The 54204-nt window shown below is 65.4% G+C and carries 60 protein-coding genes, 1 tRNA gene and 1 pseudogene (2 of these 62 cut by a window edge); 36 read left to right on the top strand and 26 right to left on the bottom strand.

All coding sequences use genetic code 11. The annotated features are described in order from the left end of the window. From SB816_RS21000 to SB816_RS20955, 10 genes are all read right to left on the bottom strand, one after another. Positions 1-466, bottom strand: the 5' end (the start) of a protein-coding gene (locus SB816_RS21000) for a histone deacetylase family protein (RefSeq protein ID WP_410547474.1). The gene continues 593 nt to the left of window position 1, outside the view; the window shows 466 of its 1059 coding nt (coding positions 1-466); its start codon is at positions 464-466; its stop codon lies beyond the left edge, outside the window. A 16-nt stretch (positions 467-482) separates the two neighbouring features. After that, entirely contained in the window at positions 483-803 is a 321-nt protein-coding gene (locus SB816_RS20995; protein ID WP_269873626.1) for a cupin domain-containing protein, read from the bottom strand. 51 nt (positions 804-854) lie between these two features. Continuing rightward, a complete protein-coding gene (locus SB816_RS20990) occupies positions 855-2489 on the bottom strand; it encodes an ABC transporter ATP-binding protein (RefSeq protein WP_410547473.1) in 1635 nt (544 codons plus the stop codon). Between the two features lie 9 nt (positions 2490-2498). Continuing rightward, positions 2499-3338 carry an ABC transporter permease gene (locus tag SB816_RS20985; RefSeq protein ID WP_006387977.1) on the bottom strand — a complete coding sequence of 280 codons (840 nt, stop codon included), beginning with the start codon at positions 3336-3338 and terminating at the stop codon, positions 2499-2501. After that, positions 3335-4342 carry an ABC transporter permease gene (locus SB816_RS20980; RefSeq protein WP_006387978.1) on the bottom strand — a complete coding sequence of 336 codons (1008 nt, stop codon included), beginning with the start codon at positions 4340-4342 and terminating at the stop codon, positions 3335-3337. The genes SB816_RS20985 and SB816_RS20980 overlap by 4 nt, the downstream gene beginning before the upstream one ends. A 93-nt stretch (positions 4343-4435) precedes the next feature. Next, positions 4436-6010, bottom strand: coding sequence for an ABC transporter substrate-binding protein (locus SB816_RS20975; RefSeq protein ID WP_054503869.1), 1575 nt, complete (start codon positions 6008-6010; stop codon positions 4436-4438). Positions 6011-6205: 195 nt separating this feature from the next. Next, positions 6206-7705, bottom strand: coding sequence for an aldehyde dehydrogenase (locus SB816_RS20970; RefSeq protein WP_064523307.1), 1500 nt, complete (start codon positions 7703-7705; stop codon positions 6206-6208). 15 nt (positions 7706-7720) lie between these two features. Beyond that, positions 7721-8962, bottom strand: coding sequence for a Zn-dependent hydrolase (locus SB816_RS20965; RefSeq protein ID WP_064523310.1), 1242 nt, complete (start codon positions 8960-8962; stop codon positions 7721-7723). Between the two features lie 17 nt (positions 8963-8979). Further along, on the bottom strand, positions 8980-10695 hold the full coding sequence (locus SB816_RS20960; protein WP_410547472.1) for a thiamine pyrophosphate-binding protein: 1716 nt from the start codon (positions 10693-10695) through the stop codon (positions 8980-8982). Between the two features lie 95 nt (positions 10696-10790). Beyond that, positions 10791-11528 (bottom strand): FadR/GntR family transcriptional regulator, encoded by a 738-nt coding sequence (locus SB816_RS20955; RefSeq protein WP_175167670.1) that lies wholly within the window; start codon positions 11526-11528, stop codon positions 10791-10793. Between the two features lie 353 nt (positions 11529-11881). Here SB816_RS20955 and SB816_RS20950 point away from each other — a divergent pair, with 353 nt between their 5' ends. Beyond that, positions 11882-13306, top strand: a complete 1425-nt coding sequence (locus SB816_RS20950) for a glycosyltransferase family 39 protein (RefSeq protein WP_054503864.1) — start codon at positions 11882-11884, stop codon at positions 13304-13306. Positions 13307-13349: 43 nt separating this feature from the next. On the opposite strand, the gene SB816_RS20945 is transcribed toward SB816_RS20950, so the two are convergent. Beyond that, positions 13350-13616, bottom strand: coding sequence for a hypothetical protein (locus SB816_RS20945; protein WP_054503863.1), 267 nt, complete (start codon positions 13614-13616; stop codon positions 13350-13352). Between the two features lie 98 nt (positions 13617-13714). Between SB816_RS20945 and hemN the strand changes: the two genes are divergently transcribed. Beyond that, on the top strand, positions 13715-15142 hold the full coding sequence (gene hemN / locus SB816_RS20940; protein WP_175189103.1) for an oxygen-independent coproporphyrinogen III oxidase: 1428 nt from the start codon (positions 13715-13717) through the stop codon (positions 15140-15142). Between the two features lie 53 nt (positions 15143-15195). Here hemN and SB816_RS20935 read toward each other — a convergent pair whose 3' ends face one another. Beyond that, positions 15196-15930: a response regulator gene (locus SB816_RS20935; RefSeq protein WP_054503862.1), complete on the bottom strand. Its 735-nt coding sequence runs from the start codon at positions 15928-15930 to the stop codon at positions 15196-15198. Between the two features lie 290 nt (positions 15931-16220). Between SB816_RS20935 and rfbD the strand changes: the two genes are divergently transcribed. The 7 genes from rfbD (at position 16221) to ptsP (ending at position 23791) form a co-directional block, all read left to right on the top strand. Beyond that, entirely contained in the window at positions 16221-17135 is a 915-nt protein-coding gene (gene rfbD, locus SB816_RS20930; protein ID WP_410547471.1) for a dTDP-4-dehydrorhamnose reductase, read from the top strand. Positions 17136-17503: 368 nt separating this feature from the next. Beyond that, the gene (thrS, locus tag SB816_RS20925; RefSeq protein ID WP_410547470.1) at positions 17504-19456 is read left to right on the top strand and encodes a threonine--tRNA ligase; all 1953 of its coding nucleotides are present in this window, start codon (positions 17504-17506) and stop codon (positions 19454-19456) included. A gap of 20 nt (positions 19457-19476) precedes the next feature. Next, entirely contained in the window at positions 19477-20028 is a 552-nt protein-coding gene (gene infC / locus SB816_RS20920; RefSeq protein ID WP_076410237.1) for a translation initiation factor IF-3, read from the top strand. 164 nt (positions 20029-20192) lie between these two features. After that, entirely contained in the window at positions 20193-21173 is a 981-nt protein-coding gene (gene gshB, locus SB816_RS20915; RefSeq protein WP_372415310.1) for a glutathione synthase, read from the top strand. Between the two features lie 17 nt (positions 21174-21190). After that, a complete protein-coding gene (locus SB816_RS20910; RefSeq protein ID WP_064526963.1) occupies positions 21191-21592 on the top strand; it encodes a PTS sugar transporter subunit IIA in 402 nt (133 codons plus the stop codon). A 110-nt stretch (positions 21593-21702) separates the two neighbouring features. Continuing rightward, a complete protein-coding gene (locus tag SB816_RS20905) occupies positions 21703-21972 on the top strand; it encodes an HPr family phosphocarrier protein (protein ID WP_006387993.1) in 270 nt (89 codons plus the stop codon). Positions 21973-22015: 43 nt separating this feature from the next. After that, positions 22016-23791, top strand: coding sequence for a phosphoenolpyruvate--protein phosphotransferase (ptsP, locus tag SB816_RS20900; RefSeq protein ID WP_269201790.1), 1776 nt, complete (start codon positions 22016-22018; stop codon positions 23789-23791). 172 nt (positions 23792-23963) lie between these two features. Here the strand turns inward: ptsP and amt are convergent, their stop codons facing one another. Together amt and SB816_RS20890 are read right to left on the bottom strand one after the other, a co-directional pair. Further along, positions 23964-25202 (bottom strand): ammonium transporter, encoded by a 1239-nt coding sequence (amt, locus tag SB816_RS20895; protein WP_054503856.1) that lies wholly within the window; start codon positions 25200-25202, stop codon positions 23964-23966. Between the two features lie 31 nt (positions 25203-25233). Further along, positions 25234-25572: a P-II family nitrogen regulator gene (locus SB816_RS20890; protein WP_006218735.1), complete on the bottom strand. Its 339-nt coding sequence runs from the start codon at positions 25570-25572 to the stop codon at positions 25234-25236. Between the two features lie 546 nt (positions 25573-26118). Between SB816_RS20890 and SB816_RS20885 the strand changes: the two genes are divergently transcribed. From SB816_RS20885 to SB816_RS20840, 10 genes are all read left to right on the top strand, one after another. Continuing rightward, entirely contained in the window at positions 26119-26556 is a 438-nt protein-coding gene (locus SB816_RS20885) for a DUF5339 family protein (protein WP_410547469.1), read from the top strand. A gap of 151 nt (positions 26557-26707) precedes the next feature. Next, the gene (locus SB816_RS20880; protein WP_006394062.1) at positions 26708-26959 is read left to right on the top strand and encodes an accessory factor UbiK family protein; all 252 of its coding nucleotides are present in this window, start codon (positions 26708-26710) and stop codon (positions 26957-26959) included. A gap of 86 nt (positions 26960-27045) precedes the next feature. Then, on the top strand, positions 27046-28584 hold the full coding sequence (locus tag SB816_RS20875; RefSeq protein ID WP_064526958.1) for a YifB family Mg chelatase-like AAA ATPase: 1539 nt from the start codon (positions 27046-27048) through the stop codon (positions 28582-28584). A gap of 346 nt (positions 28585-28930) precedes the next feature. Then, positions 28931-29128: a 50S ribosomal protein L35 gene (gene rpmI / locus SB816_RS20870; protein WP_006387997.1), complete on the top strand. Its 198-nt coding sequence runs from the start codon at positions 28931-28933 to the stop codon at positions 29126-29128. Positions 29129-29145: 17 nt separating this feature from the next. After that, positions 29146-29505, top strand: coding sequence for a 50S ribosomal protein L20 (gene rplT, locus SB816_RS20865; protein ID WP_006387998.1), 360 nt, complete (start codon positions 29146-29148; stop codon positions 29503-29505). Positions 29506-29582: 77 nt separating this feature from the next. Beyond that, positions 29583-30605: a phenylalanine--tRNA ligase subunit alpha gene (pheS, locus tag SB816_RS20860; protein WP_054503853.1), complete on the top strand. Its 1023-nt coding sequence runs from the start codon at positions 29583-29585 to the stop codon at positions 30603-30605. Positions 30606-30619: 14 nt separating this feature from the next. Beyond that, positions 30620-33037: a phenylalanine--tRNA ligase subunit beta gene (gene pheT / locus SB816_RS20855; RefSeq protein WP_410547468.1), complete on the top strand. Its 2418-nt coding sequence runs from the start codon at positions 30620-30622 to the stop codon at positions 33035-33037. Between the two features lie 3 nt (positions 33038-33040). Then, entirely contained in the window at positions 33041-33379 is a 339-nt protein-coding gene (locus tag SB816_RS20850; protein ID WP_006388001.1) for an integration host factor subunit alpha, read from the top strand. 57 nt (positions 33380-33436) lie between these two features. Next, entirely contained in the window at positions 33437-33868 is a 432-nt protein-coding gene (locus SB816_RS20845) for a MerR family transcriptional regulator (protein ID WP_054503851.1), read from the top strand. A 177-nt stretch (positions 33869-34045) separates the two neighbouring features. Beyond that, positions 34046-34122: transfer RNA gene (locus SB816_RS20840), tRNA-Pro, on the top strand. A gap of 45 nt (positions 34123-34167) precedes the next feature. Here SB816_RS20840 and SB816_RS20835 read toward each other — a convergent pair. Beyond that, positions 34168-35349 carry a tyrosine-type recombinase/integrase gene (locus tag SB816_RS20835; protein WP_410547467.1) on the bottom strand — a complete coding sequence of 394 codons (1182 nt, stop codon included), beginning with the start codon at positions 35347-35349 and terminating at the stop codon, positions 34168-34170. 70 nt (positions 35350-35419) lie between these two features. Here SB816_RS20835 and SB816_RS20830 point away from each other — a divergent pair, with 70 nt between their 5' ends. Further along, positions 35420-36409 (top strand): helix-turn-helix domain-containing protein, encoded by a 990-nt coding sequence (locus SB816_RS20830; protein WP_410547466.1) that lies wholly within the window; start codon positions 35420-35422, stop codon positions 36407-36409. Continuing rightward, on the top strand, positions 36406-36885 hold the full coding sequence (locus SB816_RS20825) for a hypothetical protein (protein WP_410547465.1): 480 nt from the start codon (positions 36406-36408) through the stop codon (positions 36883-36885). Before SB816_RS20830 ends, SB816_RS20825 begins: the two co-directional genes overlap by 4 nt. 56 nt (positions 36886-36941) lie before the next feature. Here the strand turns inward: SB816_RS20825 and SB816_RS20820 are convergent, their stop codons facing one another. Beyond that, a complete protein-coding gene (locus SB816_RS20820; RefSeq protein WP_410547464.1) occupies positions 36942-37556 on the bottom strand; it encodes a hypothetical protein in 615 nt (204 codons plus the stop codon). A gap of 247 nt (positions 37557-37803) precedes the next feature. On the opposite strand from SB816_RS20820, the gene SB816_RS20815 reads away from it, so the two are divergent. After that, positions 37804-38433 carry a hypothetical protein gene (locus tag SB816_RS20815; RefSeq protein WP_410547463.1) on the top strand — a complete coding sequence of 210 codons (630 nt, stop codon included), beginning with the start codon at positions 37804-37806 and terminating at the stop codon, positions 38431-38433. Positions 38434-38476: 43 nt separating this feature from the next. Here the strand turns inward: SB816_RS20815 and SB816_RS20810 are convergent, their stop codons facing one another. Both SB816_RS20810 and SB816_RS20805 read right to left on the bottom strand, forming a co-directional pair. Then, complete coding sequence (locus SB816_RS20810; RefSeq protein WP_410547462.1) at positions 38477-38806, bottom strand: hypothetical protein; 330 nt, start codon at positions 38804-38806, stop codon at positions 38477-38479. A 267-nt stretch (positions 38807-39073) separates the two neighbouring features. Then, the gene (locus SB816_RS20805; protein WP_410547461.1) at positions 39074-40048 is read right to left on the bottom strand and encodes a putative phage abortive infection protein; all 975 of its coding nucleotides are present in this window, start codon (positions 40046-40048) and stop codon (positions 39074-39076) included. A 231-nt stretch (positions 40049-40279) separates the two neighbouring features. Here SB816_RS20805 and SB816_RS20800 point away from each other — a divergent pair, with 231 nt between their 5' ends. Further along, the gene (locus SB816_RS20800) at positions 40280-40903 is read left to right on the top strand and encodes a putative metallopeptidase (protein WP_410547460.1); all 624 of its coding nucleotides are present in this window, start codon (positions 40280-40282) and stop codon (positions 40901-40903) included. Here the strand turns inward: SB816_RS20800 and SB816_RS20795 are convergent. Then, on the bottom strand, positions 40900-41382 hold the full coding sequence (locus tag SB816_RS20795) for a hypothetical protein (protein ID WP_410547459.1): 483 nt from the start codon (positions 41380-41382) through the stop codon (positions 40900-40902). The two genes, SB816_RS20800 and SB816_RS20795, sit on opposite strands and share 4 nt — an antisense overlap. A 213-nt stretch (positions 41383-41595) precedes the next feature. Here SB816_RS20795 and SB816_RS20790 point away from each other — a divergent pair, with 213 nt between their 5' ends. Both SB816_RS20790 and SB816_RS20785 read left to right on the top strand, forming a co-directional pair. Continuing rightward, on the top strand, positions 41596-42069 hold the full coding sequence (locus tag SB816_RS20790) for a DUF2280 domain-containing protein (protein WP_410547458.1): 474 nt from the start codon (positions 41596-41598) through the stop codon (positions 42067-42069). Beyond that, positions 42020-42502, top strand: a pseudogene (locus SB816_RS20785) (hypothetical protein); the annotation flags it as partial. The gene SB816_RS20790 and the pseudogene SB816_RS20785, both read left to right, overlap by 50 nt. Here SB816_RS20785 and SB816_RS20780 read toward each other — a convergent pair. Next, positions 42398-42790 (bottom strand): PD-(D/E)XK nuclease family protein, encoded by a 393-nt coding sequence (locus SB816_RS20780; RefSeq protein ID WP_410547546.1) that lies wholly within the window; start codon positions 42788-42790, stop codon positions 42398-42400. The pseudogene SB816_RS20785 and the gene SB816_RS20780 sit on opposite strands and share 105 nt — an antisense overlap. 324 nt (positions 42791-43114) lie before the next feature. On the opposite strand from SB816_RS20780, the gene SB816_RS20775 reads away from it, so the two are divergent. Continuing rightward, positions 43115-43762: a hypothetical protein gene (locus SB816_RS20775; RefSeq protein WP_231133017.1), complete on the top strand. Its 648-nt coding sequence runs from the start codon at positions 43115-43117 to the stop codon at positions 43760-43762. Positions 43763-43864: 102 nt separating this feature from the next. Here the strand turns inward: SB816_RS20775 and SB816_RS20770 are convergent, their stop codons facing one another. Then, on the bottom strand, positions 43865-44023 hold the full coding sequence (locus SB816_RS20770; protein WP_410547457.1) for a DUF6726 family protein: 159 nt from the start codon (positions 44021-44023) through the stop codon (positions 43865-43867). Positions 44024-44340: 317 nt separating this feature from the next. Between SB816_RS20770 and SB816_RS20765 the strand changes: the two genes are divergently transcribed. From SB816_RS20765 to SB816_RS20745, 5 genes are all read left to right on the top strand, one after another. Further along, the gene (locus SB816_RS20765; protein WP_410547456.1) at positions 44341-44643 is read left to right on the top strand and encodes a hypothetical protein; all 303 of its coding nucleotides are present in this window, start codon (positions 44341-44343) and stop codon (positions 44641-44643) included. Positions 44644-44713: 70 nt separating this feature from the next. Further along, a complete protein-coding gene (locus SB816_RS20760) occupies positions 44714-45019 on the top strand; it encodes an NIPSNAP family protein (RefSeq protein WP_006388009.1) in 306 nt (101 codons plus the stop codon). 135 nt (positions 45020-45154) lie between these two features. Then, positions 45155-46072 carry a PhzF family phenazine biosynthesis protein gene (locus tag SB816_RS20755; RefSeq protein ID WP_269873379.1) on the top strand — a complete coding sequence of 306 codons (918 nt, stop codon included), beginning with the start codon at positions 45155-45157 and terminating at the stop codon, positions 46070-46072. A 279-nt stretch (positions 46073-46351) separates the two neighbouring features. Next, positions 46352-46786, top strand: a complete 435-nt coding sequence (locus SB816_RS20750; RefSeq protein WP_049075013.1) for a GNAT family acetyltransferase — start codon at positions 46352-46354, stop codon at positions 46784-46786. Between the two features lie 53 nt (positions 46787-46839). Beyond that, a complete protein-coding gene (locus SB816_RS20745) occupies positions 46840-47343 on the top strand; it encodes an ankyrin repeat domain-containing protein (RefSeq protein WP_064526942.1) in 504 nt (167 codons plus the stop codon). A 19-nt stretch (positions 47344-47362) separates the two neighbouring features. On the opposite strand, the gene SB816_RS20740 is transcribed toward SB816_RS20745, so the two are convergent. Genes SB816_RS20740 through SB816_RS20730 form a run of 3 tightly spaced genes read right to left on the bottom strand, consistent with a single transcriptional unit; the run spans position 47363 to position 49681 of the window. Beyond that, positions 47363-47719, bottom strand: a complete 357-nt coding sequence (locus SB816_RS20740; protein ID WP_410547455.1) for a hypothetical protein — start codon at positions 47717-47719, stop codon at positions 47363-47365. Next, positions 47720-48673: a succinylglutamate desuccinylase/aspartoacylase family protein gene (locus tag SB816_RS20735; protein ID WP_116792095.1), complete on the bottom strand. Its 954-nt coding sequence runs from the start codon at positions 48671-48673 to the stop codon at positions 47720-47722. 9 nt (positions 48674-48682) lie between these two features. Continuing rightward, complete coding sequence (locus SB816_RS20730; protein ID WP_054503844.1) at positions 48683-49681, bottom strand: Bug family tripartite tricarboxylate transporter substrate binding protein; 999 nt, start codon at positions 49679-49681, stop codon at positions 48683-48685. A gap of 155 nt (positions 49682-49836) precedes the next feature. Between SB816_RS20730 and SB816_RS20725 the strand changes: the two genes are divergently transcribed. The 3 genes from SB816_RS20725 to SB816_RS20715 all read left to right on the top strand — a co-directional run bounded on the left by SB816_RS20725 (position 49837) and on the right by SB816_RS20715 (position 51998). Continuing rightward, a complete protein-coding gene (locus SB816_RS20725; RefSeq protein WP_054503843.1) occupies positions 49837-50700 on the top strand; it encodes a MurR/RpiR family transcriptional regulator in 864 nt (287 codons plus the stop codon). Between the two features lie 207 nt (positions 50701-50907). Then, complete coding sequence (locus SB816_RS20720) at positions 50908-51162, top strand: hypothetical protein (protein ID WP_054503842.1); 255 nt, start codon at positions 50908-50910, stop codon at positions 51160-51162. Between the two features lie 242 nt (positions 51163-51404). Further along, entirely contained in the window at positions 51405-51998 is a 594-nt protein-coding gene (locus SB816_RS20715) for a YSC84-related protein (RefSeq protein ID WP_054503841.1), read from the top strand. 104 nt (positions 51999-52102) lie between these two features. On the opposite strand, the gene SB816_RS20710 is transcribed toward SB816_RS20715, so the two are convergent. Next, positions 52103-52336, bottom strand: a complete 234-nt coding sequence (locus SB816_RS20710) for a hypothetical protein (protein ID WP_054432335.1) — start codon at positions 52334-52336, stop codon at positions 52103-52105. A 100-nt stretch (positions 52337-52436) separates the two neighbouring features. Next, a complete protein-coding gene (locus tag SB816_RS20705; RefSeq protein WP_006388018.1) occupies positions 52437-52907 on the bottom strand; it encodes an Lrp/AsnC family transcriptional regulator in 471 nt (156 codons plus the stop codon). A gap of 160 nt (positions 52908-53067) precedes the next feature. On the opposite strand from SB816_RS20705, the gene SB816_RS20700 reads away from it, so the two are divergent. Both SB816_RS20700 and SB816_RS20695 read left to right on the top strand, forming a co-directional pair. Then, positions 53068-53979 carry a DMT family transporter gene (locus SB816_RS20700; RefSeq protein WP_064528659.1) on the top strand — a complete coding sequence of 304 codons (912 nt, stop codon included), beginning with the start codon at positions 53068-53070 and terminating at the stop codon, positions 53977-53979. Between the two features lie 42 nt (positions 53980-54021). Then, positions 54022-54204, top strand: partial view of a hypothetical protein gene (locus SB816_RS20695; RefSeq protein ID WP_006394087.1) — the 5' portion only. Its footprint extends 42 nt past the window's final position; only the first 183 of its 225 coding nucleotides appear in the window; the start codon lies at positions 54022-54024; its stop codon lies off the right edge, out of view.

The raw sequence follows: 54204 nt of genomic DNA, 5'->3' as shown, positions 1-54204 counted from the left end.
TGGCGGCCACGTGCTCGGCCGCGGCCACCGCGCTGTGGGTGGAGCGCAACGCCGAGCGCCAGGTGTGCGGGCCGATAGGGCAGGACAGGTCGCTCAGGTAGTAGCCGGTCTGCGCCACGATCGACGGCGACGGGCAGGGGCCGCGCCCGGCCGCTTCGACGCGGCCGCTGTAGTAGGGCGACAGGTTCGGCAGCACTTCGGGGCCGGGGTCGACGCCCGGGGCCTTGAGCGCCTGCCAGCGGGCGAAGGCGGTTTCCAGGTAGTCCAGGTAGTCCGCGCTGTGGATGGCCTCGAGCGGCTGGCGGCCGTAGTCGGGCGGCGTCTCGACCGCGATGCCGCGGGCGGCCAGCGCGCCTTGCAGGCTGTGGGCGCGAGAGGGCAGGTCGGTGGGGGCGCTGATGCGGCCCAGCCGCATGAACTGCTGGGGGGTGTGCAGCAGTTGTTCTTCCGAGAAAAACGCCTTCATGGTGTTCCTTTGCGCGTCAGTGCGAGCAGCCGCCGGCGGGGGCTTGCCCCGGCTGCTTGATCTCGATCTCGACGAACACGAATTCGGTGTCGCCCGGGTTGATGACGTTGTGCTCCACGCCCACCGGCCGGTAGTAGGACACGCCGGTGGTGAGCTGGCTGGTGACCTGGCCGTTGGGCGTGTCCAGCAGCAGCGGGCCGGTGGTCTGCGGCACCACCACGTAGTTCATGCCGTGGCGGTGCCAGCCGGTTTCACCGCCGGGCGGAAAGCGCCATTCGGTGACGGTGACCTGCTCGTTGTCGATCTGGACGGTGGGCACGGCGGGCGGGCGTTGCATGCGAGTCTCCTGGTTGGGGTGTGCCGCGAGCGTCGCGGCGGGTCATGCGGTTCACGCCGCGGCCTGCGCCTGGGTCGGATCCCAGTGCTGGCCAGGCACGGCGGCGATGAGTTGTTGCGTGTAGGCGTGCTGCGGGTTGTCGAAGATCTGGCTGGGCGATCCGTATTCCACCACTTTGCCCCGGTGCATGACCAGCACCGAATTGCAGATCTGGGCGGCCACGCGCAGGTCGTGGGTGATGAACACCAGCGCGATCTTCAGCCGCTGCTGCAGGTCGTGCAGCAGTTGCAGCACCTGCGCCTGCACCGACACGTCCAGCGCCGACACCGATTCGTCGGCCACCAGCACCTTGGGCTCCAGCGCCAGGGCGCGGGCGATGCCGATGCGCTGGCGCTGGCCGCCCGAGAACTGGTTGGGGTAGCGGTCGAACGCCGACGGGTCCAGACCCACCAGCGACAGCAGCTCGCGCACGCGAGCCTCGGCCTGGGCGCGCGGCACGCCGTTGGCGACCGGGCCGTCGCTGATGATGCGGCCCACGGTATGGCGCGGGTTGAGCGACGCGAAGGGATCCTGGAAGATCATCTGGATGTCCTTTCGCAGCGGCCGGAAGCGCGACTCCGGCATGGCGGCGATGTCCTGGCCATTGAAGATCAACTGGCCGCCGTTGATGCCGACCAGCTTGAGCAAGCACTTGCCGATGGTCGACTTGCCCGAGCCGGACTCGCCGACGATGCCCAGCGTCTCGCCGCGCCGCACGCTGAAGCTGACGCCGTCGACCGCATGCACCTCGCGCTTGCCGCCCAGCCAGCCATGGCCGACGACGTAGGTCTTTCTCAGGTCCTTCACCTCCAGCACCGGTTGTTCCGGCGTGGCGGCGGCGCGTTCCTCGCTGCGCCGGTGCGGCACCGCCGCGATCAGGCGCTGGGTGTAGGGATGGCGCGGGCGGTTCAGCACCTCCTCGGCCGGGCCCTGTTCGACCAGCACGCCTTTTTCCATCACCGCCACCCGGTGCGCGATCTCGGCCACCACGCCGAAATCATGGGTGACGAACATCACGCCCATGCCCTTTTCCTTCTGGATGCGGGCGATCAGCGCCAGGATCTGGGCCTGGGTGGTGACGTCCAGCGCGGTGGTCGGCTCGTCGGCGATCAGCAGCGCCGGTTCCAGCGCCAGCGCCATGGCGATCATGACGCGCTGGCGCTGGCCGCCCGACAGGCGGAAGGGGTACACGTGGTAGAGCGTGGCCGGATCCGGCAGGCCGACGAAGGCCAGCAGTTCCAGCGTGCGCCGCATGCGTTCCGGACCGGGGTAGGCGTTGTGGACGCGCATGACCTCGTTGATCTGTTCGCCCACCGTCATCAGCGGATTCAGCGCCGATAGCGGTTCCTGGAAGATCATGGCCATGTCCTTGCCGCGCATGCCCTGCAGCGTGGCTTCGTCCTGGCGCAGCAGGTCGGTGCCGCGGAACAGGATGCGGCCCTGTTGCGGCGTCAGGTAGTCGGGCAGCAGGCCCATGATGGCGTTGGCGCTCATGGACTTGCCCGAGCCGGACTCGCCGACGATGCAGAGGATCTCGCCGGCGTGGATGTCGTATGACACGTCCTGCACCGCGAACGGACGGTCGCCGCCGCGGGGCAGGGCGATGCTGAGGTTCTGGATGGACAGCAGGGGCGGGGAAGCGTTCATGCCGGTCTCCTATTCGCCGCGCTTGCGCAGTTGCGGGTTGAGGGCGTCGTTCAGGCCTTCGCCGATCAGGTTGATGGCCAGCACGGTCAGCAGGATGGCCACGCCCGGCCATACGCTCATCCACCAGGCTTCGCGGATCATGGTGCGGGCCGCGCCGATCATGAAGCCCCAGCTCATCTCGTTGCGGTCGCCCAGCCCCAGGAAGGACAGCGACGATTCGGTCAGGATGGCGGTGGCCACCATGAACGAGGCCGAGACGATGATGGGCGACATGGCGTTCGGCAGGATCTGCGTGCCGACGATGCGCGCCGGCGTCTGGCCGATGACGATGGCGGCCTGCACGAATTCGCGCTGCTTGAGCGTCATGAACTCGGATCGAACCAGCCGCGCCGCCGGCGGCCAGGACACCACCGCGATCGCGCCCATGATGGAATACATCGAGGGCCCGAGGATCGCCACCAGCACCACCGCCATCGCCAGTTGCGGGATGGTCTGGAAGAACTCGGTGAAGCGCATCAGCGCGTCGTCGACGCGGCCGCCGCAGTAGCCGGCGATGGCGCCCACGACGATGCCGAACACCAGGGCCACGGCGGTCGACAGCAGGCCCACCATCAGCGAGACCCGCGCGCCCCACACCAGGCCGGCGGTAATGTCGCGGCCCAGCATGTCGGTGCCGAACGGGTAGGCGGCGTCGGTGAAGGGCGGGATCAGCGGATCGGCCACCATCATCCAGGGCGAATCCTCGTACAGCAGCGGCGCGGCCAGGGCCACGATGACCACGGCCAGCACGATGGCCAGTCCGGCCACCGCGCCGTAGTTGCGCATATAGCGTCGGGCGAATTGCTTCATGCCGCGGCTCCTTGCTGCGCGCCCGCGCTGATGCGCGGATCGATCAGGCGGTACAGCACGTCGGTCAACAGGTTGAATACCACCACCATGATCGAGGTCACCAGGAAAATGCCCAGCAGTAGCTGGTAGTCGCGTTGCAGCAGCGCGTCGAACATCAGCCGGCCGATGCCGGGCCAGGCGAACACGGTCTCGGTCAGCACCGCGCCGCCGGCCATCTGGCCGAGCTGGATGCCGGCGAAGGTGATCACCGGCAAGAGCGCGTTGCGCAGCACGTGGGCGCGGATCACGCGGCCGGGGCTGACGCCCTTGGCGCGCGCCGTCTTGACGAAGTCCATGCCGATCACCTCCAGCATCGAGGCACGCGTCAGGCGCACGTACACCGCCATGAAGAAGCAGCCCAGCGTCACCGTCGGCAGGATCAGGTGCTGCGCGATGTCGGCGGCGCGCGCCCAGCCGGTCAGGCCGGCGCCCACGGTTTCCATGCCGAAGGCCGGCAGCCAGCCCAGCACCACCGAGAACAGCAGGATGCCCATCAGCGACAGCCAGAACAGCGGCGTGGCGTACAGCAGCAGGGCGCCGGTCATGACCGAGCTGTCGATCCAGCGGCGCTTGTTGCGGTAGCGCGCCTTGGCCGCGACCACGCCCAGCAGCACGCCCAGCACGATCGAAAAGACGAAGGCGCACGACATCAGCAGGAAGGTGGCGGGCAGGCGTTCGACGATCAGGTCCAGCACCGGCACGTGGTTGCGGTAGGAAAAGCCCAGGTCGAGCTGGACCACGCCCTTCAGGTACAGGAACAACTGCGTCAGCACCGGCTTGTCCAGTCCGAACGCGACGCGCAGTTGCTCGACGTAGGCGGCATCGCCCGCGCCGGCCTGGCCCGCCAGCACGGCGGCGGGGTCGCCGGGCGCCAGGCGGATCAGGAAGAAATTGATGATGACCACGCCCAGCACGACCACCAGGGCCTTGCCGATGCGTGAAACCAGGAAAGACAGGAATTTCATGCTCTGGGTCCTCCGTGGACGGGCGCGGACGTCCGTCGCGCGGCCGGGCGCCGCAAGCGAGCCGGGGTTGGCTGCGCTTGCGGCTTGCGGCGCTTACTTCTCGATGTAGACATCGTCGAACGACTCGTTCAGGCCGATGGCCGTCTTGACCAGGTTCTTGACGTTGGCGCGATATAGCGTGGGGAACTCCATGTCCACCAGGAAGCCGTTGGCGACTTCATTGACCAGCGTGGTCTGCAACTGCGTGTAGAGCGCCTGGCGCTTGGCCGGGTCGACCTCGGACGCGGCGGCTTCCCACTGCTTGTCGGTCTCGGGATTGCTGTAGCCCTGCACGTTGGCGAACGGCGATCCCTTGACGATGTTGGACGAGATGTACAGGCGCTGCACGCCCAGCGCCGGATCGCCGTACTGGTAGGTGAAGTTGGTGGTCAGGTCGAAGTCCCAGTTGCCGGTGCGGCTGGCCCAGCCGCCGGCATCGGTCGATTCCAGGTTGACCTTGAAGCCCAGCTGCTCGAGCGCCTGCTTGGTGTATTCGCCCAGGCGGTCCCAGGTCGAGCCGTACGGGAAGCTCAACTGGCGGATGGTGTAGTCGCCAGGCTTGATGCCCGATTCCTTGATCAGCGCGCGCGCCTTCTTCATGTCGAAGGGCATCGGCGGCATGTTCTTGTCGTAGAACATCTCGGTGGTCACGAACGGGCTGGTCGAGACCTTGCCCAGGCCGAAGAAGATGTTGTTGACCACCATGTTGCGGTTGATCGCGGCCATCACCGCCTGGCGCACCTTCAGGTTGTCGAAGGGCGGCTTGCGCATGTTGAAGATCAGGTAGGCCTGGGGCGAGAACATCTCCCAGCCGGCCGTCGTGTACTCGACCTTGGGCAGGGCGCGCAGGCGCTTGATGTCGACGTTGTCGACGTCGCCGCCGCGCAGTACGTCGACGCTGCCGCGTTCGAACGCCACCGCGCGCGAGGCCGCGTCGGGGATCACGTTGAACACCAGCTCATCCAGGTAGGGCTTGCCGGGTTTCCAGTAATCGGGGTTGCGCGCCAGCTTGATGTATTCGCCGCGCTTCCATTCCTTGAACATGAACGGGCCCGTGCCGATCGGTTTCTGGTTGGCCGGGTTGGTCATGTAGTCGGTGCCGGCGTAGATGTGCTTGGGCATCATCGGCGCGAAGCCCGGCTCGAACATCAGCATGAAGGCCGGGAACGGCGACTTCAGCTTGATGACCACGGTCTTCGGATCGGTGGCCTGCACCGAGTCGACGAACTTGTTCAGGATCACGCGGGCCCGCGCATGGGTCTTGGGCAGCATGTCCGACAGGGTGAAGACCACGTCGTCGGCGGTGAACGGCTTGCCGTCGTGCCACTTGACGTTGTCCTGCAGGTGGAAGGTGTAGGTCAGGCCGTCGCTCGAGGCCTCCCACGACTTGGCCAGGCCCGGTTGCGGCTTGAGATCGGTGGTGTAGGTCAGCAGGCTTTCATAGATCTTGCCGGCGACGAACTGCGTCGGACCCTGCTGGTTGATGGCCGTGACGATCACGGGCGGCTCGGGCTGGACGATCATGTTGAGCGTGCCGCCCTTGGTCTGGGCCAGCGCCTGCGTGGCGGGCAAGGCGGCCGCCAGGATCAGGGCGCCGATGCTGAGGGAGAACCAAGTCTTCGATTTCACTGCGAGCCTCCGGGCTGGAAGAGGGTTGTCAGGTGGCCGCGCGTCACGCGGCGTGTGCCGGCTATGACAAGCAAACCTCGTGCCACCTGTTTCTCGGGGAACTGCGGGGTGGAGCTGCTACAACAATGCTGCGTATGAGTGCAGAGACGGCGCCGCGCACCAATGCGGCGATAGACGAGGTGCACGGCGGCCGCGCTATTGGGTGATGTCGATCCAGGTGGTTTTCAGGTCGCTGTACTTGTCCAGCGCGTGCAGCGATTTGTCGCGGCCGAAGCCCGACTGCTTGACACCGCCGAACGGGACCGTGATGTCGCCGTCGGCATAGCAATTGACCCACACCAGGCCGGCGCGCAGGCGGCGCGACAGGCGATGCGCGCGGCCCAGGTTGGCGGTCCACAGGCCGGCGCCCAGGCCGTACGAGGAATCGTTGGCCAATGCGATGGCTTCGTCTTCCGTACGGAAGCGCTGCGCCGCCAGCACCGGGCCGAAGATCTCCTCGCGGATCAACGCGCTGGAGGCGTCGGCGCAATCGAAGATGGTGGGCTCGATATAGAAGCCGCCGCTGTCGGTGTGCAACTGGCGTCCGCCGATGCGCAGCGTCGCGCCCTCGGCCTGGCCAGCCGCGATGCGCGCCATCACCGAGCGCGTCTGGCGTTCGTCGACCATGGCGCCCAGCGCCGTGGCCGGATCCAGCGGATTACCCGGCCGCATCTCGGCGGCATGCCTGGCCACCTTCTCCATGAAGGCGTCGTAGATGGCGTCGTGCACGTAGAGGCGCGAGCCGGCGATACACACTTCGCCCTGGTTCGAGAAGATCGCCAGCGCGGCGATCAGCGCGGCGCGATCCAGGTCGGGGCAGTCCTCGAAGACGATATGGGGAGACTTGCCGCCGCATTCGAGCCACACGCGCTTCAGGTTCGATTCGCCCGAGTAGCTCATGAAGCGCTTGCCGGTCGCGGTGGAGCCGGTGAAGGCCACGCAGTCCACGTCCGGATGCAGGCCCAGCGCGCTGCCGGCGACCGGACCGGTGCCGGGCACCACATTGAACACGCCGGCGGGAATGCCGGCCTGCTCGGCCAGCGCCGCCAGCCGCAATGCGCTCAACGACGACTGCTCGGCCGGCTTGAGGATCACGCTGTTGCCCGCGGCCAGTGCCGGCGCGACCTTCCAGGCCGCCATCAGCAACGGATAGTTCCAGGGAACCACGGCGGCCACCACGCCGAGCGGTTCGCGCGTGACCGTGGCCAGGGCATTGCCGCCCGTCGGCGCGATCTCGTCGTAGCGCTTGTCGATGGCCTCGCCATACCAGGCGTAGCAATGCGCGGTTTCGGGCAGGTCGAAGGCCAGCGCGTCGCGGATCGGCTTGCCCATGTCCAGGGTCTCGATCAGCGCCAGCTCTTCGCTGTGTTCCGTGATGAGCTGCGCCAGTCGCACCAGGCGCGTCTTGCGCTCGCGCGGCGCCAGGCCGGACCAGACGCCGGCCTCGAAGGCGCGGCGGGCGGCCGCCACGGCGCGGTCGACATCGGCCTTGCCGCAGGCGGCCACATCGGCCAGCTTGCGGCCGTCGATCGGGCTGGTTGCCGCGAAGGTGGCGCCGTCGGCGGCGTCGGCGTAGGCGCCATCGATGTAGGCCTGGCCGCGCAGCGTCAGCGCAGCGGCGCGGGCTTGCCAGTAGTCGAGGGTATGCAGGGTCATGACGAGGTCCTCGGTTCAGCGCGCGGCGTTGGCGCGGGCCACCATGGCGTCCAGCAGCACGTTGCAGCCGGCTTCCAGGTGCGCGGGCTGCGCGTCTTCGATTTCGTTGTGGCTGATGCCGTCCTTGCACGGCACGAAGATCATGGCGGTGGGCGCCACCGCCGCCATGTAGACGGCGTCGTGGCCGGCGCCGGTGACGATGTCCATGGCCGGCAGGCCGCGACGCGCGGCGCCCTGGCGCACCTTCTCCACCAGATCGGGATCGAACGGGGTGGGGCGGAAGTACTGCACGTCCTTCACGTCCACCTGCACGCCGTGCCTGTCGGCGATCTCGCGGCAGGCCTCGCGCCATTGCTGGTCCATGCGCGTGAGCGTGGCCTCGTCCTCATGGCGCAGGTCGGTGGTGAAGCGCACCTGGCCCGGAATCACGTTGCGAGAGCCCGGGTGGGCATGGATCTCGCCCACCGTGCCGCGCCCGTGCGGCTGGTGCGCGTTGGCGATGTTGACCACGGCCTGCAGCAGATAGCTGGCGGCGAACAGCGCGTCGCGGCGGATGCCCATGGGCGTGGGGCCGGCATGCATCTCCATGCCGGTCACGGTGACGTCGTACCAGCGCAGGCCGAGCGAACCGGTCACCGCGCCGATCACTTTTTCTTCGTGCTCCAGGATCGGACCCTGCTCGATGTGAGCCTCGAAATAGGCATCCACCGGGCGGCCGCCGACCGGTTCCGTGCCCGCGTAGCCGATGGCCTGCAGCTCGTCGCGCACCGCCAGTCCCTTGGCGTCGCGCGCGCTCAGCGCCGTCTCCAGCGAGAACTTGCCGGCGAACACGCCCGACCCCATCATCACCGGCACGAAGCGCGAGCCTTCCTCGTTGGTCCAGATGGCCAGCTCCAGCGGCGCCTCCGTCTGCACGCCGGCATCGTTCAGCGTGCGCATCACTTCCAGGCCGGCCAGCACGCCGAAGCAGCCGTCGAACTTGCCGCCGGTGGGCTGCGTGTCGATGTGGCTGCCGGTCATCACCGGGGGCAGCGCGTCGTTGCGGCCGGCGCGGCGCGCGAAGATATTGCCCACCTGGTCCACGCGGATCGTCAGGCCGGCGTCGCGCATCCAGCCGGTGACCAGATCGCGGCCCTGGCCGTCGAGCGCGGTCAGGGCCAGGCGGCAGTTGCCGCCCTTGGGCGTGGCGCCGATCTCGGCCAGATCCATCAGGGATTGCCAGAGCCGGTTGCCGTTGACGGACAGGGATGAAGTCATGGGGAGCCTCGTTCGGGTCAGTGGGTGGATGCGGCGGCCTGGCGCGCCAGCGCGGCCTCGCGGATGGCGGTGAGCGTCTGGCCGGGGGCGATGCCGTCGGCGTCGTAGCGGATTTCCAGCAGCGCGGGCCGGCGTTCGCGCTCGGCGTACGCCAGCGCACGGTCGAGAGCCGCGGCGAAGTCCTCGGTGCGTTCGACCGCCTCGCCGTAGCCGCCATAGCCGCGCACGATCTGGGTGAAATCGGGATTGTCGAAATCCAGCGCGATCGGACGGCCCGGGAATTCGCGCTCCTGATGCGCGCGGATCGTGCCCCACATGCCGTTGTTGAACACCAGCACCACGATGCCCAGCCGGTACTGCTGGGCCACGCCCAGTTCCTGCAGGTTCATCTGGAAGCACCCGTCGCCGGCGTAGCAGACCACGGTCTTATCGGGGTGCTCCAGCTTGGCGGACACGGCCGCCGGCAGCCCGTAGCCCATCGACCCCACGGTCGGCGCCAGGCTGGTGCCCGGGCCGGTGAACTGGCGATAGCGATGCGGATACAGCGCGTAGTTACCCGCGCCCACCGTGACGCAGGCGTCCGGCGCCAGGCGCTGGTTGACCTGCGCGGCCACGGCATCCAGGCCCAGCGGGCCGGGTGACGGCAACGGTTCGAGCGAATCCAGGTATTCGGCGTGGGCCGCGCGCACCGCGGCGCCGCGCGGCGTGGCGTGGGCCGGTTGCAGCGTGGCCAGCGCCTGCGCGAAGCCGGCGACGCTGGCGACGATCGCCTGGGTCGGCGCGAAGACGCGGCCCAGCTCCTGGGGGTCCGGATAGACATGGATCAGCGCCTGGCGCGGCAAGGGACTCTCGACGAGTTGATAGCCCTCGGTGGTGGCTTCGCCCAGGCGCGTGCCGACCGCCAGGATCAGGTCGGCCATCTTGATGCGGGCGCGCAGCGCGTCGGTCATGCCCCAGCCCATCTGGCCGGCGGCGTTGGGATGGCGTTGGTCAAAGCACTCGAGCCGGCGCCAGGCGGTCGCCACGGGCAATTCGAAGCGTTCGGCGAAAGCGGCGACCTGCTGGATCGCGTCGGCGTTCCAGCCGCTGCCGCCCAGCACCATGACGGGCCGTTCAGCCTGGTCCAGCAGTTGGCGCATGCGGTCCAGGTCGGGTTTGCCAGGGCCGGCGGCGACGCGGTGGTAGCGCGGCATGTCGGCCACCGCCGCCGTGCCCCACAGCGTGTCTTCCGGCAGCGCCAGCACCACCGGGCCGGGGCGGCCGCTGGTGGCGGTGGCGTAGGCGCGCGCCACGAATTCCGGGATGCGGTCGGTGCGATCGATCTGCGCCACCCACTTGGCCATCTGGCCGAACATGCGGCGATAGTCGATCTCCTGGAAGGCTTCGCGTTCGTAGAAGTCGTTGCCGACCTGGCCGACGAACAGGATCATCGGCGTCGAATCCTGGAAAGCGGTATGCACGCCGATGCTGGCATTGGTGGCGCCCGGGCCACGGGTCACGAAGCACACGCCGGGCTCGCCGGTGAGCTTGCCGTAGGCCTCGGCCATGTAGGCAGCGCCGCTTTCCTGGCGGCATACCACCGGCTCGATGGCGCCGCGGTGCTCGTTCAGCGCATCGATGCAGGGCAGGTAGCTCTCGCCTGGAATCATGAAGATGCGGCGCGTGCCGTGGATGCGCAGTTGCTGCATCAGGATCTGTCCGCCGTTGCGCGGCAGGGGGGATACAACCGTCATGCAAACACTCCCGGGAGGGGCTGCCCGCGCCGGGCGCGGGTTTGGGTTTCGTGGCAGGGGGCGGACGGCGCCGCCGGCGGGTCGCGGTGCTGAGCCTAGATATCGGGCCGGATGCTCCCGTCGTCGTCGCCGAAGTCTTCCCGCAGACGGGCGAGGATGCCGATGAGGTGCGCATGCATGGCATGGCGCGCGCGGATCGGATCGCGCGCCAGGATGGCGGTCAGGATGCGCTGGTGCTCGGCGTGGGCAACGGCCCACACCTTGGTGTTGACGAAGTAGTCCTGCATGCGGCTGAACACCGGGCTGGCCAGGCTCAGGTTCCACAGGTGGGCCACCGATGCGGCCAGCGCCGCATTGCCGCAGGCGGCGGCGATGGCGCCGTGGAACTCGCGGTCATGCCAGCCCGGGGCATCCGTCAGCGACATGGCCTCATGGGCGCCGCGGATGGCGGCGAGCTGGGCGGCCGACCCCTGCTGCGCCGCCAGCGCCGCGCATTCGGGTTCGATCAGCATGCGCGCTTCCAGCAGGTCGAAGGGGCCGATGTCGTCCTGCTGCGCCGCGGCCTGGCCGGCCATGGCGGGCAGGGCTGCGCTTTCACGGGTGGCGGTGACGAACACGCCGGTGCCGACGCGCACCTCGACATAGCCTTCGATTTCCAAGGCGATCAGCGCCTCGCGGATAGAGGCGCGGCTGACCTGCAATTGCTCGGCCAGCTCGCGCTCCGACGGCAGCCGGCCCCCGCGCGGAAAATCGCCCGCGCGGATCCGTCCGGCGATCTGGTCGGCGATCATGCGATAGAGCCGGGTGACGGCAACGGCTTGGAAGGTGTTCATCGTGGTGATGCGGTACGAATGGTCTGGTGGTCAGGCCACCAATATAGGCATCGTGTCCTTGAAATAAAAGTAAAAATCGCTTTATTGAGGGAAAACGATCAGAGGGATTCCCCCTCTTCCTATCCGGTGGTCAGGCCAGTTAGGCGATGGGGTTCCGGCCCCGCGCTTTACAGTTTTCGAACAATTGCCGGACAAATCGTCAACGTCGTGACGTGGTCCGGATCCGATAATCCCTGCGTTCCGGAAACCGGGGCGAGGCGGCGGGGCTTTGCGGACGCCATGACGGGGAGTGTGGCGTGCGACGGAATGGCGAAGAGGCCTGGAAGCCGAATCCTTGGCGGGTCGGAATCGGCATGCTGGTGTTCGCGGGTGCCTGGCTTTGGCTGCTGGACCGGGCCGTGCTGGCCCCGCCAACGGACAACATCGAGCAACTCATCTGGGTGCGCAGCCTGGAGTGGGGTTACTACAAGCATCCGCCGCTGCCGACCTGGCTGTTGTGGCCGGTGGTGCAACTGCTGGGTGGGACCGCCTGGGCCACGTATGTCATGGGCGCGGCCTGTGCGCTGGGCGCGTTCGCGCTGATGTGGCGCCTGTTGCGCGACATGCGCGGCGAGGCCCATGCCGCCACCGCCGCGCTGGCGGGCCTGTGCGTCACCTTCTACAACGGCCGGCTGTACTTCTACAACCACGAGATCGTCCTGATCCCGCTGGTGGCCGGTTGTGCGCTGGCCTGCTGGAAGGCCTACACGACTCGCAAGATCGGCTGGTGGCTCGCGCTGGGCGCCTGCCTGGGGCTGGGCGCGCTGGCCAAGTACCAGATCGCGGTCGCCGGGCTGGCGGTGCTGGTGTTCTGGTGCATCCGCAAGGCGTGGCGCGATCCCATGCACGTATTCGGCCTGCAGGTGGCGGGCCTGACCGCTTTGGCGGTGTTCGCGCCGCATCTGATCTGGCTGATCCATCATGACTTCGAGCCGTTGAACTACGCCATGTCATCGTCGCTGGCGGCTGGCCTGCCGTGGCTCGCCCGAGGGCAGGAGGTCGCCAAGTGGTGGGGTGATCAACTGCTGAACCGGGCCCTGCCGGCCTGGCTGTTCCTGGGAGTGCTGTGGCTGGCGGGCAGCCGCGAGCGACGACGCCATGCCGCGCCGCCGGACGCCGTCGCGGGCGATCCGGGGCGCGCCCTGCTGCTGTCGTTCGGTTTGACCCCGCTGGTGTTTGTCAGCGTCATGGCCCTGATCTCGGGATCGCACATCCAGTTGCATTGGGGCACGCCGTTCCTGCTCTTCATTGTGCCGGCCGCGATGGAATGGGCGCGCCCGGCCTGGCGCGGGCCCTTCCGGCCGTACCGCGTGGCGCTGGTGTTCAGCGTCATCCAGTTGCTGCTGATGCTGCGGGTGGAACTGACGGCGCCCAATGGCGCGGGCCTGCTGCGGCGCCCGACGGATTGGCGCTACTTCGATGCGCAGGCGTTGGCGGACGCGCTGCATGACCGCGCCGTGAGCGCGCTGGGCGGGCCGGTCCGGGTCATTTCCGGTCCCTGGGAAGAATCGGGCGCGTTGTCGCTGCGGCTGCCCGAAAGGCCGCTGGTGCTGATCAACGGGCAACTGCGATTCAGTCCGTGGGTCGGCGCCCACCTGGTGGCTGACTGCGGCGCGCTGGAGTTGAGCAAGGCGCGGGTGTCGCCCGAGGGGTTCGAGCCGGTCGGGGGCGGGTTCCCCAATCTGCATTGGCGCGTCAAGCCGCCTGCCGCGGCTTGCGGCGCCGGCCCCGAGCGCTAGCCGCGGGGCGAGGTGGCGCGGAAAGGGTCAGGCGGAGGGGGCCTTACGCGCCGTCGCTGTCCGGTTCGGGCGTCTGCGTGAAGGCCCGCACCAGGCGCGCGATGCCTTCCAGTTCGTCGTGCGCGCCGAGCACCCATTCGGGTTGCTCGAAAGGGCTGTCCGACGGCGCGTTGTCCAGGTTCGTCTTCAGGTCGCCCAGCAGTTCCAGCGCCATGTCGGTGGCCTGGGGGCTGCCGCGGGTGGAGAGGGCGATGGCGATCGCCATCGCCTGCCGCAGGGCGAGCAGGCGGCCGTCAAGTTCGGTTTCCACGAGGATGTCCTTGTAATGAAGAATCCCGCCATTCTACGGGGCGGCGCGTTTGCGCAAGATCAAGGCGGGTGGGGCGGCACAGGCGAATAATTCGAGGTATGCAAGCCGCCCTACGCCCAGCCTTCGCCGATCCTGCGGCCGCCGCCGCCGAACCTTTCTTTCCGCCCCAGTTGCTGGCGCGCCTGGACAAGAACGGACCCCGCTACACCTCCTATCCCACGGCGGATCGCTACCGCGGCGATTTCGGCGTCGAGCAGTACCGCCAGGCCCTGCGCCAGCGCCGCGATTCCTGTACGACCGAGCCGCTGTCGCTCTACGTGCACATCCCGTTCTGCGACTCGGTCTGCTACTACTGTGCCTGTAACAAGGTCGTGACCCGCCATCACGACCGTGCCGCCCGCTACCTGGACGCGCTGGCGCGGGAAATCGCGCTGCACGTGGCCGAGCTGGGTCCCGGCGTGCCGGTATCGCAACTGCATTTCGGCGGGGGCACGCCCACCTTCCTGTCCGACGAAGAGCTCGATCGCCTGATGGCGGACCTGCGCGGCGCCTTCCGCTTCGAGCTCGATGCCGAAATCTCCATCGAGGTGGATCCCCGCACCGCCACGCCCCAGCGGCTGGAGCGGCTGCGCAAGCTGGGTTTCAACCGGCTCAGTTTCGGCGTGCAGGATTTCGATGCCAAGGTGCAGGTGGCGGTCCATCGCGTGCAGTCGTTCGAGGACGTGCGCGACCTGATGCACAGCGCCCGCACGCTGGGCTATGCCTCGGTCAACGTCGACCTGATCTATGGCCTGCCGCTGCAGACCACCGAATCGTTCGCCCGCACCATCGCGCAGGTCAGCGCGCTGCGGCCCGACCGCATCGCGCTCTACGCCTACGCCCACCTGCCCGAACGGTTCAAGCCGCAGCGCCGCATCAATCCGCTGGACCTGCCCGACCGCGCCACGCGCGTCGGCCTCTTGAGCGCCGCCATCGAAGGCTTCCTCAAGCAGGGCTACACCTACATCGGCATGGATCATTTCGCGCTCAACACCGACGCCTTGGCCATCGCCAAGCAGCGCGGCGAGCTGCACCGAAACTTCCAGGGCTACAGCACCCAGCCCGACCGCGACCTGGTCGCGTTGGGCGTATCGGCCATCGGCCGCATCGGCAACACCTACAGCCAGAACGCCAAGGACCTGGACGGCTATTACGCCGCGATCGAGTCCGGCCGCTTCGCCATCGAGCGGGGCCTGGCGCTCAGCGCCGACGACCTCGCGCGACGTGAAGTCATCATGGACATCATGTGCCAGGGGCGGGTGGATTTCGCCCGCGTCGAGGCGCGCCATGGCCTGCGGTTCGGCGACTACTTCGGGCCGGAGCTGTCACAGGTGGCCAACCTGGCCGAGCTCGGCCTGGTCAACCTGCGGGCCGGCGAACTGCGCGTGACCGGCCTGGGCTGGTACTTCGTCAGGGCCGTGGCCATGGCGTTCGACGGCTATCTGCGCACGGTCAGCACCAGCGCCAGCTATTCGCGCATCATCTGAGACGCCTGGCGCCTCGCCATGAAACGGTGGCCGACCTCGCGTCGGCCACGTTGCTACTCGGCGAACTTTTCCCGCAGGTACAGGGCCAGCGCCAGGTCGTCCGATAGCTGCAGCTTGCGCATCGCGCGGCGCTTATGGGTGCTGACGGTCTTCTTGCTGCGCTTCAGGCGCATCGCGATCTGCGTGACCGACATGCCCTGGCTGATGTGACGCAGCACTTCAACTTCCGACGTCGTCAGCAAGGCGTGCGGCGGCCGCGGCGACACTGGCCGGATCTTGCCTTCGTGCACCGACAGGAACGGGTTCTTCTTGCTGAGGACGCCGTGGATCATCTCGGGCAGCAGCAGCATGCCCCATTGCTTGGCCAGGTAGCCGTTGGCGCCCGCACGGAAGGCGGCGTACTGGGTTTCCTGGCGGTTGCCGGCCGAGAAAGTGATGATCGCCAGATTCGGATGGTAGCGCCGCAGCCGGCGCAGGTAGTTGACGCCGTCCCACGGTTCCTGCGGCAGGTAGAAGTCGATCAGGGCGATGTCGCATGGCGTGGTTGCCAGCTTGTCGAGCAGCCGGCGGGCGGAGGTTTCCTGGTGGATGACGCGGAAGCCGGGGCGGGCGTCGAGGTAGGCGCCCAGGCCCAGCGCCACGACGGGGTGGTCGTCCAGGATCGCCACCCGGATGACGGGGGGCGGGCGTGACAGCAGCAGGTGCTTGCGGGAATTGGGGCGGTCAACCGCATCGGGGGATCGCGGCTCGGACGAGACGGCGTTGTCCGGCGCTGAGGGAGTATTCATCTAGGCTCCACAGAATGGAAAGGCACACATCGGTGCGCAGAGGGGACGCCCAAGAGGCGGGGCCGCGCACACGCCGTAACCAGTCCGAAATTCGAGTGCGAAGCTTATGGTCTTACGGCGCCATACAGACGAAAACTAAGAGAGAATCAGACTAAGCGATGCAAGAGGTCGCGATGCGCGACGTTAAATCGGCCTCGCGAGGGCTTGCCCGCAAGGCATAAAATCGCAGCATTTCCGGGCCGGCCTGTTGCCAGCCCGTGGCGCAGGACTGGCGAGGCGGCGGACGGCGGATGCCCAGTAAAATTCTCGTGATCGGCAGGGACGGCCAGCTCGGCTTCGAGCTGCGGCGCAGCCTCGCTCCGCTGGGCGTGGTGACGGCGGTCGGGCGGACCGACTGCGACCTGACCTATCCCCTGCAGATCGCGCGCCTGGTGCGGCGCGCGAAGCCTGACGTCATCGTCAACGCGGCCGCCTATACCGCGGTCGAGCGCGCCGAGGAAGACGCGGTACGCGCCATGCGCGTGAACGCCGAGGCCGCGGGCGAACTGGCCGCGCTGGCGGCCGACCGCGGCGCCCTCATCGTCCACTATTCTTCCGACTACGTGTTCGACGGCGCCAAGGCGGGCGTCTACGACGAGCGGGACGAACCCGCGCCGTTGAACGTCTATGGCCGCAGCAAGCTTGCCGGCGAGCAGGCGGTGCGGGCGCTGAACCCGGCCCACCTGGTGTTGCGCACGTCGTGGGTCTACGGCGTGTACGGCAAGAGCTTCCTGAAGACCATGCTGATGGCGCTGCGCCAGCCGGAAGCGCTGCGCGTCGTGAGCGACCAGCGCGGCGCGCCCACCGGCGCCGCGTACATCGCGGATGCCACCGCGCAGGTCGTGGCGCGCTATCTGGCGCGGCCGGCCGGGGGAGAGTTTCCCTTCGGCCTGTACCACATGGCGGCCACCGGCGACGCCAGTTGGCACGAATACGCCTGTTTCATCGCGCAGCAGGCCCGGCGCGCCGGTCTGGCGGTGACGCTGACGCCGGGCGATATCCAGGCGGTGTCGTCCGACCAATATCCCACCTCGGCGCGTCGGCCCCTGAATTCCCGGTTGGACTGCCGCCTGCTGGAGCGCACCTTCGGGCTGCGCGCGCCGCACTGGGAAGAGGGCGTGCTGCATGCGCTGGCCGCCATCGCCGACAGCCGCAACCTGGCCTGAGGGGTTCGGTTGCTCCCTCCTGCGCTCGCCGACGGGCCATGTTCGCGCCATCAGCCGCCCCTTTTGTCGCGCAAATGTCACGAAATAGGCCCAAAGGGTGCTACAATCGGCAACGATAAGCACGCCATTTATCCCGGCGCTGCGCACCGCAAGTCAATCCCGAAGGCCCGAGCACCATGTTTTTCCCGCTGGCACGAACTACGACCCGGAACTTTCGCCCTATGTCGCGTTAGTTTTTCGTGCGTCGGGTTTCACCGTGTCAGGTCAGCGGTAAGACTCAGCAAGACAACCAAATGAACGCGGCTACCAGCCGCGTTTGTCGTTTCTGAATTTCGTATTTTTCCCAAGAACCCCAGGAAGCACTCCCGATGGTACAGATCACATTGCCCGATGGTTCGCAGCGCCAATACCCGGGACCGGTCACGGTCGCCGAAGTGGCGCAATCGATCGGCGCGGGATTGGCCAAAGCCGCCTTGGGCGGCCGCGTGACCTTTGAAGGCGCCGATTCCACGCTGGTCGACACCAGCTACCGCATCGAGGGCGACGCCCGCCTGGCCATCGTGACTGCCAAGGACGCCGACGGCCTGGACATGATCCGCCATTCCACGGCCCACTTGCTGGCCTACGCCGTCAAGGAGCTGTTCCCGGACGCGCAGGTCACCATCGGCCCCGTGATCGACAACGGCTTCTACTACGACTTCTCGTACAAGCGCCCGTTCACGCCCGAAGACCTGACGGCCATCGAGAAGAAGATGGCCGAGCTGGCCAAGAAGGACGAAGTCGTGACGCGCGAAGTCTGGTCGCGCGACGACGCCGTCGAGTTCTTCAAGGGCATCGGCGAAAAGTACAAGGCCGAGATCATCGCCTCGATCCCGTCGAACGAGCCGCTCAGCCTGTATCGCGAAGGCGACTTCATCGACCTGTGCCGCGGCCCGCACGTGCCCTCCACCGGCAAGCTCAAGGTCTTCAAGCTGATGAAGGTGGCCGGCGCCTACTGGCGCGGCGACAGCAAGAACGAGATGCTCCAGCGCATCTACGGCACGGCCTGGGCCACCAAGGAAGAACAGGAAGCCTACCTGCACATGCTGGAAGAGGCCGAGCGCCGCGATCACCGCAAGATCGGCCGCGAACTCGACCTGTTCCACTTCCAGGACGAAGCGCCGGGTCTGATTTTCTGGCACCCCAAGGGCTGGGCCCTGTGGCAGCAGGTGGAGCAGTACATGCGCTCCGTCTACCGCGACAACGGCTACCAGGAAGTGAAGGCGCCGCAGATCCTCGACATCTCGCTCTGGAAGAAGACGGGCCACTGGGACAACTACCGTGAAAACATGTTCACGACGGAGTCCGAGAACCGCGTCTATGGCCTCAAGCCCATGAACTGCCCGGGCCACGTGCAGATCTTCAACGCCGGCCTGCACTCGTACCGCGAGCTGCCGTTGCGCTACGGCGAATTCGGCCAGTGCCACCGCAACGAGCCGTCCGGCTCGCTGCACGGCATGATGCGCGTGCGCGGCTTCACGCAGGACGACGGCCACATCTTCTGTACCGAAGACCAGCTCCAGGACGAATGCGCCGATTTCACGGCCCTGCTGCAGAAGGTCTACCGCGACTTCGGCTTCACCGAAGTGCTGTACAAGGTCGCCACGCGTCCGGAAAAGCGCATCGGCTCGGACGAGGTCTGGGACACGGCCGAACAGGCCCTGATGGAAAGCCTGCGCCGCACCGGCTGCGAATTCGAGATCTCCCCGGGAGAGGGCGCGTTCTATGGCCCGAAGGTCGAATACACGCTGAAGGACGCCATCGGCCGCCACTGGCAGTGCGGCACGATCCAGGTCGACTTCTCCATGCCCGTGCGCCTGGGCGCCGAGTACGTGGACCAGAACGACCAGCGCCGTCCGCCCGTGATGCTGCACCGCGCCATCCTCGGTTCGCTCGAGCGTTTCATCGGCATGCTGATCGAAAACCACGCCGGCGCGATGCCGCCCTGGCTGGCGCCGGTGCAGGCCGTGGTGTGCTGCATTTCCGAACCTTCGGCCGATTATGCGGCTGAAATCACGCAAAGCCTGAAAAAACAAGGCTTTAGAGTAGAGTCCGATTTGCGCGGTGAAAAAATCACTCGTAAAATTCGGGAGCACAGCCTGCAGAAGGTGCCGTACATCCTCGTCGTCGGCGACAAGGAGAAGCAAAACGGTACCGTCGCCGTACGCGGATTGGGCGGTCTGGACCTCGGCGCCATCGCGTTCGACGACTTCGTCGCCCGCCTGTCCGAAGACGTATCCACCCGCCGCGACGTCAATCAACCCGATGGCAGCGCTGCTTAACATTTCTAGGAGCTTTCAACATCGCCACTGAAAAAGCCAATCGCATCAACGGTGAAATCCGCGTCCCCGAGGTGCGCCTGATAGGTCTGGACGGAGAACAGCTGGGCATCGTCAAGATTGCCGACGCGTTCCGTCTTTCCGAGCAAAACGACGTGGATCTGGTGGAAATCGCGCCGAACGCCGAGCCGCCGGTCTGCCGTTTGATGGACTACGGTAAGTTCAAGTACCAAGAGCAGAAGCGTCAGGCCGAAGCTCGTTCGAAGCAGAAGGTCATCCAGGTCAAGGAAGTCAAATTCCGTCCGGCCACCGACGAGGGCGACTACCAGGTCAAGCTGCGCAACCTGCGCCGCTTCCTCGAGGAAGGCGACAAGGCCAAGGTGACGCTGCGGTTCCGTGGCCGTGAAATGGCTCACCAGGAACTGGGCATGCGGGTACTTGAGCGTGTGCGCGACGATCTGCTGGAATTGGCCCAGGTCGAAGCCATGCCGAAGCTCGAAGGCCGTCAGATGGTCATGGTGCTGGCGCCCAAGAAGAAGGCTGCCCCCGCGGGCAAGCCGGAATCGGCGGCATAAGGCTCCTGCCGGCCTTCCCGTCCGGGAAGGCCTGGCCGCTCTTGCCCCGCGACCCGCCGTCCAGCCCATGTTCGGCGGGTTCGCTTATTGGGCGGCTCTGCGCTACGATGTCATAGATAGCCGCCTTCCCGAAAGGGAAGGCGGCGTACGTTCGGGGTGTCGCGATGCATGTTTTGTTCGTTTTGGATCCCTTGCCGCTCTTGAAGGCGTACAAGGACAGTTCTGTCGCCATGATGCGTGCCCTGGTGGCGCGCGGCCATACGCTCAGCGTGGCCATGCAGGGCGACCTGTACATCGAGGCCGGCACGGTCAAGGCCGTCACCACGCCCATCGAGCTGGTGGCAGACGCCGACCTGCACGGCCATGACTGGTGGCGCGAATCGGCGCCCCAGGATCTGCCGCTGGCCGATTTCGGCGCGGTGGTGATGCGCAAAGACCCGCCTTTCGACATGGAATACGTGTATTCCACCCATCTGCTCGAATACGCCCAGGCGCAAGGCGCCAAGGTGTTCAACAGCGGCGCGGCGATCCGCAACCATCCCGAGAAGCTGGCCATCACCGAGATCAGCGAGTTCACCGCGCCGACGCTGGTGACGCGCAACATGGCGCGCCTGAAGGCTTTCCACGACACGCACCACGACGTCATCGTCAAGCCGCTGGACGGCATGGGCGGCACCGGGGTGTTCCGCCTGCAGCCCAAGGACCCCAACCTCAACGCCATCCTGGAAACGCTGACCGACAACGGCGCGCGCACCATCATGGCGCAGCGTTACATTCCCGAGATCGTCAAGGGCGACAAGCGCATCCTGCTGATCGGCGGCGAACCGGTGCCGTATTCGCTGGCGCGCATCCCGCTGGCCGGCGAGACCCGCGGCAACCTGGCCGCTGGCGGCCGGGGCGTGGCGCAGCCGCTGTCGCCGCGCGACCGCGAGATCGCCGAGGCCGTCGCGCCCAAGCTGGCCGCGCGCGGCCTGCTGCTGGTCGGCCTGGACGTCATCGGTGACTACGTCACCGAGGTCAATGTCACCAGCCCCACCTGTTTCGTGGAAATCGCCGAACAGACCGGTTTCGACGTCGCGGGCATGTTCGTCCAGGCGCTCGAAAAAGCGGTGGCGGCCGGCGCCTCGGTTCCGGCCGCGGCCTGACCTTCCTGGAACCTGTCATGACCACGGGTATTGTCATTGTCGTGCACGCGCCCCTGGGCGCGGCCATGCGCGAATGCGCCAGCCACGTCATGGGCAACCTCGACGGCATGTTGGCGATCCACGACATCCAGCCCGAGGACCGGCCGGACGACCTGGCGCCGGCGGTGCTCAAGGACATCCTCGAGCAGGATCACGGCGCTGGCGTGCTGGTGCTGACCGACCTGATCGGCGCGACGCCCGCCAATATCTCGAAGCGGGCGGTGGCCGACGCCCAGGCACAGGGTATCCAGTGCTGTGTGCTGGCGGGCCTGAATACCCCCATGTTGCTGCGCGCGCTGACCTACCGGAATCTCTCACTGGCCGAGACCCGTGAGAAGGCGCTGGCGGGCGGGGTGCAAGGGGTCTTGCGGGTAGACTGACGGGCAGGAACTTGTCCTATTATTTCGGCTAATATTTCAAGCCGAAGAGCGCTTGGACAATTTGCTGCAATCACCAACTGCGGTGTGATGCCGCGGTCACCATAAATCCTATGCCTAATACAGACATTGTCATCAGCAATAAACTGGGTTTGCATGCGCGGGCGGCCGCCAAACTGACGCAACTGGCCAGCAAGTTTTCCAGCGAGATCTTCATCTCGCGCGGCGCGCAGCGCGTGAATGCCAAGAGCATCATGGGGGTCATGATGCTGGCCGCCGGCCTGGGCGTGACGGTCAAGCTGGAGGCCTCGGGCAGCGATGCCGAGCAGGCGCTCTCCGAAATTGAAACTCTGTTCGATAGCAAATTCGGTGAACAGGAATAGCGGCGCTTCCGAATCCGCCGGCCCTGACAATGTCGGGGCCGGCATGTCCGCGGCCGGCGCCGCGGTCGACAAGCACGACGGGGCTGGCTCTGCCAGCCCCGTTATTTGTTTGTACGGCAAAGGCGTGGCCCGCGGTTACGCCATCGGCCGCGCGGTGGTCATGGGCGCGGCGGCGCTGGAAGTGGCGCACTACCGCATCGCGCCCGAGGACGTGCCGGCCGAGAGCAGCCGCCTGACCGAGGCGCTGGCCTCGGCCCAGCAGGAATTGCGGCAACTGGCCGACACCCTGCCGGCCGATGCGCCGCGCGAGCTGGGCGCGATGCTCAATGTGCACAGCCTGTTGCTGGGCGATCCGCTGCTGGCCGAGCAGACTTTGGCGCTGATCGCCGAGCGGCACTACAACGCCGAATGGGCGCTGACCACGCAGGGCCAGATCCTGGGCCAGCAGTTCGACGCGATGGAAGACGAATACCTGCGCGAACGCGGCGCGGACGTGCGCCAGGTGATCGAGCGGGTGCTGCACGTGCTGTCCGGCACCTCGGCCATCCTGCCGGACATGTCGCACATGGGCGGCGACGAGGCGCTGGTGGTGGTGGCGCACGACATCTCGCCGGCCGACATGTTGCGCCTGCGCGGCGGGCGCTTCGCCGCTTTCGTCACCGACCTGGGCGGGCCGACCTCGCACACCGCCATCGTGGCGCGCAGCATGGGCGTGCCGGCCGTGGTGGCCATGGGCAACGTGCGCGAGCTGGTGCGGGACGGCGACATGCTGATCATCGACGGCGCCGCCGGCGCCGTGGTGGTCAATCCGTCGGAGCGCATCCTGCAGGAATACCGCCGCCGCCAGGCCGCCTACGCCGACGAGCGCGCCGAACTCAGCTTGCTGCGCGATGAGCCGTCCGTCACCCTCGATGGCATCGATATCGTGTTGCACGCCAACATCGAGCTGCCGGAAGAGGCCGCGCTGGCGTTGGCTGCCGGAGCGCACGGCATCGGCCTGTTCCGCAGCGAATTCCTGTTCATGGGGCGTCCGGATCTGCCGGGCGAGGAAGAGCAGTACGAGGCTTACTCGTCCGTCGTGAAGGTCATGGCCGGCCGTCCCGTTACCATCCGCACACTCGACATCGGCTCGGACAAGACGCTGGACGGCGAGGCCACGGTGGCCACCAATCCGGCGCTGGGGCAGCGCGCGATCCGCTACTGCCTGGCGCGGCCCGAGATGTTCGCGACGCAGTTGCGCGCCATTCTGCGGGCCTCGGCCCACGGGCCGGTGCGCCTGCTGATCCCGATGATCGCCCACATGCACGAGGTGGTGGCGACGCGGGCCGCCATCGAATCGGCGCGGCGCGAGCTGGATGCGCGCGGCCAGCCCTACGCGGCGCACATGGAAGTGGGCGCCATGGTCGAGGTGCCGGCCATCGCCATCGCCATCGAACCCTTCGCGCAGGCGCTGGATTTCCTGTCGATCGGCACCAACGACCTGATCCAGTACACGCTGGCCATCGACCGCGGCGATCACGACGTGGCGTCGCTCTACGATCCGCTGCATCCGGCGGTGCTGCGGCTGGTGGCCCACACCATCAATGCCGGCGAGCGAGCCGGCAAGCCGGTTGCGGTATGCGGCGAAATGGCTGGCGATTCGCGCATGACGCGGTTGCTGCTGGGGCTCGGCCTGACCGAGTTTTCCATGCATCCGCAGCAACTGCTGGACGTGAAGCGGGAGGTCCGGCGGGCGCATACCAACGCGCTGCGCGTGAAGGTGGCCAGCGCCTTGAACCGGGCCTTGCCGGTGGATCTGGATACGCTCGATCCGGCCTGAGGGCCATTGGTGCCGGGGCGTGGCTCCGACGAACGGAAAGCCCGGCGCATGCGCCGGGTTTTTTTTGCGTCGGCGGGCCCGGCCCTCCAAACAGGATCGCCCTGACGAAAAAAAGCCCCCTGCGAAGAGGGGGCTTTCCATGGTCCCGCCCGGCAGCGGGCGGGGGAGACGATCAGCTGTGGTAGGCCGATTCGCCGTGGCTGGTGACGTCCAGCCCTTCGCGTTCCTGGTCTTCCGGCACGCGCAGGCCGCACAGGGCGTTGGCGATCTTGTAGGCGATCCAGGCGACCACGCCGGACCAGACGATGGTCAGCAGCACGCCTTCGAGCTGCACCCACAGTTGGCCCAGGATCATGCCGGGTTCCGCCAGGCCGGGGCCGCCCAGGACCTGGGCGTTGAAGATGCCGGTCAGCAGGGCGCCGACGATGCCGCCCACGCCGTGCACGCCGAACACATCGAGCGCGTCATCGGCGCGCAGCAGGCGCTTCAGGCCATTGACGCCCCAGACGCAGACGATGCCGGCGATCACGCCGATGATCAGCGCGCCCACCGGCCCGACCAGGCCGGCCGCCGGGGTGATGCCCACCAGGCCGGCGATGGCGCCGGAGGCGGCACCCAGCATCGAGGGCTTGCCCTTGATGGCCCATTCGGTGAACAGCCAGGCCAGCACGGCGCCGGCGGTGGCGATCATGGTGTTGAAGAAGGCCAGGGTGGCGTTCTCGTTGGCGGCCAGGGCGGAACCGGCATTGAAGCCGAACCAGCCTACCCACAGCAGGGCGGCGCCGACGAACGTCATCGGCAGGTTGTGCGGCTGCATGGCTTCACGGCCATAACCGACGCGCTTGCCGACCACATAGGCGCCCACCAGGCCGGCCACGCCAGCGTTGATGTGCACCACGGTGCCGCCGGCGAAGTCCAGCGCGCCCTTGGCGTTGAGCAGGCCCGGGGCCGTTTCGGACGCGAACCAGACCATGTGCGCGATGGGAATATAGGCGAAGGTGAACCAGATCACCGTGAACACCAGCACCGCCGAAAAGCGGGCGCGTTCGGCGAAGCTGCCGACGATCAGCGCGCAGGTGATGCCGGCGAACGTGGCCTGGAACGAGGCGAACAGCAGTTCGGTCAGCGAGTTCGACATGGCGTACTTGCCGTCCGCCGGGTTGAACATGCCCGAGAAGAAGGCGCGCGAGAGGCCGCCGAAGAACGCATTGCCTTCGGTGAAGGCAAGGGAATAACCGTAGATGAACCAGAGGACCAGGCCCAGCACGAACGTGCACAACACTTGCAGCAGTACCGACAGCACGTTCTTGCTGCGTACCAGGCCGCCATAGAACATCGCCAGACCGGGTACGGCCATCATCAATACGAGGAGGGTAGAGACGAGCAACCAGGAGATATCTGCTTTATCCATTTTCAGGCTCCAATGAGTCTTTCTTATTTGTCTACAGCGCAGCTTCGCCGGCTTCGCCCGTGCGGATACGGATCACTTGTTCAAGGGGGGCGGCGAAGATCTTGCCGTCGCCGATCTTGCCGGTGCGGGCGGCTTGTTCGATGGCTTCGATGACCTGGTCGACCAGATGGTCGGGCACGGCGGCCTCGACACGCAGTTTGGGCAGGAAGTCGACGGCGTATTCCGCGCCGCGATACAGCTCGGTGTGGCCCTTCTGGCGCCCGAACCCTTTCACTTCGGTAACGGTGAGGCCCTGGACGCCGATTCCGGATAGAGCCACCCGCACTTCGTCGAGCTTGAAGGGCTTGATGATGGCGATGATGAGTTTCATGGCATTTCCTCTCATGGTTGCACGTTGGCATCGTCAATCAAGCAAATTCCATGCCATGCGGTCCGGTGCCCGGAAAGCGGAAAGGCAGGCGCATTTGTTGTGCCTGATTGCACCAATATAGTGCTTCATGCACTCGACATCAGCCTCAAGTTGGTGCACGGCCGGGCAAAGTGAGGAATGCAACGGAATATGTTTTGCCGCCGCCATTTGTTGCGAGTTGATGCCGGCGCGGTAGTCCTTTGTCGCGTTTGCCGGATGCGTGGCAACCGTGGCCGCGGTCTGCCCCGACAGGCCGCTGAACGTTGCTGGCCGGGCTTCGGGCGGCGCATGGCGCAGATGTCAGGCGTTTGAAAGCGGTTCGGACGCACCGTCAAAACGGGGGCGGGGCGTGATACGAGGGTTTACACGCATAAGCTTGTTGCCAAAGGTAGGCTGAAGAAGAATCAAGTCCAGCTCATGGCGGTATCTGGGCCTGATCGGCCGCGGCAAAAGACACCGGCGTCGCGGCTCTCTGAACAAAGACGAAAAGCAAGAAAGGAAAGAGGAATGATGACGATCCGACGCAAGACCTTTGCCGTGTTGGCGCTGACCGCCGCGCTGGCCGCCCTGGCCGGCTGCAACAAGAGCGATGAAAAGGCCGCGCCGCCCGCGGCATCGACCACGCCGGCGCCGTCGTCCACGACGCCGGGCACGCCGCCCGCGGCCGCCACGCCGCCGGCCTCCACGCCCGCGCCGTCCAGTTCGGCCCCGGCCGCCAGTTCCACCGCCGGCCTGCCCGCCGAATGCGACGCCTACCTGACCAAAGTCAGCGCGTGCATGGACAAGCTGGGCGCGTCCAACCCCGCGGCGGCCAGCTTCAAGCAGCAGCTCGACGCGGCCAAGACGCAGTGGGCCACGATCAGCGACAAGACGCAGTTGGCGTCCCAGTGCAAGCAATCGGCCGACCTGTTCGCGCAGTCGGCCAAGCAGATGGGCTGCGAGTAACGATGTTGGTAGGGGGCTGCCCCCAAGGCGGCCCGGTTTTCTCCTGTGCTTTGATGGGCGGTCACCGCATGCGGCCCGCCCTTTTTTTTGCCCGCTGCCCGACTTGTGGAAAGCACTACACTTGAGGCACCAAGAACATCGTGAGGCCGCTATGAACAATCGCACCCAGTGGATGGAAGACATCCAGAAGAACATTTCCGACCTGATCGCCCGCAGCCCGGCCGCGGATGTCGAGCGCAACGTCCGCGCCATGATGACGCAGGCATTCTCGAAGCTCGATCTGGTCACCCGCGAGGAATTCGATGTGCAGGCCGATCTGCTGGCGCGTACGCGTGCCCGCGTTGATCAACTGGCTGCCACCGTCGAGCAACTGGAGTCGCGCCTGTCCGCCCTGGACAAGTGATCCGCGCGGGACACTTTTGCCACGGCCGCCTGCGCGGCCGTTTTTGTTTTCGCCATACTCGTCTTCGACTGCCATCGGAGACTGCCTTGACCCTAGCCGTAATCGCCAGCCGCACCCTCAGCGGCCTGCACGCCCACGCGGTGCGGGTCGAAACCCACCTGGGGCCGGGACTGCCCAGCTTCAACGTGGTCGGCCTGCCCGACACCGAGGTGCGCGAAAGCCGCGAGCGGGTGCGCGCGGCCATCATCAACAGCGGCTTCAATTTTCCCGCGGGCCGCATCACGGTCAACCTGTCCCCCGCCGACATCCCCAAGGAATCGGGCCGTTTCGACCTGCCCATCGCCGTCGGCCTGTTGCTGGCCGCGGGGCAACTGGCGCCGCCGGGCGAGGGGGCGGCAACCGAGGCCGCCAACATGCCGGCGCCGGATCCACTGTTGGCCGGTCTGGTGCTCGCCGGGGAGCTGTCCCTGACCGGCGCGCTGGTGCCGGTCGCGGCGGCCCTGGTGATCGCATTGAGCGTGGCGCGGGAATCCCCCGGCGCCACCTTGATCCTGCCCGCCGGCAGCGCCGGACAGGCGGCCTGGGTCGAGGGCCTGCGCGTGCTGTCGGCGCGCAGTCTGGCGGACGTGGCGGCACACGTGGCGGGTCATTGCCGTCTGCCGGACGCCTTGCCCGACACTTGGCCCGAGGCGCCGCCGATGCCCTGCCTGGCGGACGTGCGCGGGCAGCCCGGGGCGCGGCGCGCGCTGGAAGTCGCGGCGGCGGGCGGCCATAGCCTGTTGATGATAGGGCCGCCCGGGGCCGGCAAAAGCATGCTGGCTGCGCGCCTGCCGGGCCTGCTGCCGCCGCTGGCGCGCGCGCAGGCGCTCGAGGTCGCGGCCCTGGCCGCGCTGGCGGGCGCGCCACCGGTCAGGATGGGCACGCCGCCGTTCCGCGCGCCGCACCACTCGGCGTCCGCCATCGCCCTGGTGGGCGGTGGCGGACGGCCCCGGCCGGGGGAGATCAGTCTGGCCCATCACGGGGTGCTGTTTCTCGACGAACTGCCGGAATTCAGCCGCCGCACACTGGAGGCGCTGCGCGAGCCGCTGGAGACGGGCAGGGTGGTCATCGCCCGGGCGCTGCAGACGGCGCAGTTTCCCGCCCGCTTCCAACTGGTGGCCGCGATGAATCCATGCCCCTGCGGCTGGCGCGGCCATCCGCGCCGGGCCTGCCAGTGCACGCCCGACCAGGTCGCGCGTTACGCCGGTAAGGTCTCAGGCCCGCTGCTCGACCGGATCGATCTGCATGTGGCGTTGCCGCCGGCCGACCTGGAAAGCCTGCAGGGGCCGCCCGGCGAGGCGTCCGAGCCGGTCAGGGCGCGCGTGGCGCGTTGCCGCGAGCGGCAGATGGCGCGTCAGGGCAAGCCGAATGCGGCGTTGGCCGGCGCGGAACTGGAGCGCCACTGCCCGCTGGAGCCGCCGGCCCGCGACCTGTTGCTGCAGGCCATGCGTCGGCTGGCGGGCTCTGGCCGCGCCATGCATCGCGCCTTGCGTGTCGCCCGGACCATCGCCGATCTCGAGGCCGCCGACGAACTGGCGACGCACCATGTCGCGCAGGCGGTGCAATACCGGCGCCCGGGGGCATGATGCGCAGGGCAGGCCATTGCCGTCGGCAGGGAGGATGGGTTCCGTCCCGGAATGTTTCCGTGCGCCTGCCCGCCAGACCCGATCCGGCTCGACAAAACCAGGGAAATCACCATATAATCAAAGGCTTTCCCGGATCCAGGCAATTTTTTTCGCCCGGGCCATCGGGGAAAGTTGCAGTACCTCAGCAGTGGAAGTACCCCCAGAAGTGGCAAGAGGTCATCAAGTTTTGCCGCAATGGTGTAGGTCGAACGTGCTCGCCTTGATGGTCGAGCGCGGCGCCAACCGCCTTGCGACAAGCACCTCGCGTCATGTAAATCAACAATAGTGTTCAGTTTAGGGAATCATCATGCCCAAGATGAAAACCAAGAAAAGCGCCGCAAAGCGCTTTCAGGTTCGCGGCAGCGGATCCATCAAGCGTGGTCAGGCGTTCAAGCGTCACATCCTGACCAAGAAGACCACCAAGAACAAGCGCCAACTGCGCGGTTCGGCGGCGGTTCACGAGACCAACGTGGCTTCCGTGAAAGCCATGATGCCTTTCGCTTGATATAAGGGAGATCTACTATGCCTCGCGTCAAACGCGGCGTTACCGCCCGCGCACGTCACAAGAAAGTCATTTCCGCCGCCAAGGGTTACCGTGGCCGCCGCGGTAATGTGTTCCGTATCGCCAAGCAAGCGGTCATGCGCGCTGGCCAATACGCCTACCGCGACCGCCGCAACAAGAAGCGCACGTTCCGCGCGCTGTGGATCACGCGTATCAACGCCGCCGTCCGCGAACACGGCGTCAGCTACAGCGTGTTCATCGCCGGCCTGAAGAAGGCTGCGATCGAACTCGACCGCAAGGTCCTGGCCGATCTGGCCGTGCGCGACAAGGCCGGCTTTGCCGCCATCGTGCAGCAAGCCAAGGCTGCCTTGGCTGCCTGATCGCGCGCTTTAACTCATCGCGCATCGCTGCAAACGGGGCTGTAATGGCCCCGTTTGCGTTTTGAAGGCTGGATTTCATGACTCAATCGGTTGACGACCTGGTTTCCCAGGCGCAGGAACTGTTCGCCGCGGCCAACAATGCCGCCGCGCTCGAAAACGCAAAGGCCCGCTTCCTGGGCAAGGACGGCGCGCTGACGGTCCTGCTCAAGGGCCTGGGCAAGCTCGATCCCGAGCAGAAGCGCGACATGGGCGCCCGCATCAATCAGGCCAAGCAGAAGGTCGAAGAGCTCCTGAACCTGCGCCGCGCGGCCCTGGTGCAAGCAGAACTGGATGCCCGACTGGCGTCCGAAACCATTGACGTATCGTTGCCGGGCCGTGGCCGCGTGCCGGGCGGCATCCATCCGGTCATCCGCACCTGGGAGCGTGTCGAAGAGATCTTCCGCTCCATCGGCTTTGACGTGGCCGACGGCCCCGAAGTCGAGAACGACTGGACCAATTTCACCGCGCTCAACAACCCGCTGGACCATCCGGCGCGTTCCATGCAGGACACGTTCTACGTCGACATGAAAGACGCCGACGGCCTGCCGCTGCTGCTGCGCACGCACACCAGCCCCATGCAGGTGCGTTACGCCCGCATGCACAAGCCGCCCATCAAGGTCATCGCGCCGGGGCGCACCTACCGCGTCGACAGCGACGCCACGCACTCGCCCATGTTCCACCAGGTGGAAGGGCTCTGGATCGCTGAGGATATCTCGTTCGCCGACCTGAAGGGCGTGTACACCGATTTCCTGCGTTGCTTCTTCGAAAGCGACGATCTCGTCGTGCGTTTCCGCCCGTCGTTCTTCCCGTTCACCGAGCCGTCGGCCGAAATCGACATGATGTTCACCTCGGGCCCGAACCGCGGCCGCTGGCTGGAGATCTCCGGCTCGGGCCAGGTGCACCCGCAGGTGGTGCGCAACTTCGGCCTGGACCCCGAGCGTTACATCGGCTTTGCCTTCGGTTCCGGCCTGGAGCGCCTGACGATGCTGCGCTACGGCGTCAACGACCTGCGCCAGTTCTACGAAGGCGATTTGCGCTTCCTGCGCCAGTTCAACGAATAACAGACGGCTAGATCATGCAATTTCCCGAATCCTGGCTGCGTACGCTGGTCAATCCTCCGATCGCAACCGATGAACTCGCGCACCGGCTCACCATGGCCGGCCTGGAAGTCGAAGACACCGTGCCGGCCGCGCCCGCGTTCACGGGCGTGGTGGTCGCGCACATCGTCGAGATCGCCCCGCACCCCGACGCCGACAAGCTGCGCGTCTGCCAAGTCGATGACGGCTCCGGCGCGCTGCTGCAGATCGTCTGCGGCGCGCCCAACGCGGCCGCCGGCCTGAAGGTGCCGCTGGCCCGCGTCGGCGCGGAACTGCCCGGCGGCATGAAGATCGGCGTGGCCAAGATGCGCGGCGTGCAATCGTCGGGCATGCTGTGCTCGGCGCGCGAACTGGGCCTGTCGCAGGACCATGCCGGCCTGCTGGAGCTGCCGGCCGATATGGCGCCGGGCCAGTCGATCCGCGAAGCGCTGGACCTGGACGACACGCTCTTCACGCTGAAGATGACGCCCAACCGCGCCGATTGCCTGTCGATCCTGGGCGTGGCGCGCGAAGTCGCCGCGCTGACCGGCGCGCCGCTGTCGGTGCCGACCGCCAAGGCCGTGCCCGTGACGCTGGACGAGCTGCGTCCGGTCAGGATCGAGGCGCCCGACCTGTGTGGACGCTTTGGCGGCCGCGTGATCCGCGGCGTGAACGCTCGCGCGCAGACCCCCGCGTGGATGAAGACGCGCCTGGAGCGTGCCGGCCAGCGTTCGGTGTCGGCGCTGGTGGACATCTCCAACTACGTCATGCTGGAACTGGGCCGTCCCTCGCACGTGTTCGACCTGGACAAGATCCATGGCGACCTGTCGGTGCGCTGGGCGCGCGAAGGCGAGACGCTCGAGCTGCTGAACGGCCAGACCGTCACGCTGGATTCGAAGGTCGGCGTGGTGGTGGCCGGCGATCAGGTCGAAAGCCTGGCCGGCATCATGGGCGGCGAGGCCACGGCGGTCACGCTCGACACGCAGAACATCTACCTGGAAGCCGCGTTCTGGTGGCCGCAATCGCTGGCCGGCCGCGCGCGCCGCTTCAAGTTCAGTTCCGAGGCCAGCCACCGCGGCGAGCGCGGCGTGGACTTCGCCACGATCCCGCAGCACATCGAATTCATCACGCGCCTGATCGTCGACATCTGCGGCGGGCAGGCCGGTCCGCTGGACGACCAGATCGTCAACCTGCCCAAGCGCGAGCCGGTTCGCATGCGCCTGGCGCGCTGCCACCGCGTGCTGGGCGTGCCCGTCACGCAGGCCGAAGTCGCCAAGATCTTCGGCAGCCTGGGGCTGGAATTCACGCTCGATGGCGATGACTTCATCGTCACTCCGCCGTCGTATCGCTTCGACCTCGAGATCGAGGAAGACCTGATCGAAGAAGTGGCCCGCATCTACGGCTTCGAGAACATTCCCACGGTGCCGCCGCTGGCGCGCGCCAAGATGTTCTCGCAACCCGAAGTGCGCCGTGGTCCGCACGCGCTGCGCCGCCTGGCCGCCGCGCAGGACTACCAGGAAGTCATCAACTACAGCTTCGTCGAAGCCGAGTGGGAACGCGACTACGCGGGCAACGACACGCCGGTCAAGCTGGTCAACCCGATCGCCAGCCACCTGTCGGTGATGCGTTCGAGCCTGATCGCCGGCCTGGTGGCCAACATCCGCCACAACGCCAACCGCAAGCAGACGCGCGTGCGCCTGTTCGAGCTTGGCCGCGTCTTCGCGCGCGATGACGCGGCGCAGGACGGTCCGCTGGAAGTGGCCGGCGTGCGCCAGCCGCTCAAGCTGGCGGGCGCCGCTTGGGGCCCGTCGGTGGAAGAGCAGTGGGGCGTACCCACCCGACAGGTCGATTTCTTCGACGTGAAGATGGACGTCCAGGCGTTGTTCGGCGCCCGCGGCGCGCGCCTGCGCTTCGAAGCGGCGGCGCATCCCGCGCTGCATCCGGGCCGCAGCGCCCGCGTCACGCTGGATGGCAAGCAGGTCGGCTGGATCGGTGAGCTGCATCCGCGTTGGGCGCAGCAGGCAGACCTGGCACACGCGCCGGTGGTGTTCGAGCTGGACGTGGACGCCCTGTCCGAAGGCGAACTGCCGCAGGTGCGCGAACTGTCGCGCCAACCGGTGGTGGTGCGTGACCTGGCCCTCTGGGTCGACGCGCCCGTGACGGTGCAGTCCATGCTGGACACGGTGGCGGCGACGGTCAAGGCCGATCCGCAACTGGCCGTGGTGCAGGACGTGCGCCTGTTCGACGTCTGGCGCGAAAAGGCCCAGGGCGACCAGCCCGTGGCCGAGAAAAGCCTTGCGTTCCGTTTCTGGCTACAGGACACTGAGGTCACACTGGACGAAGCCCGGGTGGCCGATTGCCTGGCGCGCATCAAAGACGCTTTGGTCAGTGCCCACGGCGCGCGCCAGCGCGCTTGAACCATGGGGAACAGTATGCTTGCCGAGCCGCGTACCCTGACCAAGGCCGAGCTGGCCGAACTGCTCTTTGAGCGGGTCGGCCTGAATAAGCGCGAGGCCAAGGACATCGTCGACACCTTCTTCGAGGAAATCCGCGACGCCTTGGCGCGCGGAGATTCCGTCAAGCTTTCGGGCTTCGGAAATTTCCAGGTGCGCGACAAGCCGCCCCGCCCGGGGCGCAATCCCAAGACCGGCGAGACCATCCCTATCGCCGCACGCCGCGTGGTCACGTTCCACGCAAGTCAGAAACTCAAGAGCGTGGTGGAGCAGGCCACTCCCGCAGCGCCAGATGCCGAGGAGTGATACGCTTTGTCGGTAATTGTTATCGGCACTCGACGCATCGCGGCATAGAATTCTCTTATGACACGTACCGAATCCACCGTTACCTTACCGCCCATTCCCGCCAAGCGTTACTTCACCATCGGTGAGGTCAGCGACCTGTGCGGCGTCAAGCCGCATGTGCTGCGGTATTGGGAGCAGGAGTTCACGCAGCTCAAGCCGGTCAAGCGGCGCGGCAACCGCCGCTACTACCAGCATCACGAAGTGCTGCTGATCCGTCGTATTCGTTCCTTGCTGTACGAGCAGGGCTTCACCATCAGCGGCGCGCGCAACCGCCTGGGCGATGCGCGCGACACGCCGCACGATCAGGACGCCGCGGTGCGTCTGACTGGCGCCGAGATGCAGGCCCTGCGCAACGAGTTGGGCGATGTGTCGGCGATGCTGGCCGAGGCCCTGGGTTCGGCCGCGACGGCTTCGAACGACAATGCGGTGAGCGTCAACGCCACGGCCTGAGCATGGCGGTGCATTGCACCGTCGTCTATCCGAGTTGATGGCCCCGCGCCATGCGCGAGCCTTGCCTGTGAGTGTTGCCGGCATCGCGTAAGGCACGCAAATTTTTTTGAGTATTCGGCACTTTTTTTGCACCAATGCGTGCAAACAATTTTTAGGTCTGCTATACTCTTTTTCTTTCGGGGCGTAGCGCAGCCTGGTAGCGCACTTGCATGGGGTGCAAGGGGTCGCGAGTTCGAATCCCGCCGTCCCGACCAGCAATACCCTAGGGGGTTAGTGATAGTAATCACTAACCCCCTTTCTCATTCTGGGGACTTTTGCGGGGACTTCCCCGTTACAGCCGCCCCTCGCTTGAGCACCGTCAACGCCGGACTGCGCGTGTCGGTTGCTGCGATGCGATTTGCATACTCGATCAGCTTGGTCAGCTCGGCCGCCGAGTAGTGCGAAGTGATACTTCCATCGGTGTGGCCCAGCAGGGCCTTGCGATCCTCCTCCGGGACATCAGCGGCGCGCAGTCGACGCCCGAAGGTGTGCTTCAAATCGTGCACGCGGACACGTCCAAAGCCTGGATGCGCTGGAACGCCGTGCGACTTCTTCCAGTGTTCCGCAGCGCGCTTGCGCGCACTGCGCCAGGCGGTGTCGTTCATCCTGTGTAGCGCGCGGCCCTCGTAGGGAAACACCCATTCGGGATCCAGGCCGCGCTGCTTGCGAATGATTGACCTGGCCACGTCGTTCAGCACCACCAGGCGCTCCTCGCCGTTCTTGACGCCCGAATCTTCGAACCGTCCACCAAAATCAGCGGGGATCAGAAAGACGCTGGTTTCCAGCTCGGGCACCTGGATTTCCCACTCCCATCGCAGTTTGCAGACCTCCTGCTCGCGGCACCCGGTGTTCACCTTGTATAAGGCCATGGCTTGAAGGTGGTCGGGTAGCTCTTTGAAAAGCATTGCCTGTTCCTCCCACGACAAGGGGTAGGGTTGCCGGCGCGATTTTTCACTGAGCATTTCGATCATGGGTACAACCGATAGCCAAGGTCTGCGGTCCTCGTCGCGCCATTTTCTGGCGCAGACGTTGAGCACCCTCACGACGCGCTGCAGAGCTATATTGATCGTCCGCGGTGCGCGGCCCAATTCCAGACGGTCCTCGATATAGGGCTGCAGGGCTTCGTCGTCCACTTCATCCAGATACAGCTCGCCGATGTATGGATCGAGCTGCTTGAGATAGATGCCGGTATGCCAAATTGATGGCTGCTGCGCATATTCCTTCAAATAGCGGGTCGCGGCTTCGCGGAAGGTGCGGCGGCCGTGGCGTTTCGCGGCTTGGGCCGCCTGGGCTTCGGCGATGCGCGAGAGGAGGAATTGCTCCGCGTCTGCGCGCGTGCTTGTGCCAGTGCTGCCTCGAATTCGGCCAACCCCGCGGACGACTTTGTCGATGTGCCAGAGGCCGTCTTTGAGCGTGAGGCCGGTGATTGTTTTTTGCCCCATAAGCTTGATGCTCCATTGCTATGGCGGCGCTGGCTGCGAGGGCTAGGGTTGTGGCCCCTGGGGGACGCTGATGAGTGCTCAAGCTGTCGCTTGGGCATTGGCCCAGCCTGTTTGCCACTCCCCAGCCAAATTCATCCTGGTGGTGCTGGCGCATTATGCGCACGGCAAGCAAGCGCCATGGAGCGCATTTGCATCCACCACCCTGATCGCGCAGCAGACTGGGCAAGACCGCAAGACGGTGCTCGCCAATCTGCGCCGGCTGATCGACGCAGGTTTCCTGGTCGATAGCGGCGAGCGGGCAGGGGCTACTAAGTCGGTGGTCGTGTTCCGGCTGTGCGAACCAGCAAGCGGTACCAATTCTGGTACAGCTTCGGATCAGCAAAGCGGTACCGAAAACGGGACAGCTTCCGAAGCCCAAGCAGTACCAGATTTGGGACAGCTAAGCGGTACCGAAATTGGGACACCTTCCGATGATTTTGAGGGAAGCAGTCCCAAAACTGGTACCGCTTACCCCGAAGCAGTACCAAATTTGGGACACCTGGGTAAACCCGAAGCAGTACCAGTTTTCCCTACAGAAATAAAACATAAGAAAGATGTAATACCTATCTTCGTAGGTAATACCTCTAAAAGCCGTAACACTGTCAGCACCACGAAGCGAGGTTCGCGTCTGCCTGCCGACTGGGTTCTGCCGATGTCCTGGGGCAAGGCGGCGCTCGACCTGCGCCCCGACCTGTCCGCCGAGCAGGTGCGCGTGCTGGCCGACGAATTCCGGGACTACTGGACCGCCGTGCCAGGCGCGAAGGGCTGCAAGCTCGACTGGCTGGCGACCTGGCGAAACCGTGTGCGAACAGCTCGCGCTCCCGTCGTGCCGAACGCGGCGGGGCCTCGTGCCGAGACCGGCCAAGACTGGGGCGAGTGGTGGAAGTCCGATGCGGCGACGGACCGCGTCGGGCGTGAACTGGGCATGTTTGCCCGGGGCGGCGAGACCTACGCCAGCTACCGCGATCGGATCTTCGCCGAGCTGCGTCGCCGGCGTGATGAGCAGGAGCGAGGGGCATGAGCTACGCCGAAGCATCCGCGGCGGTGACCCGCCATCAGCATCCGGTCCAGGGCTACGGCATGTGCTGCGTCAGGGGCTGCATGCTGCCCGGGTCTATCGCTGACACCACCACGGGCGTGTCCGACTGGTACTGCCATCTGCACCACGGCACCGCTTACGCGGAGCAGGCGGGCATCACAGCTCGCATGCACAACCGCCGAAGCCTGTTCATCCTAGCTGGGCGCCTGAAGGCGGCGCTGCCTGGTCAGCCGGTCCCTGACAGCGTGATTCCTTGGCTGCGCCGGCACAACCGCAAGGACTTCGCCGAAGCTGCGAGCGGGAACGTGACGGCGCAGGCATTGGGCGCGCTGATGCTGCGGGTGCTGGGCGACGAATGCGCGTCACCGCAGCAGCGCGGAGACCAGGCGGGAGCATCCGCCGGTGCGGGCCTTGGTAGTTGGTTCAGGGCCGTGGATCTGGTGAGTGACCTGGCATGAGTCTTTCAAGCAAGTTCTTGGCTGTTCTGTTGGGCATATTCGACCTGCCTGTGGGTCTATTCAGCCAGCGACCACGAGCCGATCGATATGCCTTGCATGTACAGGTCATGCTGCCTTTTCCCAAGCGCCAACCATATTTCCAACAAAACTGCATCGACGGCTGCGGCAACCTCGTCAAGGCGAGTTGGGTTCAAGAGCGGAAAACGGAAGTTGCGGATGGCTTCGGCACTGCGGAGGTTCAATTCGTCGTATCTGCATTCGACGATGCAAACCGATCGCATCGTGGCTGGTTTGGGGTGTGCAAAGCCATTCCGGGCATCGAAAACTTCGGACAGCAGTTGCCATCTTGGGTCTTCGTGACCCTTAAAGACTTTTGCCCGCTTTGCGATCAGCTCAAGTTTTTTCAGAGGGCCGGCTTTTTTTTCAATCGGATTCCTCCCGGTATCCCACATCTCCTTGAGAACTTCAGGGCCGAGCGTCTGGCAAAAGGCCTCCACCGTCGACGCGAGGAGGACCACCGCGCTCATCCATTTGTAGTGCGAACCCTCTGGATGCTGCCTCGCATCTTCGAGCAGCACCCTGGCGCCATGACGAAGATCTGCAATTGGCTTGTAGTCGTGATCATCTCGGATCGCGTATCTCTGCACGTCATCAGTTTCAAACGGGTTCATTTGCGTGGGTCTCGGGAAGCTATGCCGACGCCGACTTTAGCCCAATGCGTTGCGTGGGTGCTATTGCCACTTTGTACTCTTGGACGTGATACCAGCCTGTCGCAGCGGTGGGTAGAGAACGAGCCCATCGCGGAACTTGCTGTGCCTGACATCTCGGGGCTGGATGGAGAGAAGCCGCGATTCCTAAGTGTCTATACCTGGCCAATACAGCCAGGCTGTGAGCTGGAGAATTTGAAAGTAGTAAAGAATGCCGCGTGAAGCCGGAACGTTTTCGTGCCCCGAGCACGCGATTGCCGTGGCCTACCTGATGCTGGCCCTGCCCATCGAGCCGAAGAACCCGACGCAGTTGGTCTGGGAGGCCCTGCGCGAGCGGTTCGACGTGGAGTATGAGCGCAAGGCCCTATCAGGGCTGACGCCGCATGAGTGGCATGCGCAGGCCGTGTTCACGCTCAAGGTGCTGGGGCGCACACTGGGCGATGGGATTGGCTTCCACATCCTGCAGGCGCAGTACGGCACGGGCGAGGAGGGCGCATTGAGCGCGCGTCAGGTGTCGGAATGGCTGAATCCGAGCGCGCCCGCAGACAGCCGCGAGCGGGAGCTGACGGACTTGCTGACCACGCATATCTTGCGTGGCCGGCCGCGGCTGCGCGACCTGTGCGATCGGTTCGACCTGCCGTACTCGGCGCTGCAGCGTCCCGCGAGCGCCTACCGGGTCCTGGTGCAGGGTGCCCGCAGGGGGGCGCTACAGCGACTGGACATTCGCATGCGAGACGCCGACATCGTGGTGGACCTGGTGGGGGATGTGGCGCCGACTCCGCTTGACAATGTGAATCAAGATGAGCAAAATTCGCCCAGACTCGTAGCAAATGCGATCTAGCGAAACGCCCCGGCAGATACCGGGGCGTTTTTTATTTGGCCGATCAGGGGTGCGGGCTCGCCGCGCGCCAGTACTTCTGTACCAGCGCGGGCACGCGCGAAGGGTTCAAGCCCTTGTGCACAAAGAAGAGGCGCAGGTCTTTCGGGTCACCACGATGGTGGGATTCCAAGTGGTAGCGAGGAAGGCTTGCGCTGAACAGAGGATCGCGCAATTCGCTGTCAGAAACAGGCTTGCGTTGCCCTTGCAGAGAACCTCCGAGGCAGACACCCACCAAACCAGAAGCGCCAGCTTTCAATTTATTCAAAGCATCCAACTCGAACCTCGACATTTTTGGTTTGAGAAGACGGCGACGGCCGCGCAATTGTAACTGCACGACTGACAGCCGACTCACGGATAAAGGCTGTGAGCGTCCCGAGGCCGTCCTACCTGTACAGGCGAGCTACAGTAACACAAAATTACATGGCGACCTGGAAATTATTGCCGACGCGTGCAGATCGTTTGCTTTGAATTCCAGGTGGCGAGCAAATGGCATTTGCTTTAGTGGGAAGCGTCACGCCGACTGCTGTAGTTTTTCAGGCTGGTACGCCCAGGAGAAGCCACTATCTAGCCTCTAGGCCTGGGTGCTTGCATCTTCCGACCGCTAAAGATCTTTTGCCTCGATGATGCCAAGCTCCAGCTTGGCAACACCGGAGTTAAACGCGCGCTTCGTGTACGGAAATCCGTCAAATTGCCTTTCAAGGAATGGCCCTCGCATTGCCGCGACTATGTAGTCGGAAGCAGCTTCAAGATTGTCCAGGAGTGCATATTTCTCAATCAGAGGTGCGAACCTTTCTCCGCGTTTCGTGGTGCCGTTGTACGCAAGAATCATCATCTCGGGCCAAGTAAGCTGGGACCGAGCAATCGCAACGTAATGCCATTTGTCGCTATCTGGTATTGGGCTCTTATCGACCCAGTCGATGAGTCGGTAAAGTGATCGCAGTAGGGGGCCCAGAACGTCGTGGTGATTTTTGTATGTGTTTTCGTAGCCGTTTTGAGCTGCGAAAAACTTGATTTCTAACAGTCTGCCATGGGACTGGCGATGACTCGCCGCCCATCGATCAAAATCTGTACCAACGCTATCTAGGGTGCCGGAGGCGAACGGACCTACCAAGCGTTGTAAGACTTTGAAGCCCTGATCCTGTTCAGCATGGAGGCTACTTACAAACTGCCTGTTGCTTTGGAGCCAAGCAAAGAATGTCTGCTCAAAGCTCTGCATCTTGATTGCATTGTTCTGCGCCGCTAATGCCTCCGTAGATTTTGCAGTTTCTGCACGTTGGAGTTTTAATTCATCCCGCTGCAGTGTTAACTCATCCCGTTGCATGTCGACAGCATTTAACTGGGCCATGAGAGTGCGGACGAGAAGGATGATGGTGATGGTACCCACGATCGGATTTAGCAGTCCACCCAAGAAATCGCCAAATTGACCCCAGATATCGGTGCCACCTGTTCCCTGCTTCCGGATGAGTCCAAAATAAATACCGTAGGCAAGTATTAGCAAGCCCCCCACGATTATTGGGATCCGAATTAGCCTTGATGTGGCCTGTTCATTTCGTTGGTTTTGCTCGGCGTTAGGCACGAGATTTCCTTTTTTGTAAGATTTCGTAATGTCCGAATGTAGTGAAAATGGCGCGCACCGACAAGCATCGCCGCTTCGAGGGATGAGCGGTTGTCGATCGACGGCGGCAAGCGACGACAGGCCCAGCGAGGCGCTTGGACAAATGAGGAAGGCCGGGACTCTTTATCGCGCGGAGCAAGGCTGATTAAGCATCGTGAATGATTCAGTATGAAGGGAGGGCGAGCGCGACCGATGGGTGAGGAGCGACCCAGGCCGCCCGCCGAGTGGCTGGCGCGCGCGGAGGCCACCGGTGGCTTGCTGGCGCCGGCGCCTGAGCTGCTGGAATGGGTTGAACAGGCGATACTCGCCGCGGACGGTCCGCTTCATAATCCTGACCACGCTCACCTGGTTGACGCCGACCTGGCGTTCCTATGGGCCTCGTCAGGCTTTCACAAGGCCGGACGCACGGTGCTCGGCCAGGCCGAACAGGTCATGTTCCGCACCGGCGGCTGGCAGAAGGCGCGCCAGGAACAGCAGATGATCGAGTGGTTCGGCCGCGTGCCGGCCTTCCTGATCACTTTGGCGGCGGACTACTGCGCCACCTGCAGCGATGCCGAATTCTGCGCACTGGTGGAGCATGAGCTCTACCACATAGGGCACGCGCCGGACCCCTACGGCGCGCCGGCGTTCGACAAGCAGGGCCGGCCGAAGCTGCGCATCGTGGGGCACGACGTCGAGGAATTCGTGGGCGTGGTGGCCCGGTATGGACCTTCGGCTGACGTGCGGCGGCTGCTCGCGGCCGCTGGCGCCGCGCCGACCGTGGCGCGGCTGGACATTGCGCGAGCCTGCGGGTGTTGCCTGAAGGTGGCGTTCTAACGTGCGGCTATAGGCCTGCCAGAGCATTGACCCAACTGATTCTGATACTCCTTCAATCGCTCCAGAAGAATTTGGTGCTCTCGCAAGTATTCCTGGCCCGGACCATCCCGTCCCAAAACAAATGGGCGATGGTTGTCCACGGCTTTTTGGGTCGCTTCTATCTGGCGATGCACAAATGAGCAATTATCGTTGGCAGTCAACAGCCTAGTAAGCCGGAGAACTTCGGCTTGCTGCGCGTCCAGTTGGACTCGCAAACTATCGCGCTGTTGGGTCAATGCATCTTTGTCGGCGAGCAATCGGCCGAGTTCGGCGCGTGCCTGCTGAATCTGACTCTCTGCTGTTGCGAGTTGTTCTTTGGCACTGTGTAGTTCTGTTAAGCCGCGAGCCAGTTGGTCGGCCTTTTCAAGTTCGCGACCGCGCTCCACAACATTGTTGTAAAGCCAGATGGCTCCCAATGCTATCCCGGAAACGACGGCCATAACTGACGCCAAACCGGCGGAGACAACCACCACTTTCGCCCACAGACTCCGAGGTGGCGGCGCAGCCGGCGCCTGCGAAGAGGCGATAGTAGCGACTGGAAGCGATCTACTTTGCGAGTTGCCCATGTTCTATCTAAATGTAACGGTTTGGGGATGGTAGCGCATTTCATGTAGACCTGTTGGCTCGGCGAATCGAGGTGGGGAAAACTGCGTATGGCAAAGCTCTCAGACAAGCAAAAGACGTTCATCGTCCAGACCTTGGCCTGCTGGGACACCCCCAGCCAGGTATCGGAGGCAGTCAAGGAAGAATTCGGTCTGGACGTGCCGCGCATGCAGGTGGCCCAGTACGACCCGACCAAGGCCGCCGGCAAAGACCTGGCCAAGAAGTGGGTCCAGCTATTCCACGACACCCGGCAACGCTTCCGCGAGGAAATCGCCGAGATCCCCATCGCCGATCAGGCGTTTCGCCTGCGGCAGCTCGGCAGGATCTACGACAAGCACATCAGCCGGGGCAACGTCATCGGCGCGGCCGGCGTGCTGGAGCAGGCCGCCAAGGAGGTGGGCGGCGCATTCACGAACAAGCGGGAGCATACGGGCGCCGGCGGCGGCCCGATAGAACAGAAGACGGTGGTGGTGGATGAAAGAGAAGTCGCCGCCGCCGTCGCCAAGCTGCAAGGCGAGTACTGATCCCGCCGTCCTGCGCGCCACGGCCAAGGCACTATGCGAACAGGACCACCTGTTCTTCAGCCGGTACTTCTTCAAGCACCGCCAGGCCATCAAGTTCCGGGTCAACTGGCACCACGAGCTGATCGCGCAGAAGGTGCAGGACGTCATCGACGGCCGCATCAAGAACCTGGTCATCAATGTGCCGCCGGGCTCGTCGAAGACCGAGCTGGTCGCCATCAACCTGATGGCGCGCGGCCTGGCGCTGAACCCGCGCGCCCGGTTTCTGCACATCAGCTATTCCGATGACCTGGCGCTGCCGAACTCGCAGACGGCCAAGGAGCTGGTCCAGTCAGACGAATTCCAGGAGCTGTGGCCACTGAAGGTCGCCGCGGACGCGAAGAGTAAGAAGCGCTGGAACATCGAGGTCGATGACCGCAAGGCCGGCGGCGTCTATCTGGACGGTGATGTCGAAGAGGTCACGTTCGCGGTGGACGCTCGCGTTGGACAAGTCTTCCAACGCCACCGATAGGCGTTTTACGCGGGCATCGGGGTTTTCATTGAGTACAGCGAGCAGGATCGCCCGCATGAACCTGTCATTGAGACCATGCGTCTCGTTGGGATCGAGCAGATATGCCAGGAAGCGGGAACGCCGGATTTCCTGTCGGGTGATATTGAGAGCCTCAAACAGGTTGAATCCGTTCCGAATACTGAACTTGCGCTCGAAGTCGGAAAGTACGTTCATCAAGTTTAGGAAATCCTGTTCCAGTACGGTCAGGTCGCTCGCTTCCACCGCTCGCATTGTGCATTCCTTCAGCCATCCCAAAGACGGAAACATACGCGTGGTACGGGCACGGCTATTTGCAGATATGGCGCGGCAAAATCGGCCATTTGCTTCAACTGCATCAGCGATTCGTGTCGAGTCGCGCCGCCCTGCCGCGTTTGTCGCGCGATTAATCAATTAGATATAATTTGTCATTGATAGTTAAAATTCAGGGTTCTGCTTTTGATTAATCGAGCTACACGCAACGCCATCCGTTGCTGGCCGAATGGAGAAAAAATGTCGAGGATGAAGAGAATTGCCGTGCTGGCATGCGTTGCCGCCTTGATTTCCGGGTGCAAGACTACGGTCGAGACCGCGGTCAGCCTTTCTGACCTACTGACTGCGCCGAGCAAGCAGCTATCCGGCAATTTGTATGTGGAGGTGCCGAGCTGCCAAAGCCATGAGGATTCGCGGCTGCCATCGACCTCGGTGCAGGATGTCCAAAAGGCCATGCCCGGTATTTTCTCCGATGCCAAATACCAAGAGTGCTTTCGAAAGGGTTTCGATTCCTACGCGCGATTTTCGGTACCGATATTTCTCGATAAGGACCTGGATGGCAAGCCGGCATCGCCTTCCCATATCAACCTGATTTCGAATGAGAAGGCCTTGCTGCGAGTCAGCGTTCCGGATCAGGTGAAGGCCCGCATCATCAACGCGCAGAAGCGATCGCCCGTGGGCGGGCTGGACCTGAAGTTTGTCATTCGGGTCAAGAACGATACGGGCAAGGATTTCGCATTCACGGCTTTGGCGGCGTATATCGACCAGACTCCCCATGTCATCAATAGCCTGACCATAAAGCGCGGCGGCGATTTCCTTATCACGCTGTCTGACGTTTCCGCCCGGTCCGCGCTGGACAAAGGTGAAGCGCTGGTCTTACTGCTGCCGTCGAAATAGCTGCTTTTGCATTTCGGGGATACTCGCGGCATGCGTGTAGTGCGTGGTCTCGTTGTCAATGCGTTCAGACTCGGAGCGAGCGAAGCGTGGGGCCGCTCGCCATCAGTCGATAACCTCCGCGCACGCATCCGTCGGCGCGGCCGCGACGCCGCCGACGACCGGCACGATCTTGATCACGGCGGACGTGACGCGACAAGGCGCGGCGGCGAGGCCGCAGCCCGTGCAGGGCAGGCAGAGCAGGCAGATCAGCAACCTCTTCATGGGATATGCGCCGGCGGATGTTGGCACCGTCGGCGAGGCCAGGGTGCAGTGGGGAGATTGTGCGTTGCGGGCCTGCTGGCAATAGTGGGGAATTGATGGGCGAATGTAATGACGTTTGCCCGCGATCGATCAGGATGTAACCGGGGCCTGCACCCATGGTCGCGGAATTGCCTGGTTGCGCCCCTGAGGGGCAGCATGCGTGTGGCGTGTCGGTCAGCCATGGGCGCGCGGGCCAGGACGCCGCTGACGTCGTCCGCGCCTTCCGCGGGAGGTAGGTTATCCTGCCGTCGCATAAATTGATGACGCCGTCGAATTCCATGCCCCACCCGCCGAAACCGGATGCCGCCGTGCGTCATTACCGCTTTGCCTGCCAGGACATCGAGGCGCGATACGGCCACGGCAATTTCGATGATGCCGGCGACCACGTGGCCGAGGCCTTGCGTGAGGTGTCGGCGGCAGAGAACCAGTACCTGCTGGCTTTCGAGTTCGACACCGCGCATGCCAATTCGTGGTACCACGCGTTCGTCGTGACGGTCACCGGCCTGCCGGATGACATTGCGCGGCGCTTTGCCGAGCGCATGCAGGCGCTTGGCCTGCCGCCGCCGCGCTCGACCGATTGACCGGGATTCGCCCCGCGAGCTAGGATGCCGCGGCGCGTTCGCGCCACAGTCATCCGCTATTGGAGTCTTCATGGTTACCTGCTATCTGCGTTACGTCATCGACCCCAGCCGCCTCAAGGAATTCGAAGCCTACGGCAAGATGTGGATTCCGCTGGTCGAGAAGTTCGGCGGCACGCACCATGGCTATTTCCTGCCGTCCGAAGGCGCCAACAACATCGCGCTGGCCTTGTTCACGTTTCCCAGCCTGGCCGAATACGAGCGCTATCGCCAGCAGTCGATGCAGGACGCGCAATGCCAGGCGGCGTTCAAGTACGCCGAAGACACGCGCTGCATCCTGAGCTATGAGCGCAGCTTCTTTCGCCCTGTGTTCGACTGAGCATTGCGCGGCGCGTGGCGGGCCTGATCCGACCACGCGCCTGTTATGCCCGGATTTCTGCGGCTCTGTGTCTGTCGCGCGGGGCGGGCGGCGCGGATAATTTTCCGCATCCGCCATCCCTTTGAAGGAACCCGCATGCGCTACCGCTACGTCACCGCCGATGTCTTCACCGAGCATGCCTACCAGGGCAACCCGCTCGCGGTGGTGCTGGAGGCCGAGGGCCTCGATACCGCGCAGATGCAGCGCATCGCCCGCGAATTCAATTATTCCGAAACCAGTTTCGTGCTGCCGGCGCGCGATGCCGCACACACGGCCTGGGTGCGCATCTTCACGCCCGACCGCGAGGTGCCGTTCGCCGGCCACCCGAACGTGGGCACGGCGGTGGTGCTGGCGCGCGAGATGATCGCGGCCGGCAAGCCGGCGCCGGCGCGCTTCGTGTTCGAGGAAGAGGCGGGCCTGGTGCGCATCGACCTGCGCTATGGCGCGGACGGCCGCCTGCTCGGCGCCGAGCTGGCCGCGCCGCAGCCGTTGACGCGCGCCAGCCAGGTGACGGCCGAGGCCGCGGCGCGCGCCCTCGGCCTGGCGCCTGACGATATCCTGCTGTCCGAGCATGCGCCCCAGGTGGTGTCCGTAGGCCTGATCTTCCTGGTGGTGCAACTGGCCAGCCGCGATGCGTTGCGCCGTGCGCGGCCGGATCCGGCCGGTTATGCGGCATTGCTGCCGCTGGACGGCGCCCGTTCCATCTATGCCTACACCACCGATTGCGGCGCCGAGACGCCGCTGGGGGCGATCGACATCCAGGCGCGCATGTTCACCGGCCGCATGACCGAGGATCCCGCCACCGGCAGCGCCACCGGCGCCGCCACGGCATTGCGGGCGGCCCTGCGCGGCAAGGGCGAGTTGCGCCTGCGGGTGGCGCAGGGCGTCGACATGGGCCGCGCCAGCCTGTTGCTGGCGCACGCCGAGGTCCGCGATGACGGCGTGTGGGCCGGCGTGGCGGGCCAGGCGGTGGTGGTGATGGAAGGCACGCTGCCGGCGCCCGCCGCGGTCTAAGCGGCCGCTTGGCGCGGCGGGCCGGGGTCGTGTATGCTGCCCGCCATGAACCGCATTCTCATTGCCCCGCCGGCCGCGCCGGCCCGGGCAGACAACCGACGAATCACTCGACGCCTGCGTTGAGTGGCAAGCCGTGTTCGAACGCCGGATCCCCGGTGTTCCCTCCAGAAGGCCACGATACCCCTCGTGGCCTTTTTGTTTGCGCGGCATGCGCGCTTTGCTTTCCAGCCATCGAGGCGTAGCGCCCGGCCTTCGTTTTTCCTTCAAGAGGAACGAAGCATGAAGCATCCCGAACTGGCCATCCGGTCTTTTCATCCGGCGGACGAAGCCGCCATCATCCAGTTGTGGACCGATTGCGGGCTGACGCGCCCCTGGAACGATCCGCGCAAGGACGTGGCGCGCAAGCTGACCGTGCAAGCCGACCTGTTCCTGGTGGGCGAGGCGGACGGCGTCATCGTCGGCACGCTGATGGGTGGCTACGATGGCCACCGCGGCTGGGTCAATTACCTGGCGGTGTCGCCGGCGCATCAGCGCCGCGGCTATGCCTCGGCGTTGATGCGGGCGCTGGAGCGCAAGTTCCTGGAGATGGGCTGCCCCAAGATCAACCTGCTGATCCGCGCCAGTAACCTGGCGGTCAAGGACTTCTATGCCAGCCTGGGGTTCCAGCAGGACGAGGTGATCAGCCTGGGCAAGCGCCTGATTCCCGATCTGTGAGCCGGGCGGTGTCTAATGGGCGCCTTCGATTCCTTTCCGATGACGGGTTTTTCATGACGACACCAGACGAACAACTGCTGCAGGCGGCGACGGCCGGCGACGCGCCGGGCGTGGCGCAGGCGCTGGCGCTTGGCGCGGCGGTGGACACGCGCAATGCGTTCGGCGCCACGCCGCTGTTCTGCGCGGCGACCGCCGGCGCGGCCGAGGCGGCGCGCCTGCTGCTGGCGCAGGGCGCGGACACGGCCTGCCAGGCGGGGCATGGATTGACCGCGTTGCATCAGGCCGCGGGCTGGGAGCACCTGGAGCTGGTGGCCTTGCTGCTGGAGGCGGGGGCGCAGGTGGATGCCGCGTCCGACGACGGCGGCACGCCCTTGATGGCGGCCGCGGCGCGCGGCAATGCCGCCATCGCCGCGTTGCTGCTGGCGCATGGCGCCGAGGCCGACCGCCGCGACGAGGAAGGCTGGAACGCCTGGGCCTGGGCCATCGAGAAGGGCGCGCAGGACGTGGCGGACCTGCTGGAGGAGGCGGGCGCCGAGCCGGCGTTCCCCGAGGCGTAGAGCCCGTCGCCCCGCGCGCTCAGTCGACGCCGGGCGGCAGGCGCCACGTCGGCGGAAGGGCGGCGAACTGACCCCAGGAGGTCCAGGGTTGTCCGGCTGCGTCCCGCGGTCGGGTCCACAGTCCCCATTCGGGCGGATCGGGAAAGCCATGCCAGAGCCGTTGGGTCAGCACCCAATGCTCGTCCTGCACGGTGGCATGGCAGACGGCTTCGGCCGAGCGCAGTTGATCCGCGGTCAGGCCAAACAGTCCCTCGGCCGGCAGGTCGCCGAACGGGATGCTTTGCCAGCCGACGGCCGCCATCCCGCGGACATGGAAACCCTGCCGCTGGATGTCAGCGGCGGCGTCGTCCAGGTCCCAGGGATGGGGCTCCCACATTTACATCGGCTCGGTCAGGTACACCGCTTCACGGCCGACGATGGGCATGCGGGTCGGCATGAAGATGGTGCAGTTGTCGCACGGCGAGCGGATTTCCTCGCCGGCGTTGATGGCGATGAGCTCGCCCTTGTTGAACACCTCGAAGCCCAGCAGCGGCCGCGTGAAGGTGAAGTCCTCGGACTTGACCATGTGCACCTCGAGCAGCCGGAACGGCTGCGCGGGCGCCGCGGGCGCGCTGTTGGCCGGGGCGTCGATCAGGCCCAGGTGCGCGAGGAAGCGCAGCGTGACGTCGGTGGCGAGCAGGGCGGCCGATTGCGCGAAGTGCTGGCCGCATTCGACCACCAGCGCGCCGCCGCTGTCCGAAGCGGGGTCGCCATGACGGCCGTAGTTCAGCACGCCGGTGCCGGGGAAGCGGCCGGCCGGCATCACCAGTTGCACCGCGGGGGCGCCGACGGCGGCGGCCAGCGCGGTGTTGCGGTCCATTTCCGGATAAACCCAGAACGGCTGCACCGGCGCCCGCGTCGAATGGATATCGAGCACGTAGTCGGCCGCGTCCAGCACCGGGCGCAACTCGCGCGCGCGCCGCAGCTCCGGGCTCTGCTCGCTGCCGTCGAGCCATTCGGGCGACCAGATGCGGTTCAGGTTGTGAACCAGTTGGCGGTTTTCGTAGGGATTATCAATGTCGAAGGCGTTGTACGCCTCCATGTTGGCAAAACTCACGGTGAGCGTGCCGATCTTCGGGCGCACGCCCGTATCGAGCAGGTGCGTGGCCGCCACCATGCCGCAGATCTCGTTGCCGTGCGTCAGAGCGTTGACCAGCACATGCGGACCGGGCTTGCCCGACTCGAAGCGGTGCACGTAGTCGATGCCGGTGTTGCCCTGGCGGTAGGCGGACAGGTCGCGCGGCAGGACCTCGAGGGGCGCGGTGTCGGGGGCGAAAGCGGGGTGGGTCATGTGGGGATCCTATTCCGGACGGATGCCGGCGCGGTCGATCAGGTCTTTATACAAGGCCAGGCGCTGCGACATCATGTCGGTGAATTGTTGGGGCGTCTGCAGTTCGGGCGGCAGCGCGCCGCTCTTTTCCAGCGACTGCACGGTGCTGTCCTGGCGCGCCGCGGTCTGCACCGCGGCCAGCAGTTTCTGGGTGATTTCGGGAGGGGTGCCGGCCGGAGCGGCAAGGCCGATCCACGACATCGCGTTCAGCACCGGGTAGCCGAGTTCGGCGAAGGTGGGCACGTCGGGCAGCGCCTCCTGGCGCGTGGGCGCGGCCACGGCCAGCGCGCGCATCTTGCCGGTCTGGATGTGCGGCAGGAAGGGGGCCAGGTTGTCCAGCGCGAACTGGGCCTCGTTGGCCAGCAGCGCATTCAGCAGCGGCGCGCCGCCGCGATAGGGCACGTGCACCGCGCGCAGTTGCAGGGTGTGCTTGAGCAGCTCGGCGTTCAACTGGCCCATGCTGCCGACGCCGGCCGTGGCGAAGTGGACATCGTCCGGATGCGCCTTCAGGTAGGCGACGAATTGCGCGAAGTCCTTGACGGGCAGGGCGGCGCTGGTGACCAGCACATTGGGCGTGCGCGCCAACTGCGAGATGGACGTGAAATCCTTGATCGGGTCGTAGCCCAGGTTGGGATGCATCAGCGGATTGGCCAGGTGCGAGCTCTGCGAGGACGCGACCAGCGTGTAGCCATCAGGTTTGGCGCGCGCCACGCGCTGGCTGCCGATGGCGCCGCCGGCGCCATCGCGGTTCTCGACCACCACGGTCACGCCCAGGATCTTGCCCAGCACTTCGGCGTAGAGGCGGCCGACCAGGTCGACCGAGCCACCGGCGGGGAAGGGCACGACGAGGGAGATGGGGCGCGACGGATAGGCGTCGGCGCGCGCGGACAGCGGCAGCAGGGCGGCGGCCATGCCCGCGATGAGCAGATTGCGGCGGGCGGGCGACGCGGCCTCGGATGGGTGCTTCATGAAGCTCTCTTGTGGTGATGAACAGTTCAGTCTATTCTGCAAAGAATATTGCAGAACTAAATATAGTCTGCAATGAACGTTGTTGAATTTGGGGTTATCACCTAGGGCCGTGCGAGGCATTCCAGGGTGGAAACCGGCCCAGGGACCTTGCCATCATGAATCTGCATCAACGCATCGCCGCCTACGACCGGAAGCTGACCAAGACCGAACGGCGCCTGGTCGAGGACATGCAGGCGCGCTACCCGCAGGGCCTGCTCGAATCCGCGACCGCGCTGGCGCGCAACGTCGGCACCAGCGCATCGACGGTGGTGCGCCTGCTGGCCAAGCTCGGCTACGACAGCTATGCCCAGGCGCAAATGCAGGCGCGCGCCGAACTCACGGCGCTGTTGGCCTCGCCGGGCGAGCGCGCCGATGCCGTCAGCGTCGACAATCCGTCGGCGCAGGCATGCCTGCGCAATGCGTTGCTGCATGACCAGCACAACCTGGAGACGACCTTCGCCTCGATCGACGTGGCGGCGTTCGAGGCAGCGGTGCGGCTGTTGACGCAGCGCCGCGCCCGGGTGCATGTGCTGGGCCTGCGCCAGGCGGCGCCGCTGGCCAATCACATGGCGCTCTATCTCAACCTGTGCCTGCCCGACGTCAAGGCGATGGCCGCGTCGGGGTCGATGTTCCTGGAAGACCAGTTGCTCTGGCTGGAGCCGCACGACGTGCTGCTGGCGTTCACCTTCCGGCGCTATTCGGTGGCGGCGGCCAATGCCGTCAAGGTGTTCCGCGAACGCGGCGGCAAAGTGGTGCTGATCACCGATTCCGCCGCCGCGCCCGCTGCCGCGCAGGCACACCACGTGCTGTTGGCGCGCACGTCGAGCGCATCGCCGTTCGATTCCCATGTGGCCGCGCTGTCGATCTGCAATGCGTTGCTGGCGGCGGTGGCCCTGCGCCGGAAAAAGGAACTGGCCGCGACGCTGGAGCGCGGCGAGGCCTTGTGGGATTCGCAGTGGATTCACCCGCCGGCGCGTTGACGCGCCGCGCTTCGCATGACGCGCGCCGGTTGGCGCGCATATCCTGAAATGCCTCGAATTGCCCCGGATTCAAGGGGTTTTCGCGCTTGTCCAGGTGCATCGGCACCAGCTCATCTAGTACGCCATAACCCCTTGAAAACATTGCTTTTCAAGCCAAATTATTTTTGGCATATTGCGGCCGGGCAAAGCAGATTCAGGAGCGCAGGAATGAACCCGTGGCCGCAACGTCACATTGACGGCTTCGAAGTGATGTGTGAGGTGGTCAGTCTCGATGCCGGGGCGTTGGCGATAGAAGTCAGTGTGTCGCGGCCCGGCGAAACGGACTTCCAGCAGCGTTGGCCCTTGCCGCGTTTCGTGACGTTCGTGGACGCCGGTGTTGCCCGTCGGCACGCGGAACTGGTGTTGTCCGGCATCGTGTCGGTCGACCCGGCGACGGGCGAGCCGCGCTACGGCATTCTGTAGCGCGTGGTCGCCAAGCGGTGTCGATTGGCTTGCAGTCTGGTATCGAGACGAAGATTGACATACCAAATGTTGCCGCGCGCGGCGTGGCGCATGCATGTGCCGTCATGCGCCGCCGCCGCGCTCGGCACGATTTCGCGGATGGCGGCACGGTAGGTTTTGTTTCCTTTATCACAAGATGTGCCTTGCGCCCTTGTGTGCGCTCGGTACAGTGGACAACGGATGACAACAAAAAGGAGAGTTCCATGTTCGACACTTTTCCTCGTTTCCGCCGCGTCGGCATGGCCGCCGCGACAATCAGCGTCGCCGGCCTGCTGTTCGCCGGTTGCACCACCACCACGCCGCAGTCCAATGCCACGGCATCCGAACAACGGCAATCCATCAACAGCGCGGCCAACGCATCGCTGGGCAAGCTCTACCAGGCCGCGCCGCAATCCAAGGATCTGGTCGCGCGCGCCAAGGGCGTGCTGATCTTCCCTGACGTGTTGAGCGGCAGCTTCTTCATCGGCGCGCAACACGGCAAGGGCGTGCTGCGCGTGGGCGGCGCCAACGCCGGCTACTACAGCACCACCGCCGGCTCGATCGGCTTCCAGGCGGGCGCGCAGTCCAAGGCGATGTTCGTGCTGTTCATGACGGACGAGGCGTTGAACAAGTTCCGCAACAGCAATGGCTGGACGGTGGGCGCGGACGCCACGGTGGCGGTGGTGAACATCGGCGCCAACGGCCGTATCGACACCAACACCGCGCAGCAGCCGGTGGTGGGTTTCGTGCTCAACAACGGCGGCCTGATGGCGGGCGTGTCGCTGGAAGGCACCAAGATCGCGAAGATCGATATGTAAGGATCATCGATGCCCGGACAGTCACGTCCGGGCCATGCCGATGCCTGTGAGAAAAAAATGCCGCGGTGGCCAGCCGCGGCATTTTTTTGTGCGGGGTCGACGCGTCAGCGCAGGATGTCGTCGCCGTGATTGCGCACGGCGCTCTCGCGTTCGATTTCCGCCGCTTCGATCTTCGGATCCAGGCCGCGCCACCGCAGGATGCGGCCGCGTTCCTCGGCGGGTTCCCAACCCAGGATGCCGTAGCGCGTGATCTCGGTTTCGCCGGTGTCGAACGCCACTTCGAAGTAGCCCTGACGATCGGGTAGCGTGCTGCCGGGGAACCATTCGGTTTCAGGCATGGTGTGCTCCTTGCTAAGCGATGGAGGGACGCCGGCGCCGGCCGGAACCGGCGGCGGACCTTTTCATTTTGGGCTGGCCGGGGCGATCCCGCAAGCGCCGTCAACCAAGCGGCACGGCGGTGGTGTAGAGCACCTGCTTGAGCGCGAAGCTGGAGCGGATGCTGGCCACGCCGGGAATGCGCGTGATGTGTTCGACGATCAGCCGCTCGAGCGCATCGACGTCGGGCACCAGGGCGCGGATCAGGTAGTCGGCGTCGCCCGACATCAGATAGCACTCCATGATTTCCGGCAGCACCGCGATTTCGCGTTCGAACACGTCGAGCGCGGCCTTGCGCTGCTTGTCCAGCGAGATCTGGATGAACACGTTGACCTTCAAGCCGAGCTTGCGGGCGTTCAGCAGTGTGACGCGGCGGTCGATCAGGCCTTCGGTTTCAAGCCGGCGCACCCGCGCCAGACAGGGCGAGGCCGACAGATTCACGCGCGCGGCCAGCTCGACATTGGTGAGCCTCGCGTCGCGCTGGAGTTCGTTGAGGATACGGATGTCGGTGGCATCCAGGTTGATATCCGGCATAAGAGACCTGTAATTGTGTGGAGAACCATGCACTTGTGCTGAGTATGCATCGTATGGCGGCAAATTGAGGTGAAATATGCTGGGGTTTACCCTATAGACTACCGTTTTCTTTGGCGAATCGGCCAAAGCACGGAATATTCAAGCGGTAGCAGCAGTAGCGATGAGTCAGCACAGTACCTTGCGCAAGTTCTTGCCCCTGGCCGGGGCGGTCATGATCTGGGGCGGCAATTGGCCCGTCATGAAACTGGGCCTGGCGCACATGAGCCCGTTGTGGCTGGCGGCCAGCCGGTTCGGGTCGGCCGCGTTGATCAGCGCGGCGGTGCTGGCGCTGCTGGGACGGTTGCGGTTGCCGACGCGCCAGGAATGGCCGCTGGTGGCGGGCGTGGCCCTTTTGCAGATGGGCGCGTTCACCGCGCTGGCCTTGTGGGCATTGCAGTATGTGGCGCCGGGACGCGCATCGGTGATTGCCTACGCCACGTCGATCTGGGTCATTCCGCTGTCGTCGCTGGTGCTCAAGGAACGGCTGTCGCCGGCGCAGTGGCTGGCCACCGCGCTCAGCTACGCGGGCATCGGCGTGATCGTCGCGCCGGCCTTCAGCCCGTGGCAGGCGCATACCGTCATCGGCCTGGTGATGCTGCTGGGCGCCTCGTTTGCCTGGGCCTGCAACATCATCCAGTTGCGCGGCAATCGCCACGTGCGCCTGGGCGCCGACATGATTCCGTGGCAGACCGCGATCGCCACCGTGCCGCTGGCCGCGCTGGCCTGGCTGCGCGACGGCGCTCCGGCATTCCTGGGCGTGCCAGACGCCTGGCCGGTGATCCTGTACACCGGGCCATTGGCCACGGCGCTGACCTTCATCGTGGTGCTGGGCATGACGCAGAAACTGCCGCCGGTGGCGACCTCGATTGCGATGCTCTGCGTGCCGGTCATCGGCCTGATCGTGTCGTCGGTGGTGTTCCATGAACACCTCTCGCCAGACCTGATGCTTGGCCTGGGATTGATTGCGCTGAGCGTGGCCGCGTCGGCCGCGGCGGCGCGCGTGAAACGTCCGCTGGCGCTGCGGCCGTCGTAGGAGCGGCATGCTATCGTTGCGGTATTGAACTGAGAGTCACGCATGGCATTGCATCGTTTCGAGAAAGGCGAACTGGGACATTGGCTGCGCATCGTTGCCGACAATTCGGAACCGGGCGCCGTCCAGACCACCGTGCCCGCGCATGTGGCCGAAGCCTTGCAGACGCTGCGCTGTATCGATCCCGGCCCCGACGGCGCCTGGCGGATCACTGAAAAGGGCAAGCTG

Origin of the sequence: Achromobacter sp. SIMBA_011 (assembly GCF_046535435.1) — a bacterium.
In the GTDB taxonomy this organism is placed as follows: Bacteria; Pseudomonadota; Gammaproteobacteria; order Burkholderiales; family Burkholderiaceae_B; genus Achromobacter; species Achromobacter dolens.
This window is presented reverse-complemented; position numbering and strand designations above follow the sequence as displayed.

Coding starts and splice junctions, on each gene's coding strand:
- SB816_RS20995 (WP_269873626.1), bottom strand. CDS start 803: ATGCAACGCCCGCCCGCCGTGCCCACCGTCCAGATCGACAACGAGCAG.
- SB816_RS20990 (WP_410547473.1), bottom strand. CDS start 2,489: ATGAACGCTTCCCCGCCCCTGCTGTCCATCCAGAACCTCAGCATCGCC.
- SB816_RS20985 (WP_006387977.1), bottom strand. CDS start 3,338: ATGAAGCAATTCGCCCGACGCTATATGCGCAACTACGGCGCGGTGGCC.
- SB816_RS20980 (WP_006387978.1), bottom strand. CDS start 4,342: ATGAAATTCCTGTCTTTCCTGGTTTCACGCATCGGCAAGGCCCTGGTG.
- SB816_RS20970 (WP_064523307.1), bottom strand. CDS start 7,705: ATGACCCTGCATACCCTCGACTACTGGCAAGCCCGCGCCGCTGCGCTG.
- SB816_RS20965 (WP_064523310.1), bottom strand. CDS start 8,962: ATGACTTCATCCCTGTCCGTCAACGGCAACCGGCTCTGGCAATCCCTG.
- SB816_RS20960 (WP_410547472.1), bottom strand. CDS start 10,695: ATGACGGTTGTATCCCCCCTGCCGCGCAACGGCGGACAGATCCTGATG.
- SB816_RS20955 (WP_175167670.1), bottom strand. CDS start 11,528: ATGAACACCTTCCAAGCCGTTGCCGTCACCCGGCTCTATCGCATGATC.
- SB816_RS20950 (WP_054503864.1), top strand. CDS start 11,882: ATGCTGGTGTTCGCGGGTGCCTGGCTTTGGCTGCTGGACCGGGCCGTG.
- hemN (WP_175189103.1), top strand. CDS start 13,715: ATGCAAGCCGCCCTACGCCCAGCCTTCGCCGATCCTGCGGCCGCCGCC.
- SB816_RS20935 (WP_054503862.1), bottom strand. CDS start 15,930: ATGAATACTCCCTCAGCGCCGGACAACGCCGTCTCGTCCGAGCCGCGA.
- rfbD (WP_410547471.1), top strand. CDS start 16,221: ATGCCCAGTAAAATTCTCGTGATCGGCAGGGACGGCCAGCTCGGCTTC.
- thrS (WP_410547470.1), top strand. CDS start 17,504: ATGGTACAGATCACATTGCCCGATGGTTCGCAGCGCCAATACCCGGGA.
- gshB (WP_372415310.1), top strand. CDS start 20,193: ATGCATGTTTTGTTCGTTTTGGATCCCTTGCCGCTCTTGAAGGCGTAC.
- SB816_RS20910 (WP_064526963.1), top strand. CDS start 21,191: ATGACCACGGGTATTGTCATTGTCGTGCACGCGCCCCTGGGCGCGGCC.
- SB816_RS20905 (WP_006387993.1), top strand. CDS start 21,703: ATGCCTAATACAGACATTGTCATCAGCAATAAACTGGGTTTGCATGCG.
- ptsP (WP_269201790.1), top strand. CDS start 22,016: ATGTCCGCGGCCGGCGCCGCGGTCGACAAGCACGACGGGGCTGGCTCT.
- amt (WP_054503856.1), bottom strand. CDS start 25,202: ATGGATAAAGCAGATATCTCCTGGTTGCTCGTCTCTACCCTCCTCGTA.
- SB816_RS20890 (WP_006218735.1), bottom strand. CDS start 25,572: ATGAAACTCATCATCGCCATCATCAAGCCCTTCAAGCTCGACGAAGTG.
- SB816_RS20885 (WP_410547469.1), top strand. CDS start 26,119: ATGATGACGATCCGACGCAAGACCTTTGCCGTGTTGGCGCTGACCGCC.
- SB816_RS20880 (WP_006394062.1), top strand. CDS start 26,708: ATGAACAATCGCACCCAGTGGATGGAAGACATCCAGAAGAACATTTCC.
- rpmI (WP_006387997.1), top strand. CDS start 28,931: ATGCCCAAGATGAAAACCAAGAAAAGCGCCGCAAAGCGCTTTCAGGTT.
- rplT (WP_006387998.1), top strand. CDS start 29,146: ATGCCTCGCGTCAAACGCGGCGTTACCGCCCGCGCACGTCACAAGAAA.
- pheS (WP_054503853.1), top strand. CDS start 29,583: ATGACTCAATCGGTTGACGACCTGGTTTCCCAGGCGCAGGAACTGTTC.
- pheT (WP_410547468.1), top strand. CDS start 30,620: ATGCAATTTCCCGAATCCTGGCTGCGTACGCTGGTCAATCCTCCGATC.
- SB816_RS20850 (WP_006388001.1), top strand. CDS start 33,041: ATGGGGAACAGTATGCTTGCCGAGCCGCGTACCCTGACCAAGGCCGAG.
- SB816_RS20845 (WP_054503851.1), top strand. CDS start 33,437: ATGACACGTACCGAATCCACCGTTACCTTACCGCCCATTCCCGCCAAG.
- SB816_RS20835 (WP_410547467.1), bottom strand. CDS start 35,349: ATGGGGCAAAAAACAATCACCGGCCTCACGCTCAAAGACGGCCTCTGG.
- SB816_RS20830 (WP_410547466.1), top strand. CDS start 35,420: ATGAGTGCTCAAGCTGTCGCTTGGGCATTGGCCCAGCCTGTTTGCCAC.
- SB816_RS20825 (WP_410547465.1), top strand. CDS start 36,406: ATGAGCTACGCCGAAGCATCCGCGGCGGTGACCCGCCATCAGCATCCG.
- SB816_RS20820 (WP_410547464.1), bottom strand. CDS start 37,556: ATGAACCCGTTTGAAACTGATGACGTGCAGAGATACGCGATCCGAGAT.
- SB816_RS20815 (WP_410547463.1), top strand. CDS start 37,804: ATGCCGCGTGAAGCCGGAACGTTTTCGTGCCCCGAGCACGCGATTGCC.
- SB816_RS20800 (WP_410547460.1), top strand. CDS start 40,280: ATGGGTGAGGAGCGACCCAGGCCGCCCGCCGAGTGGCTGGCGCGCGCG.
- SB816_RS20795 (WP_410547459.1), bottom strand. CDS start 41,382: ATGGCCGTCGTTTCCGGGATAGCATTGGGAGCCATCTGGCTTTACAAC.
- SB816_RS20790 (WP_410547458.1), top strand. CDS start 41,596: ATGGCAAAGCTCTCAGACAAGCAAAAGACGTTCATCGTCCAGACCTTG.
- SB816_RS20780 (WP_410547546.1), bottom strand. CDS start 42,790: ATGAACGTACTTTCCGACTTCGAGCGCAAGTTCAGTATTCGGAACGGA.
- SB816_RS20775 (WP_231133017.1), top strand. CDS start 43,115: ATGAAGAGAATTGCCGTGCTGGCATGCGTTGCCGCCTTGATTTCCGGG.
- SB816_RS20770 (WP_410547457.1), bottom strand. CDS start 44,023: ATGAAGAGGTTGCTGATCTGCCTGCTCTGCCTGCCCTGCACGGGCTGC.
- SB816_RS20765 (WP_410547456.1), top strand. CDS start 44,341: ATGCCCCACCCGCCGAAACCGGATGCCGCCGTGCGTCATTACCGCTTT.
- SB816_RS20760 (WP_006388009.1), top strand. CDS start 44,714: ATGGTTACCTGCTATCTGCGTTACGTCATCGACCCCAGCCGCCTCAAG.
- SB816_RS20755 (WP_269873379.1), top strand. CDS start 45,155: ATGCGCTACCGCTACGTCACCGCCGATGTCTTCACCGAGCATGCCTAC.
- SB816_RS20750 (WP_049075013.1), top strand. CDS start 46,352: ATGAAGCATCCCGAACTGGCCATCCGGTCTTTTCATCCGGCGGACGAA.
- SB816_RS20745 (WP_064526942.1), top strand. CDS start 46,840: ATGACGACACCAGACGAACAACTGCTGCAGGCGGCGACGGCCGGCGAC.
- SB816_RS20740 (WP_410547455.1), bottom strand. CDS start 47,719: ATGTGGGAGCCCCATCCCTGGGACCTGGACGACGCCGCCGCTGACATC.
- SB816_RS20735 (WP_116792095.1), bottom strand. CDS start 48,673: ATGACCCACCCCGCTTTCGCCCCCGACACCGCGCCCCTCGAGGTCCTG.
- SB816_RS20730 (WP_054503844.1), bottom strand. CDS start 49,681: ATGAAGCACCCATCCGAGGCCGCGTCGCCCGCCCGCCGCAATCTGCTC.
- SB816_RS20725 (WP_054503843.1), top strand. CDS start 49,837: ATGAATCTGCATCAACGCATCGCCGCCTACGACCGGAAGCTGACCAAG.
- SB816_RS20720 (WP_054503842.1), top strand. CDS start 50,908: ATGAACCCGTGGCCGCAACGTCACATTGACGGCTTCGAAGTGATGTGT.
- SB816_RS20715 (WP_054503841.1), top strand. CDS start 51,405: ATGTTCGACACTTTTCCTCGTTTCCGCCGCGTCGGCATGGCCGCCGCG.
- SB816_RS20710 (WP_054432335.1), bottom strand. CDS start 52,336: ATGCCTGAAACCGAATGGTTCCCCGGCAGCACGCTACCCGATCGTCAG.
- SB816_RS20705 (WP_006388018.1), bottom strand. CDS start 52,907: ATGCCGGATATCAACCTGGATGCCACCGACATCCGTATCCTCAACGAA.
- SB816_RS20700 (WP_064528659.1), top strand. CDS start 53,068: ATGAGTCAGCACAGTACCTTGCGCAAGTTCTTGCCCCTGGCCGGGGCG.